The 56,037-nt window shown below is 74.5% G+C and carries 54 protein-coding genes and 1 tRNA gene (1 of these 55 only partly in view); 41 read left to right on the top strand and 14 right to left on the bottom strand.

Annotation, left to right across the window (positions count from 1 at the left end; translation table 11 throughout):
* The 13 genes from ACFWP2_RS23560 to ACFWP2_RS23500 form a co-directional block, all read left to right on the top strand.
* A protein-coding gene (locus ACFWP2_RS23560) for a phage tail sheath family protein (protein WP_380454498.1) crosses the window boundary here: on the top strand, nt 1–982 show its 3' portion. 551 nt of this gene lie to the left of the window's left edge; 982 of the gene's 1,533 nt are visible here — the last part of the coding sequence; the start codon falls outside the window, past its left edge; it ends in the stop codon at nt 980–982.
* 68 nt (nt 983–1,050) lie between these two features.
* Nucleotides 1,051–1,491: a phage tail protein gene (locus ACFWP2_RS23555; protein ID WP_030290301.1), complete on the top strand. Its 441-nt coding sequence runs from the start codon at nt 1,051–1,053 to the stop codon at nt 1,489–1,491.
* Nucleotides 1,488–1,970: a hypothetical protein gene (locus ACFWP2_RS23550; RefSeq protein WP_380454495.1), complete on the top strand. Its 483-nt coding sequence runs from the start codon at nt 1,488–1,490 to the stop codon at nt 1,968–1,970. Before ACFWP2_RS23555 ends, ACFWP2_RS23550 begins: the two co-directional genes overlap by 4 nt.
* Complete coding sequence (locus tag ACFWP2_RS23545) at nt 1,967–2,125, top strand: DUF6760 family protein (RefSeq protein ID WP_181970396.1); 159 nt, start codon at nt 1,967–1,969, stop codon at nt 2,123–2,125. The genes ACFWP2_RS23550 and ACFWP2_RS23545 overlap by 4 nt, the downstream gene beginning before the upstream one ends.
* 2,939 nt (nt 2,126–5,064) lie before the next feature.
* On the top strand, nt 5,065–5,607 hold the full coding sequence (locus ACFWP2_RS23540) for a hypothetical protein (protein ID WP_380454493.1): 543 nt from the start codon (nt 5,065–5,067) through the stop codon (nt 5,605–5,607).
* A gap of 141 nt (nt 5,608–5,748) precedes the next feature.
* Nucleotides 5,749–6,174 (top strand): phage tail protein, encoded by a 426-nt coding sequence (locus ACFWP2_RS23535; protein ID WP_359830489.1) that lies wholly within the window; start codon nt 5,749–5,751, stop codon nt 6,172–6,174.
* Nucleotides 6,175–6,243: 69 nt separating this feature from the next.
* Nucleotides 6,244–6,990, top strand: a complete 747-nt coding sequence (locus ACFWP2_RS23530; protein ID WP_380454490.1) for a LysM peptidoglycan-binding domain-containing protein — start codon at nt 6,244–6,246, stop codon at nt 6,988–6,990.
* Complete coding sequence (locus ACFWP2_RS23525) at nt 6,987–8,765, top strand: VgrG-related protein (RefSeq protein ID WP_380454488.1); 1,779 nt, start codon at nt 6,987–6,989, stop codon at nt 8,763–8,765. The genes ACFWP2_RS23530 and ACFWP2_RS23525 overlap by 4 nt, the downstream gene beginning before the upstream one ends.
* A 95-nt stretch (nt 8,766–8,860) precedes the next feature.
* Complete coding sequence (locus ACFWP2_RS23520; RefSeq protein ID WP_380454486.1) at nt 8,861–9,172, top strand: PAAR domain-containing protein; 312 nt, start codon at nt 8,861–8,863, stop codon at nt 9,170–9,172.
* A gap of 2 nt (nt 9,173–9,174) precedes the next feature.
* Nucleotides 9,175–9,612 (top strand): GPW/gp25 family protein, encoded by a 438-nt coding sequence (locus ACFWP2_RS23515; protein WP_380454484.1) that lies wholly within the window; start codon nt 9,175–9,177, stop codon nt 9,610–9,612.
* A complete protein-coding gene (locus ACFWP2_RS23510) occupies nt 9,612–11,573 on the top strand; it encodes a putative baseplate assembly protein (RefSeq protein ID WP_380454482.1) in 1,962 nt (653 codons plus the stop codon). Before ACFWP2_RS23515 ends, ACFWP2_RS23510 begins: the two co-directional genes overlap by 1 nt.
* The gene (locus ACFWP2_RS23505) at nt 11,570–12,133 is read left to right on the top strand and encodes a phage tail protein I (RefSeq protein WP_380454480.1); all 564 of its coding nucleotides are present in this window, start codon (nt 11,570–11,572) and stop codon (nt 12,131–12,133) included. The genes ACFWP2_RS23510 and ACFWP2_RS23505 overlap by 4 nt, the downstream gene beginning before the upstream one ends.
* 3 nt (nt 12,134–12,136) lie before the next feature.
* Nucleotides 12,137–13,432, top strand: coding sequence for a zinc ribbon domain-containing protein (locus ACFWP2_RS23500; RefSeq protein ID WP_380454478.1), 1,296 nt, complete (start codon nt 12,137–12,139; stop codon nt 13,430–13,432).
* Nucleotides 13,433–13,443: 11 nt separating this feature from the next.
* Here the strand turns inward: ACFWP2_RS23500 and ACFWP2_RS23495 are convergent, their stop codons facing one another.
* From ACFWP2_RS23495 to ACFWP2_RS23485, 3 genes are all read right to left on the bottom strand, one after another.
* Nucleotides 13,444–13,929: a hypothetical protein gene (locus ACFWP2_RS23495; RefSeq protein ID WP_380454476.1), complete on the bottom strand. Its 486-nt coding sequence runs from the start codon at nt 13,927–13,929 to the stop codon at nt 13,444–13,446.
* Between the two features lie 80 nt (nt 13,930–14,009).
* On the bottom strand, nt 14,010–15,275 hold the full coding sequence (locus ACFWP2_RS23490) for a PP2C family protein-serine/threonine phosphatase (RefSeq protein ID WP_380454474.1): 1,266 nt from the start codon (nt 15,273–15,275) through the stop codon (nt 14,010–14,012).
* Nucleotides 15,276–15,645: 370 nt separating this feature from the next.
* Nucleotides 15,646–16,137 carry a signal peptide protein gene (locus ACFWP2_RS23485; RefSeq protein WP_380454472.1) on the bottom strand — a complete coding sequence of 164 codons (492 nt, stop codon included), beginning with the start codon at nt 16,135–16,137 and terminating at the stop codon, nt 15,646–15,648.
* A 362-nt stretch (nt 16,138–16,499) separates the two neighbouring features.
* Between ACFWP2_RS23485 and ACFWP2_RS23480 the strand changes: the two genes are divergently transcribed.
* On the top strand, nt 16,500–17,621 hold the full coding sequence (locus ACFWP2_RS23480) for a PP2C family protein-serine/threonine phosphatase (RefSeq protein WP_380454470.1): 1,122 nt from the start codon (nt 16,500–16,502) through the stop codon (nt 17,619–17,621).
* A gap of 148 nt (nt 17,622–17,769) precedes the next feature.
* Here the strand turns inward: ACFWP2_RS23480 and ACFWP2_RS23475 are convergent, their stop codons facing one another.
* Nucleotides 17,770–18,660, bottom strand: coding sequence for an MBL fold metallo-hydrolase (locus tag ACFWP2_RS23475; protein WP_380454466.1), 891 nt, complete (start codon nt 18,658–18,660; stop codon nt 17,770–17,772).
* A 176-nt stretch (nt 18,661–18,836) separates the two neighbouring features.
* Here ACFWP2_RS23475 and ACFWP2_RS23470 point away from each other — a divergent pair, with 176 nt between their 5' ends.
* The 3 genes from ACFWP2_RS23470 to ACFWP2_RS23460 all read left to right on the top strand — a co-directional run bounded on the left by ACFWP2_RS23470 (nt 18,837) and on the right by ACFWP2_RS23460 (nt 21,105).
* A complete protein-coding gene (locus ACFWP2_RS23470) occupies nt 18,837–19,064 on the top strand; it encodes a hypothetical protein (RefSeq protein ID WP_380454464.1) in 228 nt (75 codons plus the stop codon).
* The gene (locus tag ACFWP2_RS23465; RefSeq protein ID WP_380454462.1) at nt 19,051–20,442 is read left to right on the top strand and encodes an amidase; all 1,392 of its coding nucleotides are present in this window, start codon (nt 19,051–19,053) and stop codon (nt 20,440–20,442) included. Before ACFWP2_RS23470 ends, ACFWP2_RS23465 begins: the two co-directional genes overlap by 14 nt.
* A gap of 87 nt (nt 20,443–20,529) precedes the next feature.
* Complete coding sequence (locus ACFWP2_RS23460) at nt 20,530–21,105, top strand: TetR/AcrR family transcriptional regulator (RefSeq protein WP_380454460.1); 576 nt, start codon at nt 20,530–20,532, stop codon at nt 21,103–21,105.
* 382 nt (nt 21,106–21,487) lie between these two features.
* On the opposite strand, the gene ACFWP2_RS23455 is transcribed toward ACFWP2_RS23460, so the two are convergent.
* Nucleotides 21,488–21,919, bottom strand: a complete 432-nt coding sequence (locus ACFWP2_RS23455) for a GNAT family N-acetyltransferase (RefSeq protein ID WP_380454458.1) — start codon at nt 21,917–21,919, stop codon at nt 21,488–21,490.
* A gap of 147 nt (nt 21,920–22,066) precedes the next feature.
* On the opposite strand from ACFWP2_RS23455, the gene ACFWP2_RS23450 reads away from it, so the two are divergent.
* The 15 genes from ACFWP2_RS23450 to hypE all read left to right on the top strand — a co-directional run bounded on the left by ACFWP2_RS23450 (nt 22,067) and on the right by hypE (nt 36,989).
* Nucleotides 22,067–23,755: a hydrogenase maturation protein gene (locus tag ACFWP2_RS23450; protein WP_380454456.1), complete on the top strand. Its 1,689-nt coding sequence runs from the start codon at nt 22,067–22,069 to the stop codon at nt 23,753–23,755.
* Between the two features lie 132 nt (nt 23,756–23,887).
* On the top strand, nt 23,888–24,961 hold the full coding sequence (locus tag ACFWP2_RS23445; RefSeq protein ID WP_380454454.1) for a hydrogenase expression protein HypE: 1,074 nt from the start codon (nt 23,888–23,890) through the stop codon (nt 24,959–24,961).
* A 152-nt stretch (nt 24,962–25,113) separates the two neighbouring features.
* Nucleotides 25,114–26,901 (top strand): nickel-dependent hydrogenase large subunit, encoded by a 1,788-nt coding sequence (locus tag ACFWP2_RS23440; RefSeq protein WP_380454452.1) that lies wholly within the window; start codon nt 25,114–25,116, stop codon nt 26,899–26,901.
* On the top strand, nt 26,898–27,365 hold the full coding sequence (locus ACFWP2_RS23435) for a thioredoxin (RefSeq protein ID WP_380454450.1): 468 nt from the start codon (nt 26,898–26,900) through the stop codon (nt 27,363–27,365). The genes ACFWP2_RS23440 and ACFWP2_RS23435 overlap by 4 nt, the downstream gene beginning before the upstream one ends.
* Nucleotides 27,362–28,009: a DUF5947 family protein gene (locus tag ACFWP2_RS23430; RefSeq protein WP_380454448.1), complete on the top strand. Its 648-nt coding sequence runs from the start codon at nt 27,362–27,364 to the stop codon at nt 28,007–28,009. The genes ACFWP2_RS23435 and ACFWP2_RS23430 overlap by 4 nt, the downstream gene beginning before the upstream one ends.
* Nucleotides 28,006–28,650, top strand: a complete 645-nt coding sequence (locus ACFWP2_RS23425; RefSeq protein ID WP_380454446.1) for a DUF6084 family protein — start codon at nt 28,006–28,008, stop codon at nt 28,648–28,650. The genes ACFWP2_RS23430 and ACFWP2_RS23425 overlap by 4 nt, the downstream gene beginning before the upstream one ends.
* A complete protein-coding gene (locus ACFWP2_RS23420) occupies nt 28,647–30,020 on the top strand; it encodes a hypothetical protein (protein WP_380454444.1) in 1,374 nt (457 codons plus the stop codon). The genes ACFWP2_RS23425 and ACFWP2_RS23420 overlap by 4 nt, the downstream gene beginning before the upstream one ends.
* 44 nt (nt 30,021–30,064) lie before the next feature.
* A complete protein-coding gene (locus tag ACFWP2_RS23415) occupies nt 30,065–30,574 on the top strand; it encodes a hydrogenase maturation protease (protein ID WP_380454442.1) in 510 nt (169 codons plus the stop codon).
* A complete protein-coding gene (locus ACFWP2_RS23410) occupies nt 30,568–30,672 on the top strand; it encodes a DUF6893 family small protein (RefSeq protein WP_380454440.1) in 105 nt (34 codons plus the stop codon). The genes ACFWP2_RS23415 and ACFWP2_RS23410 overlap by 7 nt, the downstream gene beginning before the upstream one ends.
* A 148-nt stretch (nt 30,673–30,820) precedes the next feature.
* Complete coding sequence (gene hypA, locus ACFWP2_RS23405; protein ID WP_380454438.1) at nt 30,821–31,264, top strand: hydrogenase maturation nickel metallochaperone HypA; 444 nt, start codon at nt 30,821–30,823, stop codon at nt 31,262–31,264.
* Between the two features lie 5 nt (nt 31,265–31,269).
* Entirely contained in the window at nt 31,270–32,085 is an 816-nt protein-coding gene (hypB, locus tag ACFWP2_RS23400) for a hydrogenase nickel incorporation protein HypB (protein WP_380454436.1), read from the top strand.
* Nucleotides 32,082–34,421, top strand: coding sequence for a carbamoyltransferase HypF (gene hypF, locus ACFWP2_RS23395; protein WP_380454434.1), 2,340 nt, complete (start codon nt 32,082–32,084; stop codon nt 34,419–34,421). Before hypB ends, hypF begins: the two co-directional genes overlap by 4 nt.
* A gap of 6 nt (nt 34,422–34,427) precedes the next feature.
* Nucleotides 34,428–34,727: a HypC/HybG/HupF family hydrogenase formation chaperone gene (locus tag ACFWP2_RS23390; protein WP_380454432.1), complete on the top strand. Its 300-nt coding sequence runs from the start codon at nt 34,428–34,430 to the stop codon at nt 34,725–34,727.
* A complete protein-coding gene (gene hypD / locus ACFWP2_RS23385) occupies nt 34,724–35,860 on the top strand; it encodes a hydrogenase formation protein HypD (RefSeq protein ID WP_380454430.1) in 1,137 nt (378 codons plus the stop codon). The genes ACFWP2_RS23390 and hypD overlap by 4 nt, the downstream gene beginning before the upstream one ends.
* Nucleotides 35,861–35,969: 109 nt before the next feature.
* Nucleotides 35,970–36,989, top strand: a complete 1,020-nt coding sequence (gene hypE / locus ACFWP2_RS23380) for a hydrogenase expression/formation protein HypE (RefSeq protein ID WP_380454598.1) — start codon at nt 35,970–35,972, stop codon at nt 36,987–36,989.
* Nucleotides 36,990–37,080: 91 nt separating this feature from the next.
* Here the strand turns inward: hypE and ACFWP2_RS23375 are convergent, their stop codons facing one another.
* The gene (locus ACFWP2_RS23375) at nt 37,081–37,707 is read right to left on the bottom strand and encodes a hypothetical protein (protein ID WP_380454428.1); all 627 of its coding nucleotides are present in this window, start codon (nt 37,705–37,707) and stop codon (nt 37,081–37,083) included.
* Nucleotides 37,708–37,847: 140 nt separating this feature from the next.
* The gene (locus ACFWP2_RS23370; protein ID WP_380454426.1) at nt 37,848–38,939 is read right to left on the bottom strand and encodes a DUF5937 family protein; all 1,092 of its coding nucleotides are present in this window, start codon (nt 38,937–38,939) and stop codon (nt 37,848–37,850) included.
* Nucleotides 38,940–39,056: 117 nt separating this feature from the next.
* Here ACFWP2_RS23370 and ACFWP2_RS23365 point away from each other — a divergent pair, with 117 nt between their 5' ends.
* A complete protein-coding gene (locus tag ACFWP2_RS23365; protein WP_380454424.1) occupies nt 39,057–39,275 on the top strand; it encodes a hypothetical protein in 219 nt (72 codons plus the stop codon).
* A 356-nt stretch (nt 39,276–39,631) separates the two neighbouring features.
* Here the strand turns inward: ACFWP2_RS23365 and ACFWP2_RS23360 are convergent.
* Both ACFWP2_RS23360 and ACFWP2_RS23355 read right to left on the bottom strand, forming a co-directional pair.
* Nucleotides 39,632–39,739 (bottom strand) — tRNA-OTHER (locus ACFWP2_RS23360).
* A gap of 58 nt (nt 39,740–39,797) precedes the next feature.
* A complete protein-coding gene (locus ACFWP2_RS23355; RefSeq protein WP_380454422.1) occupies nt 39,798–40,529 on the bottom strand; it encodes a hypothetical protein in 732 nt (243 codons plus the stop codon).
* 45 nt (nt 40,530–40,574) lie between these two features.
* Between ACFWP2_RS23355 and ACFWP2_RS23350 the strand changes: the two genes are divergently transcribed.
* From ACFWP2_RS23350 to ACFWP2_RS23340, 3 genes are all read left to right on the top strand, one after another.
* Complete coding sequence (locus ACFWP2_RS23350; RefSeq protein ID WP_380454420.1) at nt 40,575–40,892, top strand: NAD(P)H-binding protein; 318 nt, start codon at nt 40,575–40,577, stop codon at nt 40,890–40,892.
* Nucleotides 40,893–40,967: 75 nt separating this feature from the next.
* On the top strand, nt 40,968–42,128 hold the full coding sequence (locus ACFWP2_RS23345) for an anion permease (protein WP_380454418.1): 1,161 nt from the start codon (nt 40,968–40,970) through the stop codon (nt 42,126–42,128).
* Nucleotides 42,125–42,370 carry a hypothetical protein gene (locus ACFWP2_RS23340; RefSeq protein ID WP_380454416.1) on the top strand — a complete coding sequence of 82 codons (246 nt, stop codon included), beginning with the start codon at nt 42,125–42,127 and terminating at the stop codon, nt 42,368–42,370. Before ACFWP2_RS23345 ends, ACFWP2_RS23340 begins: the two co-directional genes overlap by 4 nt.
* 97 nt (nt 42,371–42,467) lie before the next feature.
* Here the strand turns inward: ACFWP2_RS23340 and ACFWP2_RS23335 are convergent, their stop codons facing one another.
* The 5 genes from ACFWP2_RS23335 to ACFWP2_RS23315 form a co-directional block, all read right to left on the bottom strand.
* Nucleotides 42,468–43,667, bottom strand: coding sequence for a lantibiotic dehydratase C-terminal domain-containing protein (locus tag ACFWP2_RS23335; RefSeq protein ID WP_380454413.1), 1,200 nt, complete (start codon nt 43,665–43,667; stop codon nt 42,468–42,470).
* On the bottom strand, nt 43,664–46,285 hold the full coding sequence (locus tag ACFWP2_RS23330) for a lantibiotic dehydratase (protein WP_380454411.1): 2,622 nt from the start codon (nt 46,283–46,285) through the stop codon (nt 43,664–43,666). The genes ACFWP2_RS23335 and ACFWP2_RS23330 overlap by 4 nt, the downstream gene beginning before the upstream one ends.
* 233 nt (nt 46,286–46,518) lie before the next feature.
* Nucleotides 46,519–46,701 (bottom strand): thiazolylpeptide-type bacteriocin, encoded by a 183-nt coding sequence (locus ACFWP2_RS23325; protein WP_380454409.1) that lies wholly within the window; start codon nt 46,699–46,701, stop codon nt 46,519–46,521.
* Between the two features lie 801 nt (nt 46,702–47,502).
* A complete protein-coding gene (locus ACFWP2_RS23320) occupies nt 47,503–48,135 on the bottom strand; it encodes a hypothetical protein (RefSeq protein WP_380454406.1) in 633 nt (210 codons plus the stop codon).
* A gap of 23 nt (nt 48,136–48,158) precedes the next feature.
* Nucleotides 48,159–48,479: a hypothetical protein gene (locus ACFWP2_RS23315; RefSeq protein WP_380454404.1), complete on the bottom strand. Its 321-nt coding sequence runs from the start codon at nt 48,477–48,479 to the stop codon at nt 48,159–48,161.
* A 486-nt stretch (nt 48,480–48,965) separates the two neighbouring features.
* On the opposite strand from ACFWP2_RS23315, the gene ACFWP2_RS23310 reads away from it, so the two are divergent.
* The 5 genes from ACFWP2_RS23310 (at nt 48,966) to ACFWP2_RS23290 (ending at nt 55,863) form a co-directional block, all read left to right on the top strand.
* Complete coding sequence (locus ACFWP2_RS23310) at nt 48,966–50,684, top strand: ABC transporter substrate-binding protein (RefSeq protein ID WP_380454402.1); 1,719 nt, start codon at nt 48,966–48,968, stop codon at nt 50,682–50,684.
* Nucleotides 50,685–50,716: 32 nt separating this feature from the next.
* Nucleotides 50,717–51,754, top strand: a complete 1,038-nt coding sequence (locus ACFWP2_RS23305) for an ABC transporter permease (RefSeq protein WP_380454400.1) — start codon at nt 50,717–50,719, stop codon at nt 51,752–51,754.
* On the top strand, nt 51,751–52,740 hold the full coding sequence (locus ACFWP2_RS23300; protein WP_380454398.1) for an ABC transporter permease: 990 nt from the start codon (nt 51,751–51,753) through the stop codon (nt 52,738–52,740). Before ACFWP2_RS23305 ends, ACFWP2_RS23300 begins: the two co-directional genes overlap by 4 nt.
* Nucleotides 52,741–52,805: 65 nt before the next feature.
* Nucleotides 52,806–54,488 (top strand): ABC transporter ATP-binding protein, encoded by a 1,683-nt coding sequence (locus tag ACFWP2_RS23295; RefSeq protein WP_380454596.1) that lies wholly within the window; start codon nt 52,806–52,808, stop codon nt 54,486–54,488.
* A 151-nt stretch (nt 54,489–54,639) separates the two neighbouring features.
* On the top strand, nt 54,640–55,863 hold the full coding sequence (locus ACFWP2_RS23290; RefSeq protein ID WP_380454396.1) for a glycosyltransferase: 1,224 nt from the start codon (nt 54,640–54,642) through the stop codon (nt 55,861–55,863).
* Nucleotides 55,864–56,037 lie beyond the last annotated feature (174 nt).

Here is a 56,037-nt window from a genome sequence, read left to right as displayed (position 1 = left end):
GCCGAGCCGCCCCGAGCGCCGCACCCACGCGCTGGCCGCCGCGCCCGCGCCGGCCGCCGTCCCGGCCGGCCGGCTCGACCCCGCCGAGTACGTCGGCGACGCCGCCGCCCGGACCGGCTTCGGCGGCCTGGAGGCGATCGACGAGATCACCATGGTCGCGGTGCCCGACCTGATGAGCGCCTACGAGGGCGGCGACATCGACGACGAGGGCCTGCGCACCGTCCAGCTCGCGGTGATGTCGCACTGCGAGCAGATGGGCGACCGGATCGCCGTGCTGGACCCGCCGCCCGGGCTCAACGCCCAGCGGATGCGCACCTGGCGCAACGACGAGGCGGGCTTCGACTCCCGCTACGCCGCGCTCTACTACCCGTGGATCAAGGTGTTCGACCCGGCGAGCGGCCGCAACGTGCTGGTCCCGCCGAGCGGGCACGTCGCCGGGGTCTGGGCGCGCAGCGACGCCGAGCGCGGCGTGCACAAGGCGCCCGCCAACGAGGTCATCCGCGGCGCGGTGGACCTGGAGCTGCGCCTGAGCAAGGGCGAGCAGGACCTGCTGAACCCGATCGGCGTCAACTGCGTGCGGGCGTTCCCCGGACGCGGCATCCGGATCTGGGGCGCGCGCACCCTCTCCTCCGACCCCGCGTGGCGCTACCTGAACGTGCGCCGGCTCTTCAACTACCTGGAGGAGTCCATCCTCCTGGGGACCCAGTGGGTGGTCTTCGAACCCAACGACGACCGGCTGTGGTCCAGCATCCGCCGGAACATCACCGCGTTCCTCACCGAGGAGTGGCGGCGCGGGGCCCTGTTCGGGCAGACCGCGGCCGAGGCCTTCTACGTCAAGTGCGACCGCGACAACAACCCGCCGGAGTCCATCGACCTCGGCCAGGTGATCTGCGAGATCGGCGTCTCCCCGGTGAAGCCCGCGGAGTTCGTGGTGTTCCGGCTGTCCCAGTTCTCCGACAGCACGAGCCTCGTCAACGAGTGACAGGCCCGGTCGGCACCACCCCCTCGGCACCCCTCGGCACCCCTCGCATCGGAAGGTGACACAAACCCATGGCTGAAGGCGATCCGCTCTCCACACATATCTTCGGCGTCCAACTCGGCGGCTACAACGTCGAGTCCGTCAAGGAGATCAGCAACCTGACGGTCGAACAGGACGTCGTCGAGTACAAGCAGGTGACCCAAGAGGGCAAACTGATCGTCCGCAAGCAGCCCGGCGCCCGGCTGCCCGGCGAGGTGACCATCACCCGCGGCCTGGACAAGAGCGGCGCGTTCACGGACTGGATCAAGGAGACCCTCAACAACGGGGCGATCAACACCGCGCGGCAGAACCTCACCATCGAGGTCAAGGACACCACCGGTGCCACCCTGCGGCGCATCCAGCTGACCAACGCCTGGGCGAGCCGCTGGGAGGGCCCCACCCTCAGCGCCGGCGAGTCCAGCGCCGCGACCGAGACCGTGACCATCGTGTTCGAGGAGATCTCGGTCGAGTGAGGCGGAAGATCGGGCTGGATGAGCTGCTGGAACGGGCTCCGGCCCCGCAGAACACCGCGCCGCAGCAGCAGGCCCCGGCGGCAGCGGCGGCGCAGCCCCGGGGGCGGGCGCCGCACACCGAGTTCGAGTTCGAGCTGCCGCTCGGCTACGTGGACGACGAGGGCACCGTGCACCGGCACGGTGCCATGCGCCTGGCCACCGCCCGCGACGAGCTGATGCCGCAGATCGACCTGCGGGTCAAGGAGAACCCGGCGTACCTCAGCGTGGTGCTGCTCAGCCACGTGATCACCAGGCTGGGCGACATCACCGACGTGCACGCCGGGGTCGTCGAGCGGATGTACGCCACCGACGTGGCCTTCCTCCAGGACCTCTACCAGCGGATCAACAGCGAAGGCCACACGCGCGCCGCGGTGACCTGCCCGCACTGCGACGGCGCCTTCGAGGTCGACCTCGCCGGTGGGCGCCTGGGGGAATCGTGACGTACGCGCCTGCTCGGCTGTACGAGGAGATCGCGTACATCGCGTACCACTTCCACTGGCAGCGGGAGGACATCCTCGACCTGACCCACCGCGAACGCGGGCAGTGGGTCAGGGAGATCGCGCGGCTCAACACCCGCATCAGCGAAGGCGGGTGAGCCGAATGGGGCTCCGGGACTGGATCGGCCGCCGCAGCGGCGGCGAGGCCGGGGGCGGCGGTGGTGCCGCTTCCGGCGCCGCCTCCGACCGTACTGCTTCCGGCGGCGCCGGTGGCCCGGGCGCGGCCGCTCGGCGGCGCCCGGCGGCCGGGGACGGGGGCTGGCGCGCGGTCGCGCCGCTGGTTCCGACCCTGGCCGGGCCGGGCCACGGCGTCAGCGACGGCCTGAGGTTCCGGTCCCGGCTCACCGCCTGGCAGGACCCCTCGCTCTGCGGCCCGCTCGGCCACGCGGTGCTGCCGACCGCCCCGGTCGGCATCCTGCGGGCCGTGGCGGCGCCGGGCTCGCCGGCCCCCGTCCGCACGGGCGGGGACGAGCTCGTGGTACCGGTCGTCCCTCGGGATGCCGGGGCCGAAGAGCCGCCGGAGGGCGGGCAGTCGGGCGCGGCCTCGCAGGACCGTCCGGTCCAGCGGTCCGTCCGGCTGCGGCGGCTTCCGGTGCGGTCCGGACCGCGACCGGCACGCGCGGGCGGCGCCGGGCGCCGAGCGGCGGGGGAGGGCGCCGGCGGCGGCGTGCCGAGGCCCGCTGCGACGACGACGCCCGGTGTTTCCATGCCTGGACCGAAGTCCGTTGTGGAGAGGGAGAGTTCACCGACGAGCGCCGCCGCGACGCCCGGCGCGGAAGCGCCGGGCGGGCCGGCTCCCGTCGCGGCGACGTCCGAGGCGGTCACCGCCTCCTCGCGCCCGAAGGACGCGGCGGTGCGGGCGGACCGTCCGGTACGGCCGCGTTCCGTCGGAGCCCCGCTGGTCGTGGCGCGGCGCCCGAGGTCGCTGCCCGCGCGGCCCGTGGCGGTCGTCCCGGGGCCGGTCGGCAGGCCGGAGGCGGTGACCGAGCCGGAGAGTCGGAGCGTGGACGCGCCGCCGTCCGCAGCGGTGACGGGAGAACCCGTCAAGGGCGGCGTGCGCCGCCCGTCCACGAGCGGCGAAGCCGCCGAACGGACGACGGCGCCAGGCCCGGCCGGCGCCCCCGCGCCCCCGCGGAACGGGCGCACCGAAGGCGTGGTCCAGCGTTCCGCCGCGACCGGTGCCGCCGCACCCGCCCGCCCGGTTCTCGGCGCGCCGTTGACCGCGCTGCCCGCCGGCGCCACACCTCTGGCCACCGACGGTTCCCGGGCTCCTGGCGCCGCCTCGGCACCCACGGCCATGCCCGTCGTCCCCGCCGACGCCGGGGCCGGGTCCGACCGTCCCGAGGCGGGCGGGCGCGACGATGTACGTCCGTCCGCGGACGGGAGCCGTGGCACGGCCGGCTCGGCCCGACGCATCCGTACGGCCGGGGAGTCCGCCGGCCCCGCGCCGTCCCGGCCCGAGCGTGGCTCCACCGGTGGCGCACCCGTCCAGCGCACGCCGTCCTCGTCGCCGACCCCCGAGCGCGCCGTGCCGGTCCAGTCCGAGCCGGCCCCTGAGCGGCGGAGCGGGTCCGCCGAGGGCGTGCCCGTGCAGCGCACAGCGTCCGCACCCGCCGCCTCCTCGCCCGCACCGCAGGCGCCGGCACCCGAGAGCGTCGTGCCGGGCCGGCCCGATCCCGCACGTGGCGGCCGGAGTGGCTCGGTCGAGGGCGTGGCCGTTCAGCGCACTCCGTCCGGGGCCGCCACCGCCATGCCCGCATCGCCGGCTCCGTCGCCCGATCGCGCCGTTCCGGTTCAGCCGGACCCGGTCCCGGCCCCGGTCTCTGCCCCTGCCCGTACGCGCGGGGGCCTGGGCGCGCCGCTCGACGCGCTGCCGCCGACGGCGTCCGTGCCGGGAGGTGCTGCGCCGCTGCTCGGCGGGCGCCGACCGGTCCAGCGGATCACCGCCCCGGCTGCGGGCGACGCCGCGCCTGCCGTCAGCGCGCCGACGGCGGGTGAGGGGCTGCCCGTGCAGCGCGCCACCCCGCGCCCCGGCGACGGCCCGGCGGAGGCGACGTCCCCGTTCCGCAACGGTGGTGACGGGCGGTCGGCAGACCCGGCCGTCCCGGCCACCTCGACCGCTCCGACCCTCCCGGCCACCCCGACCGCCGGTGGCCACGGTGCGCATCCGGGTGCGGCGGTGCCCAAGACCCCCCGGGGGACGACGGCTGCCTCCGGCGCGCAGCCGACCGATCCCGGGACGCGACCCGTGGGCGCCCCACCCGCGGCAAGCAGCCGCCCGGTGGTTCCCGTGACGGTTCCCGCGCGCCGGTCCTCCGGCGGCCTGGGCGTGCAGCGAGCCGTTCAACTCATCGGACAGAGGCGCGGGTTGCTCGGGGACCGCCGGATGACGGTCGCCCTCGCCGCGGCGCCGGCACCGTTCGCGCCCGCCGCCGCCGCCGGATCGGCGCCGACGCCACCCGCACCCGTGGTCCGGGCCGTCTGGCCCGCCGCGCTCGCGTCCTCTCCGGACAGCGAAGCGCCGGCCGCACCGGCCGCCGCCGCTCCGCAGCACTCGCGGTCACAGGCGCGGCGCTCGCCGGGCGCCGGGGCCGGCGGCGCAGCGGCCAGAGGGTCGGCCTCGCAGCCGGGTTCGGTGCGAGTCCCCGGCCCGGCCGCGCCGCGCGGCGGCGTCATGGCCGCCGTGCAGCGCGCGTTCTCCCGACGGCCGCCGGAACGGCCGGGGGCCCGGACGGCGGCCGGTCACCCGTCAGCGCCCGCGGGTCCGCCGGCACCTGGCACCGCCCCGGTCGCGCCCGCACCGGCGGACGCGGCCCGCGTCCTGCCCCGTCCATCCCGTGCGGCGGTCCTGACCGCGGGCGCTCCGGCGCTGCCGCAGCCCGGCGCCACGAGCGCGGGCCACCCGGCCGTACAGCGTTCCGCCAGGCCGACGTCCGGTGGGTATCCGAACCCCGACGCCCCCGGTGCCTCCCGTGCCCTCGGTTCGCCGTTCGCCACGACGGCCACCCCGCGCCCGCCGGTCGTCCGGCTCGGGCCCGTGACGGCCGCGCCGATCCAGCGCCTGCCGGCCACGTCCCGGCTCCCGCAGCCGTCCCCGGTGCAGCCGTCCGCCGTCGCGGCCCCGGCGGGCACGAGCCGGCCACCGGGCCCACAGCCCGCCACCGCACTCGCACCGTCGCCCGCGCTCGTCGTCTCCCGGGCCCTGCCCGCAGGGCACACCACCAACGCCCCGCCCGCCTCGCCTGCCCCGCCCGCACCGACCTCGCCCGCCACGGCGCGGCTGTTGCAGCGGGTGGCCGAGCAGACGGGCCTGACCGGGGTTCCCCTGACCGCCGTGCCCGCGCGCACACCCACCACCGTGCAGCTCGCCACGCCGGCCCGACCCGCCACGCCGGGGGCCCCGTCCGCCGCCGGCACCCCGGGCAAGCCCCCCGCCGCACCGGGCGCCGAGCGGCGCGCCGACCCCGCCGACCTCGACGAACTGGCCCGGCGCCTGGTCGAACCGGTCGGCCGGCTGCTGCGCACCGAGTTGCGCAGGGGCCGGGAGCGCAGCGGCAAACCGTACGACATGCGCCGCTGAGCCCGGGCCGGACCGCGGACCGGACCGTGGACCGAACCGCAGGCGACAACGCGGGCGACAACACGGACCAGAGCGTGGACCAGGCGGACGGCCGACAGCGGGCCGAAGCAGCGACGTGACCGGAAGCAGGGAGCAGAAGCGATGACCGACAACATCTTCGCGTCCAGTGTGTTCTTCAGCCTGACCATCGGCGGCAACGACCTGGGCGAGTTCACCACCTGCTCCGGTCTCGGCGCCCAGGTCGAGATCGAGCAGTACGCGGAGGGCGGCAACAACGGCTTCGCGTGGCAGCTGCCGGGCCGCATCACCTGGTCGAACATCACGCTGACCCGCGCGGTCACCGCCGACACCACCAAGATCGCCCGCTGGCTGTCCGAGATCGTCCGCAAGGTCGAGCCGAAGGACGGCGAGATCGTGGCGCTGCGTCCCGACCTGAGCCGGATCGTCGGCTGGCAGGTACTCGGAATCGTCCCGGTGCGCTGGGAGGGGCCGTCCTTCGACCCCGCCAACTCCCAGGCGGCGATGGAGACCCTGGAGATCGCCCACGCGGGCCTGCGCCCGTCCTGATCCCACCGCACGCCCGGCCCACCTCCGCCCCCCTCGCCCGACAGCCCGACCCACGGAAGGAGCACCAGGATGTCCCCAGCGGTCCCCGCCAGCGTCACCCGGGCCCAACTGACCATCATGGAGCCACCGTCCACGGTCGGCGCCCAGCCCGGCGGCACGCTCGCGCAGCTGCGGCTCCAGTTCAACCCGGCGACGCTGGTGCTGAGCAAGACCACCGAGTGGCGGCGCACCCCGTCCCGGATGGCGGGCGAGTCCGCGCTGCCCGAGTTCGTCGGCAGCGGTCCGCGTTCGCTCTCCCTCGACGTGTTCCTGGACTCCACCGCGACCCACGACAACTCGGTGGAGCGGGCGGTGGAACAGCTGATGACGGCGTGCGTGCCCACCCCGGCCAGCCTGGCGCGCAAGACGCCGGCCAGCCCGTGGATCCGGCTGGACTGGGGCACTCTGAAGACCACCTCGTTCAACGGGGTGCTGACCGGCCTCTCGGTCACCTACTCGCTCTTCGACGTCGACGGGAAACCGCTGCGGGCGGTCTGCTCCCTGACCATCGACGAGGCCAGCGTCGACCCGGCCGGCCAGAACCCGACCTCCGGCTCGCCGGAGGCCCGCAGCACCCACCGGGTGATCGCCGGCGACAGCCTGCCGATGCTCGCCTGGCGCGCGTATGGGGACGCCACCGCCTGGCGCACCATCGCGGAGGCCAACGACATCGACGATCCGCTGACGCTGGTCCCCGGTGCGGAGCTGATCGTGCCGGGCATCGAGGAACTCACCCAGAGCCACAGCCACACCCAGACCCAGGGCGGACGGCCATGACCACTCCCGAGGCCCGCGGCGGCCGCTCCTTCGCCGCCGATCCCGTCGTCGAGGCGCCCGGCCCGCTGCCGCCGATCTGGGCGACCCAGCTGGTCTCCTGCGACATCGAGGAGAGCGTCGGCCTGCCCGACACCGCGGTGCTGTCCTTCCGGGACGCCGACCACACCTTCCTCTCCGCCACCGGCATCACCATCGGGACCCCGCTGAAGGTCTCCGTGGTCACCGTGCAGGGCAACACCCGGGCGCGGCTGTTCACCGGCGAGGTGACGGCGCTGGAGCTGGAGGTGGACACCACCGGCTCGTACACCGTGGTGCGGGCCTCGGCGGTCACCCACCGGCTGATGCGCGGGCGCCGGGTGAAGGCCTTCCGGAACATGACGACCGCCGACATCGTCCGCCAGGTCGCCTCGGGCGCGGGCCTGACCTGCGGGAAGGTCGACTCCTTCCCGGTCGTCCACCAGCAGCTCTCCCAGGCGAACGTCCCGGACTGGGAGTTCCTCCAGTTCCTGGCGCAGGAGAGCGGCGCCCAGGTGCGGGTGGACGACGACGGCAGGCTGGAGTTCGTCCGGCCCGACCCCGCCTCCGGCGCGCCGGCCCCCTCCACCCCCGCGCCGCAGAACCCGCTGGTGCTGGAGTACGGCCGCAACCTGCTGGAGCTGCGCGGCGTGCTGACCGGTGCGGGAGGAGCGGACACGGTCGAGGCGCGCGGCTGGAACGTCACCACCAAGAGCGCCCTGGTCGCCACCGAGCCGGCGGTCACCTCCCGGACGGTGCAGCCGGGGATGAGCCCCTCGGTGGTGGCCTCCGCCTTCCCCGGCCGGACCAGGCTGACCGTCGCCGACACCCCGTACCGCACCCAGGCGGAGACCGCCTCGGTGGCCCGGTCGCTGGCCGCCTCGGTGGCGGCCGGCTTCGGCGAACTGGAGGTGGTCGCCGAGGGCAACCCGCGGCTGCGGGCCGGCACCGCGGTCGCGCTGGGCAACGTCGGCGCCGCCTTCTCCGGCCGCTACACCGCCACCGGGGTGCGCCACCTGCTCGAACCGTTCCGCGGCTACCGGACCACCGTGGTGGTCAGCGCCGCCCCCGACCGCTCGCTGGCCGGGCTGACCAGCGGCGGCAACGCGCCGCCCCGCGGGCCGCGGATGCCCGGCCTGGCCGTTGCCGTGGTCACCGACGTCCGGGAACCGGGCGGCGGGCAGCGCGGCTGGGTGAAGCTCAAGTTCCCCTGGCTGGACGACACCTACGTCTCCGACTGGGTGCGCACCGTGCAGTGGGGCGGCGCCGGTGGCGGCGGCGTGGTCACCCCCGAGGTCAACGACGAGGTGCTGGTCGGCTTCGAGCAGGGCGACCTGGACAGCCCGTACGTGCTGGGCGGGCTCTACAACGGCGTGGACCGGCCCTCCCCGCACGACGTGCCGTTGGTCGACGGGGCCTCCGGCAAGGTCAACCGCCGCTCGGTGGTGTCCCGTTCGGGCCACCGGATGGAACTGCTGGACGTGCCGGGCGGCAAGTCCGGCGTCCGGCTGGCGAGCGGCGACGGAAAACTGGAGGTCAGCCTGGACCAGCAGCGCGGCGAGATCGTGCTGACCGTCCACGGCCTCGGCGGCGGGGCCGGCAGCACGGTGCGGCTCTCCTCCTCCGGCATCACCCTGGACGCGGGCACCGGCGCGGTGAACGTGCGCGGAGGCTCGGTCACCGTCCGGGGCACGACCTCCGTCACCGTGGACGGCGGCGCCGAGGCGGTGCTCAAGGGAGCCTTCGTCCGGATCAACTGACGACGGTCCGAAGGCAATTGACGGAACGTCAAGAAGCAATGACAGTACGACGAGTGCCCGTCACCGGCGGGCACCGCAGGAAACGGAGACCGCACATGCCCCCCGCAGCCCGGACCGGCGACCTCACCGACCACGGCGGCGCCCTCACCACCCCGCCGCCGGGCGCCCTCAAGGTGGCGACCGTACTGATCGGCGGCCGCCCCGCCGCCGTGGTCGGCAGCGTCCACGCCTGCGTCGTCCCCCCGCACCTGGCCCTCGGCCCCGGCAACCTGGTGCTGCCCTCCCCGGGAGCGGTGACCAGGGGCGTGGTGCTGATCGGCGGCCTGCCCGCGGCCCGCATGGGCGACAAGACCACCTGCGGCGCCACCATCACCGCCGGCGCCTTCAACGTGCTGATCGGGGGTTGAGCATGAGCGGCAGTTTCATAGGCCGCGGCTGGGCGTTCCCGCTGCGGGTGAACGCCACCGGCGGCATCGCCATGGTGGAGCGGGACCGGGAGCTCGCGGAGGCGATCCGCCTGATCCTCGGCACCGCCCCGGGAGAGCGGCCGATGCGTCCCGAGTTCGGCTGCGGCATCCACGAGTACGTCTTCGCCCCGGGTGACAGCACCACCGCCGGGCGGATCGCCCGCGAGGTGCGCATCGCGCTGGAGCGCTGGGAGCCGCGGATCGAGGTCGACGACGTGGTGATCGCCTTCGACAGCGCCGAGGAGGGCACGCTCTACATCGACGTCCACTACACCGTGCGGGCCACCAACGACCGCCGCAACCTGGTCTTCCCCTTCTACACCATCCCGGAGCACCCGGGCGCGGACTCCCTCGACACGGTCGCCGGGGGTGTGCGCTGATGGCCCTGCCCTCCCCGAACCTGGACGACCGCCGCTTCCAGCAACTCGTCGACGAGGCCAAGCGCTACGTCCAGCAGCGCGCCCCGGAGTGGACCGACCACAACGTCTCCGACCCGGGCGTCACCCTGATCGAGACCTTCGCCTACCTGGTGGACCAGCTGCTCTACCGGCTGAACCGGGTGCCGGAGAAGAACTACGCCGCCTTCCTCGACCTGCTCGGCATCCGGCTCTTCCCGCCCGCCGCGGCCCGGGCCGAGGTCGACTTCTGGCTCTCCGCGCCGCAGCCCGAGACGGTCCTGCTGCGGGCCGGCACCGAGGTCTCCACGCTGCGCACCGAGACCGACGACGCGGTGGTCTTCTCCACCGCCGAGGACCTGCCGATCGTGCCCAGTTCGCTGGAGCGGCTGGTGACCGTCTCCGCCTCCGGCGAGCAGTCCGACGGCACGGCCCGGCTGGCCGACGGCGCGGACGTGCCCTGCTTCCAGCCGCGCCCGGCGCCCGGGGACGCCATGCTCTTCGCGCTGCCCGCCGTGGTGCCGCGCTGCATCCTGATCGTCCGGCTGGACAGCCGGGTGGAGGGCGTCGGCGTCGACCCGCGCCAGCCCCCGCTGGCCTGGGAGGTCTGGGACGGCGCGCGCTGGATCGCCTGCGAGACGGGCAGCGACACCACCGGCGGCCTCAACCGGCCCGGCGAGGTGGTCGTCTTCGTGCCCGCCGGGCACACCGCCTCGGTGGTCGCCGGGCGACGGGCCGGCTGGCTGCGCTGTCGGGTCACCGAGCCGCAGCCGGGCCAGCCGTTCTACTCCGAGTCCCCCACCGTCCGCAGGGCCGAGGTGTTCACGGTCGGCGGCACCGCCACCGCCGTCCACGCGCAGACCGTCACCGACGCGCCGCTCGGCGCCTCGGAGGGCGTCGCGGGCCAGCGCTTCCGGCTGGCCCGGCCGCCGGTGCTGCTCGACGGCGAGCCCCCGGTGGTCGAGGTCACGGCCGGCGAGGGCTGGGAACGCTGGACGGTCGTCGAGCACTTCGGCGAGTCCTCGCCCGCCGACCGGCACGTGGTGCTGGACGCGACCAACGGCGAGTTCCTCTTCCCGCCCGCGGTCAGGGAGCCGGACGGCGGCCTGCGCCACTTCGGCGCCGTGCCGCCCAAGGGCGCCCGGCTGCGCGTCCCGCACTACCGCACCGGCGGCGGGATCGCGGGCAACGTCGCCCGCGGCACCGTCACGGTGCTGCGCAGCTCCGTCCCGTACATCGCCCGGGTCGACAACCGGGAGGCGGCGCGGGGCGGGGTCGACGGCGAGACCGTGGAGAACGCCAAGGCCCGCGCCCCGCACCAGCTGCGCCTACAGGAACGCGCCGTCACCGCCGGGGACTTCGAGCTGATCGCCCGGCAGGCCGCGCCGTCCGCCGCCCGGATCAGCTGCGTGCCCGCCGGCGGTGCGGAGCCGGGGGCGGTGCGGGTGCTGGTGGTCCCCGAAGCCGTCGCCGACGAGGGCGACCGGCTGCGCTTCGAGCAGCTGATCCCCGACGAACAGCTGCTGGCCGCCGTCGCGGGCGCCCTCGACGAGCGCCGGCTGATCGGCACCCGGCTGGTGGTACAGCCGCCCGCCTACCAGGGCGTGACGGTGGTCGCCCGCCTCACCACCCGCTCCGCCGACCCCGACCGGGTCCGCGAGGAGGTGCTCGCCGCGCTGTACCGGTACCTCAATCCGCTGCGCGGCGGCGCCGACGGCGAGGGCTGGCCGTTCGGCCGGGCGGTGCAGTACGGCGAGGTGTTCGCGGTGCTCCAGCGGGTGGCCGCCGTCTCGGGCGTCGAGGAGGTCCGGCTGTTCCCGGCCGACCCGATCACCGGACGCCGGGGCGCGCCCACCGAGCGGGTCGAGGTCCCGCCGGACGCCCTGGTCTTCTCCCACCAGCACCAGGTCGTGGTCACCGCGGTCGCCGAGGACGGGCCGTCATGACCCGAGCCGCCGTCCCCGGCCTGCCCAGCCCGCACCCGATCGGTGAACTGCTGCCCGCGCTGTTCGCCGACGACGACTTCGCCCAGCGGTTCACGGCCGGCCTGGACACCGTCCTCGCCCCGGTCTTCGCGACCCTGGACAACCTGCCCGCCTACTTCCGGCCCGGCCTCGCACCCGCCGACTTCCTCGACTGGCTGGCCTCCTGGGTCGCCGTGGACGTGGACCCGGCCTGGCCGGTGGAGGTGCGCCGCGCGGTGGTCGAGCGCGCCGTGGAGCTGCACCGCTGGCGCGGCACCCGCCGCGGCCTCACCGAACGGCTGCGGCTGGTTCTCGGCGCCGGAGCCGAGATCGTGGACGGCGGCGGCGCCTCCTGGTCCACCGACCCGCGGGCCGCGCTGCCGCCGGCGCCGAGCGGCGACGTCCTGGTCCGGGTCTGGCCACTGAGCGGACCGGCACCGGACGAGGAGCAGGTGCGGTCCGTCGTCCGGGCGGGCTGCCCGGTCCATCTGACCTGCCGGGTGGAGATCCTGCCCGGCCCACCCGGGCGAACGGAGGACTGACGGATGCCGGTGTGCCCCGAATGCGGAACGGCCAACGGCGAGGGGGACGACTTCTGCGGCAACTGCGGCGCCTACCTCGGCTGGTCGCGCGGCGCTGCCCCCGCCCCGGCGGCGGCGCCGACGGCCGCGCCCGTGGCGGCGCCCGCCCCCGCGCGGGCCGAGCCCGAGCCCGAGCCCGCGCCCGTACCCGCACCAGAGCCCGCGCCCGCGCCCGTCGAGTCCGCCCGGCGGAGCACCTCGCGCCGGATCGCGCGCCCCAAGGCCGAAGCCAAGCCGGACACCAAGCCGGACACGAAGGCCGAAGCCAAGCCGGACACGAAGGCGGCGCCCAAGCCGGAGGCCAAGGAGGAACCCGAGGCGGAGGCCAAGCCGGAGCAGCCGCCCGCCTCGCCCGCCGAGCCCCGGTCGCCCGAGCCCCCGCCCGCCGAGCCCCGGACGCCCGAGCCCCCGCGCCCGAGCACCGCCCCCGTCCGGCCGGCTCCCGCGCAGGCCCCGGCTCCCGCCCCCGCGCCGCAGGCCGACCCGGTGGCCGTCCAGCCCGCCAAGCCCGTCGCGCCACGTCCCGTCAGCCGGCCGGCCGAGGCCGTCGAGACCCAGGACGGCCCGCCCTGCCCCCAGTGCGGCACGCCCAACCTGCCCGAGCGGAAGTTCTGCCGCCGCTGCGCCGCCCCGCTGACCCCCACCGCGGCCGCGCCCGAGCTGCCCTGGTGGCGCACCCGCTGGCCGTTCCGGCGCCGGGTGCGGATCGGCGGTTCGGGCAACGCGCTGCGCCGCACCATCGCGCTGCTCGTGCTGATCGCGGTGGTGATCGCCGGGATCCTGCTGTACCCGGCCGGCAAGGTCGCCTTCCAGGACGTGTTGGACAAGCTCCGCAGCACCGCGCCGGTCACCCCGTCCGCCACGGCGGCGAGCGCCGCCGTCGAGGGCCATCCGGCCACGGCCGCGGACGACGGCCTCACCAACACCTACTGGGGGGCGCCCGCGATCGGGGACTCCGTCACCTTCTCCTTCCGCACCCCGTTCCGGCTGGTCGACCTGATCGTCCACACCGGGGACTCGGTGGACCCGCAGCACTTCCAGCAGCAGGCCCGCCCGATCGTCCTCTCCCTGGAGGTCACCGCCGAGGACGGCGAGGTCCACACCCAGCAGGTCCCGCTCAACGACCGACCCGGACCGCAGACCGTGCAGACCGGACTCAGCGACGTCACCCAGGTGAAGCTGACCGTCCGGGAGGCCGCCGGAACCGGTCCCGGCCGGGCCATCGCACTCGCGGAGGTGGAGTTCTTCAAACGCAGCTGACCCCCGGTCCGTCACACCGCGTGCTCCCAGAGGTCCAGTCCGGCCCGGAGGAGTTCGCGCACGGCCGCGGTCTCCTCCTCCGTCCAGGCCCCCTCCCCGGCGGTCGGTTCGAGCGCGTCACCGCCGAAGACCTTCTCGTAGGCGCTGTCGTGGACCGGTCCCTGGGAGGGAAGGCGCGGGCCGGACTTCAGGCTGTGGGCGAGGTCCTCGAAGAAGTTCCACGCGTCCAGCAGCAGTCCGGCCGGCACCGGGCCGAGCCCGGGGTGCTCGACCCAGCGCCGTACGGCGGCCAGGTCGAGCGTGCCTTCGCCCTCCTGGACCAGCTCCCGACCGTGGCGGTCGCAGTGCTCCCGCAGCGTCTCGAGGTCCCGGAACGCGAGGAGTGCGCCGCGGTCGTCGATGAGGAGCTCATCGGGTGCGTCGCCCTCGCCGGGGCTCCAGATCAGCGTCAGGTCCCCTCTCCTGGTCGCGATGCGGTACGGATAGTAGTCGGCCATGCGGAGTCTCCCGTGGTGTCGCGGCGGCACCCGCCGCGTGGGCCATCCTGCCCGCGAGGGCCGTCTGCGGTGACCGCGGGTCAGGTCCAGGCCCCGCCGCCGTCCCCGCCGCCGGAACCGGCCCCGGCCGCGGGCCCGCCCCGGACGGGGTGCCACTCGACCAGCAGGATCGTGGCGTCGTCCCGCAGCCGGTGGTCCTGATGGGTGACCAGGTCGTGGATCAGGTGGCGCAGGGCCTCCGGGGCGGGCTCCCCGCCGGCCATGTGCTGGACGAGGGTCTGGGCCAGGCGCTGTTCGCCGAAGAGCTCACCGGCGGCCGAGCGGGCCTCGGTGACTCCGTCGGTGTGGACCAGCACCCGGTCGCCGGGCTGGAGCCGGGCCCGGTGGACGGGCAGTGCCTCGTGCTCGTGGAAGCCGAGCCCGAGCGGCAGTCGGGCCGGCCGTTGCAGGGCGCCGGTCACCACGCGGCGGTCACGGATGAGCAGGGGCGCAGGGTGGCCGCAGTTGATCCAGGACAGCTCTCCGCTCGCGGTGTCCAGGTCGGCGATCACGGCGGTGAGCAGCCGGTCCGGAATCCACCGGACCAGTGCCTGGTCGATGGTCCGGGCGATGTCGGACAGACCACCGCCGGCCCGCCGCGTGGAGCGGCAGGCCGCGAGCGCGACGGAACTGGCCCCGCCGGACGCGAGGTCGTGGCCCATGGCGTCGAACACGGACAGGTGCAGCCGGCTTCCGGCCGTGGCGTGGTCGAAGGCGTCGCCGCCCACGTCGTAGGCGGGTTCCAGGACGGCGCTGGAGGTGACGTCCCGGGTGCCGATGGTGCGCGGCGGGAGGAAGGACCACAGCAGCTCGGCCTGGAGGCTCATCGGTTGCCCGCGGGTGAGCTCGACGATGAAGTCGCTGTACGAGCTCTTCGAGACGAGCAGCAGCGCGACCAGTGAGGCCAGCGCTTCGCAGCACTCGGCCATGACCTCGTCCAGTTCCTCGGCCTCGACCCGCAGGACGCCGATCCGCTCGATCCCGTCGACCAGCGGGAACCAGCCCGTCGCGGGCTCTCCGGCGGACAGGTGGGTCCGCTGCAGCCGGTAGGCCCGGCCACCGAGCGTGCCCTGGACCTCGATCCGGTGTCCGGCCTCCCCGGGCCCGGGCCGGGCCCGGACCGCCGGGTCGGGCAGTGCGACCAGGTACCGCTGCTGGACGTCGGCGAGGAAGACCTGCGCGCCGTCGGCGCCGAGCTCGCGGGCTGCGTCCCGGACCAGGCCGTACAGCTCCCGGGGCGCGAGCGCGCGAGAACGGACGAGTACCCGGGCGAGCACCTCGCCCAGGTCGGCGCGGTCACCTCTCATCACCTGGAACCTCCTGCGGACCGGCGTCTACCCGGTCGGCGTCCGTCCATCCGGTCCGCCCGGTCCACCGGGCTGCCCCGGGCCGCCGCGCGGGCCGCGCTCATCCGCACGCCCCGGACGCCACGGCGGTGCGGCCGCCCGGGGCGTGCCGGCGTGGAGGGACGCCGCCGGACACGGGCGGGGAGACGGACCCGTGTCGGAGGCCGACCGGGAGCACTGGGAGCAGGTCGGCGGCGCCCAGCCGGGCGTAACCGTCCCGGCGGACCCCGGCGCGACATCCTGATCGTCGGCATCGCCCCCTGCACGCCCGGGCTGTAGGCGCCCTGCGTCCCGGGCCCGAGGTGACACGGCGGTTCCGATCGAGGGTGACTCAGCCGTAGAGCGCCACCCTGGGCTCGACCGTTCCCTGGGCCGGCGCCGTCCCGACGACGGTGATCCGGTAGCGCTCGGTCAGGGTGTGGTGGCCGTGCAGGACGAGCTTGGCCGAGGCGAGCCGGGTGTACAGCGTGCCGGTCTGGCTGGCGAGCGGCAGGGTGCGCCAGTGGCCGTCGGTGGAGAGCACTTCGAGCCGGATGCTCGCCGGGTCGAGGAACGGCCCGTTCGCGGGGGACTCGATGAGGACCTGCGGCGCCACCGTGCGGTCGGCCGAGGAGTCGTTGCGGTAGGAGACGGTGATCACCCGCTGCGCGTGGTCGGGCGGCAGCGGGGAGGCGGGCAGTTCGACGAAGCCGGTCGGCGGGGCGCCGGCCGCGGTCGGGGTGCCGGTCGCCGCCTGGGCCGGGGCGGTGAGCAGGGCGGTCGGCACGGCGGCGAGGGCCGCGGCCAACGCCAGACTCCGACGGGGGAACTTCGGGGTGCGCATGGCGCCTCCTTCGGCCGGCGGACGGGGCACGCGGGTGCGCCGACCGGTCCGGTCAGGTCCGTACGGCACCACCCTGCCCCCTCACCCGGAAAGCCGCACGCCGTGAGCCGGCGGCGGGCCGGCGGGGGCCGGGCCGCGGGGTGGGGAGCGGGGTGGGGAGCGGTGCTCGCACTGGGCCGAACGTGCGAGCGCCGGAGCGGTGGGGCCGGGGCACCGCCCGTGCCGGGACCGGGCCCCTTACCTTGGGCCCAGCCTCCGACCGGCGGCCGCGCGCCGCGCGGAGTGCCCGAAGGCCGGGGCCGGGTCGAGGGAAGGGGAGGGACGGCTTGCGGGCACGTTCGGTGGAGGAGCCGGAGCAGCCGATGCCGATCCTGATCCGGTACGGTCACCGCTCCTGGCTGGTGCCGCTGGCGGTGTTCGCGCTGGTGGTGGGCGTGGACGCGGCCACGCCCGCGACCTTCGCGTCCGTCAGCTGGCTGGTCATGGTCCCCGTGGCGGCCGCCGGGCTCTGCGGGCCGGTGGTCACCGGGCTGTTCGCCCTCCTCGCCGTCGCCGCCTATCCGGCCCTGGACAGCCTCTGGGGCAAGACCCAGGGGATCGAGGACTTCCTGCTGGTGATCGCGGGGGCCGTCCTCTCGGTGCCGATCAGCGTCTTCCGCGCCCGGGCCGCCGACTACGTCCGCCACCTCCAGGGCGCGGCCGAGACCACCCGGCAGGTGGTGCTGCGCCCGGTGCCCCCGGGCTGGGGCGGGGTGGACTCGGCGGCGCGCTACCTGGCCGCGGACGTCGAGGCCCGGGTGGGCGGCGACTTCTACGACGTGCTGGCCACCCCGTTCGGGGCGCGGGTCATCCTCGGCGACGTCCAGGGCAAGGGGCTGCCGGCGGTGTCCGCGGCGGCGGCCCTGGTGGGCTGCTTCCGGGAGGCCGCCTTCCACGAGCGTGACCTCGCCACCGTGGCGGGCTGGATGGAGGAGCGGCTGCTCCGGCAGAACCTGCTGGCGGAGCGGCTGGGGGAGCGGGAGGAGCGGTTCGCCACCGCGGTGGTCCTCTGGTTCCGCGCCGACGCGCCCGGGGAGGTGGAGGTGGTCAACTTCGGCCACGACAGCCCCCACGTCCTCGGCCCCGCGGGCGTGCGGCAGCTGCCGCCGGGCGACGGGGCGCCGATCGGGCTGGCGGAGCTGGCCGGCGGGCTGCCGGAGGTGCGCCGGGTGCGCCTGGGCCCGGGCGAGACGGTCCTGATCGTGTCGGACGGCGTGACCGAGGCCCGCGACCGTACGGGCGCCTTCTTCTCCCTGCGCGCCCACCTGGACCGGCTGGCCGGCGGCCCCGGGACGCTCGACCCGGGGCGGCTGGTCGACGAGGTGGCCGCCGCGGTCGTCCGGCACACCGGCGGCCGGCTGACGGACGACACCGCCCTGCTCGCGGTCCGGACGCCCCCGGTGGAGTCGGCGGCCGCGGCCGGCCGCGGCCCCGGGCTCGGCTGATCGCGCGGGTCGCCATGAGGTGCCGGTTCACCGGGCTCCACGGCGTCGCGGGCCTCGACCGGCGAGCGCGTCCCCGTCCGGCGGAGCGCGCTCGACGGGAACGGCAGCCCCACTTCCGTCGGCAGGCCGTCGGATCCCCCGCCCCGGCTCAGGCCGGGGGGACGGGCCGCAGCCGGTAGGCGTCCCCGTGGGCGACGACGTGGCCGGCGGTGGGCGGGGCGAAGTGGGTGCCGAGCAGCAGGGTGTCGGTGCCGGCGAGGGAGTCGAGCAGGGCGCGGCGGGTGGCTTCGGAGCGCTGCGGGTCGATGTCGACGCAGGCGCCGACGGCGGGGTGGGCGAGCTGGACCGGGTGGTGGAGGCAGTCCCCGGTGATCAGCGCCGTGCGGCCCCGGCTGGTCAGTTCGACGGCGACGTGTCCCGGGGTGTGGCCGGGGGTGGGGAGCAGGCGCAGGCCCGGGGCGATCGCCAGGCCCCCGGCGGGGACGTCGACCAGGTCCAGCAGGCCGGCCCGCTCGACCGGGAGCACCGAGTCGCGGAACATCAGGGCGCGTGCCTCGTCCATGGCGTAGCCGGCCCAGAACTCCCGTTCGGCGCGGGTGGTGAGGTGGCGCGCGCGGGGGAAGGTGGGCACCCAGTCGCCGTCCACCTCCCGGGTGTTCCAGCCGACGTGGTCGGCGTGCAGGTGGGTGAGGACCACCAGGTCGACGGAGTCCGGCGGGAACCCGGCGGTGGCGAGGCGCCGCAGGTAGTCGGTGCGCAGGCCGTGCCAGGCCGGGTTGGCGCGCTGTTTGCCGTTGCCGATGCCGGTGTCGACGAGCACCCGCAGCCCGTCCAGCTCGAAGGCGAAGCTGTGGCTGTCCAGGCGCAGCGCGCCGTCGGCGTCGGCGAAGTCGGGGTGCAGCCAGTCCTGGCCGGCCACCGTCCCGGGGGTGGCGTCGGGCAGTAGCCACCGTCCGGTCGCGGGCGGCAGCGGGATCTCGTCGATGCGGTGGACGGTGACGTCGCCGACCGTCCAGGAGGGGGTACGGGTGCTGGGCATGGGGCCGGCTCCTCTGCCGTAAAAGCCATTTGTTTGCGTTAAGGAGAGCCTAGGACCTACAGTCGCGTTAACGCAATTCCTTGGCTTTTGGTGAAGGGGCGTCCCGCCTCCGCGAGCCCACCCCTGCGAGCCGCCCCCGCAAGCCCGACCCGCCGCCCACGATCAGGAGCGCACCCATGTCCTCCGTCGAACTCACCCCGTCCGAGGCCGCCCGCTGGGCCGCCCGGGCCGGACTCGACCTGCCGCCCGAGCGCCACGCCGCGGTGGCGGCCACCGCCGAACACATCCAGTCCGTCGTCGCCGTCCTGCGGGAGCTGGACCTCGGGGACACCCCGCCCGGCGCCGCCTACCGCGCGGAAGCGGAGCACCTCGACGCGGAGGAGCGGCCCGATGCAGCCGTATGAGCTGAGCCTCGGCGCCGCCGCGACGCGGATCCGGGAACGGCGGCTGTCCCCGGTCGAACTGGTCGACTCCGTCCTCGACCGCATCGACCGGGTGGAGCCGCGCCTCGGCGCCTACGTCACCGTCGCCGCCGAACAGGCCCGCGAGGCGGCGCGCCGGGCCGAGTGGGAGATCGCGCGGGGCCGGTACCGGGGGCCGCTGCACGGCGTCCCGGTCGGACTCAAGGACCTGATCGACGTCGCCGGAACACCCACCAGCGCCAGCTCCCGGGTCCGGGACGGCCACCGCGCGACCGCCGACAGCACGGTCGCCGCCCGGCTGCGGGCCGCCGGCGCGGTCCTGGCCGGCAAGACCCACACCCACGAGTTCGCCTACGGCCTGACCACCCCGCAGACCGGCAACGCCTGGGACCCCGACCGGGTCGCCGGAGGCTCCAGCGGCGGGTCCGCCGTCGCGGTGGCCGCCGGGGCGGCGACCTTCGCCCTCGGCACCGACACCGGCGGCTCGATCCGGGTGCCCGCCGCGCTGAACGGGGTCGTCGGCCTCAAACCCACCTACGGGCTGGTGCCCCGCCACGGCGTCACCTCGCTGTCCTGGTCGCTCGACCACGTGGGCCCGATCACCCGCACCGTCGAGGACGCGGCCCTGGCCCTGGCCGCCCTCGCCGGGCACGACCCGCGCGACCCCGCCTCGCTGGCCGCCCCCGCCGTCGACTACCGGCCCGAGCGGGATCCGGACCTGACCGGCGTGCGGGTCGGCGTGCCGAACACCTACTACCTCGACCGCGTCGACGAGGAGGTCGCCTCCGCCGTCCACCGCGCCGTCGCCCAGCTGGAGGCACTCGGCGCCCGGCCCGTCGAGGTGGAGATCCCGATGGCCCGCTACCTCGTGCCCACCCTGTGGGGCCTGACGGCGCCCGAGGCCGCCGCCTACCACGCGCGCACGCTGCGCACCGTCCCCGAGCTGTACCAGGCGGACGTCCGGGTCCTGCTGGAGGCCGGCGAACTGATCGGCGCGGGCGACTACCTGCGTGCCCAGCGCGCCCGGACGCTGATCCGGCAGGCGTGGGCGCGGGTCCTGGCGGAGGTCGACGTGATCGCCGCCCCGACCGTGCCGACGACGGCGGTGCGGGTCGGCCAGGAGACGGTCACCTGGCCGGACGGCACCACCGAGAGCGTCTCGGACGCCTACGTCCGGCTCTCCGCCCCGGCCAACGTCACCGGGGTGCCCGCGCTGTCCGTCCCGGCCGGCCACGACGCGGCGGGCCTGCCGATCGGCCTGCAACTGCTCGGGCGGCCGCTCGGCGAACGGACGCTGCTGCGGGTCGGCCACGCCTTCGAGCGGACACGGCCCGCGCGGGTGCTCGCACCGGTGGTCTGAGCGGGCCCCCGGGGCCTGGAGCGGCCGGAGTCCCGGGGCCGTGCCCGGGCCCGTCCAAACGCAAAGGCGGCGCTTTAGGATGGCGGTATGAGTCCTCGGCAGATGGTCCGCCCGGGCGGGCGCAGCGCCCGCGTCCAGGAGGCGGTGCACGCCGCGGTGCGCGAGTTGCTGGCGGAGGTGGGCCGTGAGGCGCTCACCGTGCCGATGGTCGCCCAGCGGGCCGGTGTCACCCCGTCGACGGTGTACCGGCGCTGGGGCGACCTGGCCGAGCTGCTGTCCGACGTCGCGGTGGAGCGGCTGCGCCCCGACAGCGAGCCGGAGGACCACGGCGGCCTGCGCGCCGACCTCACCGCCTGGGCCGAGCAGTTCCTCGACGAGATGGCCTCCGCCTCCGGCCGCGCCTACGTCCGCGACGCCCTGCTCGGCGCCCCGGACGGCGGCAACGCCGGCCGGTGCTCGGACTACGCCGCCGACCAGCTCGCCCTGGTCCTCGCCCGCGCCCGTGCGCGCGGCGAGGACGCCCCCGGGGTCGAGACCGCCATGGACCACCTCGTCGCGCCCCTGATGTACCGGATCCTCTTCCGCCCCGCCGGCCTCGGCCCCGACCACGCCCGCCGCCTGGTCGCCGACCTGCTCGGCACACCGTCCCGCGCATCGGACTGACGGAACGTCAATCACCTTTCCCCCGCGGCACATGCGCGGAACGCGGCTGATGGCACCGTCCGCTCGACCATGGGTTAGCCTCCTCGTGGCGTGATCACATGCCGATCTCGACGTGGGGGGAATCGCATGGCAATCGGACGACGGCGACTTCTCGGCTCCGTCGCACTCGCCGCCCTCGCCGCACCCGTCCTGGCCAGGGGGAGCGCGACCCGCGCGGTCGCGGCCGAGGGCACGGGGACGGCCGGGGGCGCTTCCGCGCGGGTACGACGCCCACCGCCTTCGGCGACTGGCAGGTCCTGCCGCTGTAGTCCCCGCCCGGCGGCCGGCCGCGAGCACCTCCGGTCGGCCGCCCGGGCCGCCGGCATCGCGGGCCGTCGGGCCGTCAGCGCCCGCCCATGAGGCGGTACATGCCGATCGAGTCGTGGGTGGCGGTGTCCGCGAAGCCGAACTTCTCGTAGAGGAAGCGCGCCGGGCCGTCCGCGATCAGCGAGACGTACGCGGTGGCGGGGGCCCGGCGTTCCAGCTCCTCGGTGAGGGCTGCCATGATGCGCCTGCCGAGACCGCGGCCCTGGTGCGCGGGGTGGACGCAGATGTCGGTGACCTGGAACGCGGTGCCGCCGTCGCCGATGATCCGCCCCATGCCGATGGGTTCGCCCTCGTGGTGGAGGACCACGCCGTACCAGGTGTTGGGCAGGGCGAGCGCGACCGCCTCGGGGGCTTTGTCGGAGAGGCCGGCGTCGGTGCGCAGGCGGCGGAAGACCTCGACGGTGGGCACGCCGGGGCGAAGCTCGTAAGGGTCACCTGAGATATTCATGGCTTACATGCTACCCGGTCGGCCCGGCCGCCCGGCTCCGGCCGCTCGGGTGAACGCGCGGCACGACATGCCGGACGGCGCGGGGGGCCGTGAGGGCGGAAGCGATGATCGCCGGGTTCCCGGAGCACCACCCCGTCGGAGGCGGACATGCGGATTCTTCTCCTCGCCAGCGCGTTCAACAGCCTCAGCCAGCGGCTGCACGCCGAACTGCGCGACCGTAGCCACAGCGTGAACGTCCAACTGGCGGGTGACGACGAGGAGTTGCTCGATGCCGTGCGCAGACTGAAGCCCGACCTGCTGCTCGCCCCGATGCTGCGCACGGCGATCCCGCGGGAGCTCTGGTCGCAGCTCACCTGCCTGATCGTCCACCCCGGCCCGCCGGGCGACCGCGGCCCGTCCTCCCTCGACCGGGCGATCCGGGAGGGCCGCACCGAGTGGGGCGTCACGGTGCTCCAGGCCGAGGCGGAGATGGACGCCGGGCCGGTCTGGGCCTGGGCGCCCTGCCGGCTGCCCGGGTACGGCAAGAGCGACCTCTACCGCAACGAGGTCTCCGACGCCGCGGTGGCGGCCGCCCTGCTCGCCGTGGAGCGCTTCGCCTCGGGCACCTACGCACCGCAGCCGCAGTCCGGCCCCGGCTGGAGCGCCACCGTGCGCACCCGGCCCGCCCTGCGCCAGCAGGAGCGCCGGATCGACTGGGCGGCCGACAGCACCGAGACGGTGCTGCGCGGGCTCCGGGCCGCGGACTCCCGGCCCGGGGTGCTCGACGAGCTGTGCGGCGGCACGTGGTACCTCCACGGCGGGCACCGCGAGCCGGTGCTGCGCGGCTGCCCGGGCGAGCTGCTCGCCACCCGGGCCGGAGCCCTCTGCCGGGCCACCACGGACGGTGCCGTCTGGATCCCCGAACTCCGCCGCCACACCCCCGGCGGCCCGGCGGGCATCAAGCTCCCCGCCGTGACGGCGCTCGGCGGCCTGCTCCCCGCCCTGCCGGAACTGGCGGCGCCCCTGATGCCGGAGGGGGAGGACGGCCCGGTCTGGTCGGACCTCCGCTACCGCGAGGACGGCCCGGTGGGCTTCCTGCGCTTCTCCTTCCCGGGCGGCGCGATGTCCACCGGCCACTGCCGCCGCCTGCTGGCCGCCTACCGCTTCGCCCTCGCCCGCCCGACCTCGGTGCTGGTGCTCGGCGGCGGCCGGGACTTCTTCTCCAACGGCATCCACCTCAACGTGATCGAGGCCGCGGCGGACCCGGCCGTCGAATCCTGGGACAACATCACCGCGATGGACGAGGTCGTCGACGCGGTGCTCACCACCACCGACCGGCTGGTGGTCGCCGCCGTCGGGGGCAACGCGGCGGCCGGCGGGGTGATGCTGGCGCTGGCGGCGGACGAGGTGTGGTGCCGCGGCGGCTCCGTCCTCAACCCCCACTACCGGCTGATGGGGCTGCACGGGTCGGAGTACTGGACGTACACCCTCCCGCGCCGGGTCGGCGCGGCGACGGCCGAGCGGCTGACCCGCCAGGCGCTGCCGGTCTCCGCGGCCACCGCCGAGCGGATCGGCCTGGTCGACCGGGTGCTCGCCTGCGGGCCGGAGGAGTTCGGGCCCGCCGCGGCCCACCTGGCCGGGCTGCTCGCCGCCTCGCCCACCACCCAGCGGCGGATCGCGGCGAAGAAGGCCGCACGCGAGGCCGACGAGCGGACGAAACCGCTCGACGCGTACCGGGAGGAGGAGCTCGCGGTGATGCACCGGCAGTTCTTCACACCCGAATCGCCGTATCACGCGCTGCGTTCCGCATTCGTCCGCAAGCGCCCGGTGCCGACTGGGACCGCCACCCGATCGTGACCCGAACGGCCCTGCCGGGCTTGCCTCCCCGGGCCCCGGCTCGCGCCGCGCGGACCGGCGCCCGGCCCGGACCGTTGCTATGACTGGCTTCGAGCCATTCCCTTCGGCTCCCATCCCCGAGGAGGCGTCCTCATGGGTGCTGCAACCGCTGCAACGACTGCAACAGCTGCAACAACCGACACCGACGTGGTGCACATTCTCTGGATCAACGCGGGCCTCAGCTGCGACGGCGACTCCGTCTCGCTCACCGCCGCGATGCAGCCCAGCATCGAGGAGATCGTCACCGGCGCGCTGCCCGGCCTGCCCAGGGTCGCGGTGCACTGGCCGCTGATCGACTTCGAATGCGGCCCGGTCCAGGGCGCGGACAACTTCGTCGAGTGGTTCTTCAAGGCCGACCGCGGCGAGATCGAGCCGTTCGTGCTGGTCGTCGAGGGGTCCATCCCCAACGAGAAGATCAAGAAGGAGGGCTACTGGTGCGGCTTCGGCGACGACCCCGCCACCGGACAGCCCATCACCACCAGCGAGTGGCTGGACCGGCTCGCCCCGAAGGCGACCGCCGTGGTGGCGATCGGCACCTGCGCCACGTACGGCGGCATCCACGCGATGGCCGGCAACCCGACCGGCGCCATGGGCGTGCCGGACTACCTCGGCTGGGACTGGAAGTCCAAGGCCGGACTGCCGATCGTCTGCGTGCCGGGCTGCCCGATCCAGCCCGACAACTTCGCCGAGACCCTCACCTACCTGCTGTACCAGCTGGCCGGCTCCGCGCCGATGATCCCGCTGGACGACAAGCTGCGGCCCGCCTGGCTGTTCGGCGCCACCGTGCACGAGGGCTGCGACCGCGGCGGCTACTACGAGCAGGGGCAGTTCGCCACCGACTACGGCACGCCCGAGTGCCTGGTGCGGCTCGGCTGCTGGGGCCCGGTCGTGAAGTGCAATGTCGCCAAGCGCGGCTGGACCAACGGCATCGGCGGCTGCCCGAACGTGGGCGGCATCTGCATCGCCTGCACCATGCCGGGCTTCCCGGACAAGTTCATGCCCTTCATGGACCCGCCGCCCGGTTCACGGATCTCCTCCGGTGCCAGCAGCGCGTACGGCTCACTGATCCGCCGGCTGCGCGCGGTCACGCTGAACACCCTGGACAAGGAACCGAAGTGGCGTCACACCGGCCGCCACCTGACGACGGGCTACCGCCCGCCCTGGTGACCGCCGTGGGGCCGCACACCGCCCGGTGTGCGGCCGCCGCCGACCCCCGCCCGCTCACCGACCCGCCCGCTCGCCGACCTCCGCCCGCCCGCCGGGGCCCGCTCCCGGAGACGCCGGGGCCCGATCCCAGAGACAAGGACACGACAGCAACGATGGCAACACCGACCACCAGGGCGGCCGGCGACGGCAGCGGCCTGACCGAGATGTCCTGGGACCCGATCACCCGGATCGTGGGAAGCCTGGGCATCCACACGAAGATCGACTTCAAGCAGAAGCGGGTCGCGGAGTGCTACAGCACCTCCTCGGTCTTCCGCGGCTACAGCGTCTTCATGCGCGGAAAGGACCCCCGCGACGCCCACTTCATCACCAGCCGGATCTGCGGGATCTGCGGTGACAACCACGCCACCTGTTCCGTCTACACCCAGAACATGGCGTACGGGGTGAAGCCCCCTCACCTGGGCGAGTGGATCATCAACCTCGGCGAGGCCGCCGAGTACATGTTCGACCACAACATCTTCCAGGAGAACCTGGTCGGCGTCGACTACTGCGAGAAGATGGTCCGCGAGACCAACCCCGGCGTCCTGGAGCAGGCCGAGCGCACCGAGGCCCCGCACGCCGGCGACCACGGGTACCGGACGATCGCCGACATCATGCGCTCGCTCAACCCCATCGAGGGCGAGTTCTACCGCGAGGCGCTCCAGGTCAGCCGCTACACCCGGGAGATGTTCTGCCTGATGGAGGGCCGCCACGTGCACCCCTCCACGCTCTACCCGGGCGGTGTCGGCACCGTCGCCACGGTGCAGCTGTTCACCGACTACCTGACCCGGCTGATGCGCTACGTCGAGTTCATGAAGAAGGTCGTTCCGCTGCACGACGACCTCTTCGACTTCTTCTACCAGGCCCTGCCCGGCTACGAGGAGGTCGGCCGGCGCCGGGTCCTGCTCGGCTGCTGGGGCAGCCTCAACGACCCCGACCACTGCGACTTCACCTACCGCAACATGACGGACTGGGGTCGGCGGATGTTCGTCACCCCCGGCGTCGTGGTGGACGGCAAGCTCGTCACCAACGACCTGACGCGGATCAACCTGGGCATCCGGATCCTGCTCGGCAGCTCCTACTACGAGGACTGGCAGGGCAAGGACCTCTTCGTCACCCACGACCCGCTGGGCAACCCCGTCGACCCCCGGCACCCGTGGAACCAGCACACCATCCCCGCCCCGCAGAAGCGGAACTTCGACGACAAGTACAGCTGGGTGATGTCCCCGCGCTGGTTCGACGGCAAGGACCACCTCGCCCTCGACACCGGCGGCGGCCCGATCGCCCGCCTGTGGTCCACCGCCCTGTCCGGGCTGGTCGACATCGGCTACGTCAAGGCCACCGGCCACAGCGTGCTGATCAACCTGCCCCGCTCGATGACCAAGCCCGAGGTCACCTTCGAGTGGAAGATCCCGCAGTGGAGCAACGCCATCGAGCGCAACCGCGCCCGCACCTACTTCCAGGCGTACGCGGCCGCCGCCGCCCTGCACTTCGCCGAGAAGGCGCTCGACGAGGTCCGCGCCGGGCGCAGCCAGACCTGGGAGCGCTTCGAGGTGCCCGACGAGTCGATCGGCTGCGGCTTCACCGAGGCCGTGCGCGGCGTGCTCTCGCACCACATGGTGATCCGCGACGGCAAGATCGCGAACTACCACCCGTATCCGCCCACCCCGTGGAACGCCAGCGTCCGGGACAGCTACGGCACGCCGGGACCGTACGAGGACGCGGTGCAGAACACCCCGATCTTCGAGGAGAACCCGCCGGAGACCTTCAAGGGCATCGACATCATGCGCGCGGTGCGCAGCTTCGACCCCTGCCTGCCCTGCGGCGTGCACATGTACGTCGGCGGCGGGCGCACCATGCAGACCATGCACGTGCCCACCGGTCTGAGCGGGCTCACCGCATGACGGCCGAGCAGACCGGGCAGCGGATCCAGCAGGCCCTGGACGACCTGGCCGGCAGCGGCGCCGAGCAGGCGGGCGAGCAACTCGTCCGGGAACTCATGGAGTTCTACGGCCAGGGCCTGGCCAGGATGGTCCCGGCGCTGCCCCCGCCCGCGCTGGAGCGGATGCTGGACGACCCGGCCGTGGCCGGGCTGCTGCTCCTGCACGACCTGCACCCCGAGGACCTCCCCGCCCGGATCGACCGGGCGCTGGCCGCCCTGTCCGAGCGGGTCGAGGTGACCGGCTTCGACCCGGCCACCGGTGTCCTGCGGCTGCGCCGCACGGCCACCGGCTGCGGCTGCGGCGAACAGGACGTGGCGGCCGTCCTCGCCTGCCACGCGCCCGAGGTGACGGCCGTGGAACTGGAACGCGCCCCGCAACTGCTCCAGATCGGCACCCGTCCGCCGCAGCCCGCGGAGGCGCGATGAACACCCGCCGGATCTCCCGCGACGGCACCGCCCTGCTGCACCGGTTGCGCGAACCGGCCCCGCCGCGCCCCGAGCAGTGCGCCTTCTGCGGCCGGGACCTGCCCACCGGCCACCGCCACCTGGTGGACGTCGAGGAGCGCGCCCTGGCCTGCGCCTGCACCGCCTGCGGCCTGCTGTTCCAGCAGCCGGGCGCGGCCGGCGGCCGCTTCCGCACCGTGCCGGACCGCTACCTCGCCGACCCGGACGACGAGTTGGACCAGCAGGCCTGGTCGGTGCTGGGCATCCCGGTCGGCACCGCCTTCCTGTTCCGCAACACGGTGATGGACCAGCTGCTCGCCTTCTACCCCGGCCCGGCCGGCGCCACCGAGAGCGAGCTGGACGAGCGGGCCTGGCAGCGCGCCCTCGGCGGCAGCCGACTGGCCGACGCCCTGGAACCGGACGTGGAGGCGCTGCTGCTGCGCCGCACCGAGGAGGGCGTGGCGTGCTTCCTGGTGCCGATCGACGTCTGCTACGAGCTGGTCGGGCGGCTGCGGCGGTGCTGGCACGGCTTCGACGGCGGCGCCGAGGCGCGGGCCGAACTCGACGCGTTCTTCGCCCGGCTGGCCGACCGGGCCCGCCCGCTGCCCGCGGAGGTGACGGCGTGACGGCGCTCGGCTTCGACTGCACCGGCGTGCGCTCCGACCCGTACGCGGCCGGGCCGACCCTGGTGTTCCGGCTGCGCGTCACGGCCCCGGCCGACACCCGGGTGCACGCCCTCGCCCTCCAGTGCCAGCTGCGGATCGAACCGGGCCGCCGGCCGTACGGCGACGCCGAGGGCGAGCGGCTGGCCGATCTGTTCGGCGAGCGGCGGCGCTGGGCGACCACGCTCAACCCGGTCCAGTTCGCCACCGTCCCGCTGCTGGTGCCCGGCTTCACCGGCGGGACGGAGATCGACCTCGCGGTGCCCTGCACCTACGACCAGGACGTCGCCTCGGCCCGCTACTTCCGGGCGCTGGACGGCGGCGAGGTGCCGCTGCTGCTGCTCTTCTCCGGCACCGCTTTCGCCGGCCCCGGCGGCTTCCAGGTCAGCCCGGTCTCCTGGGACCGGGAGGCCAGGGTGCGGATGCCGGTCCGGGTGTGGCGGGAGGCGATCGACCGGCACTTCCCCGGCAGCGGTTGGCTGCGGCTGCCGGAGGACGTCATGGACGAGCTGCTGGCCTACCGCTCCCGGCGGGCCCTGCCCTCCTGGGAGGCGACGGTGCGCGAGCTGCTCGCGGCGGCCGCCGTCGAGGGGACGGTCCGGTGAGCGGCTTCCCGGAGCGGATCGAGCGCGGCTTCGCGGCCGCCCGGCAGATCGCCGACGCGGTGCTGCTGGAGGGCTACGTGCTCTACCCGTACCGCGCCTCGGCGGCCAAGAACCGGCTGCGCTGGCAGTTCGGCGTCCTGGTGCCGCCCGAGTACACCGCCGTGGGCGGCGAGCACTCCCACCAGCGCACCGAGTGCCTGATGGAGGCGCGCGGCGGGGACCGGCTGGCGGTCGAGCTGCGCTTCCTGCGGGTCCAGCGGCGCACCGTCGAACGGGCCACCGCCGCCGGCTTCGAGTCGGTGGAGCGGCTGGAGCTGGCCGACCGGGACCTCGTCGAGTGGGACGAGGGAGTCGAGGAGCGGGTCGAAATCCTGGTCCCGGTCGAGGAGTTGGAGGGCGAAGGGGTGCAGCGGCCGTTCCGGCTGCCCGGCGTCGGCGAGACCGGGCTGGTGCACGAGGACGGCGCCGTCGTCGGCCGGCTGGTGCGGCGGCGCGAACAGGTCGACGGACTGCTCTGGCTGCGGGCCGAGGAGGTGCCCGGCCCCTACCGGGCGCAGAAGCTGACCGTGGAGCTGGAGAACACCTCCCCCTGGCGGCCGCCCCGCGGGGCCACCCGCGACCAGGCGCTGCCGCGCTCGCTGGTCTCCGCCCACCTGCTGCTCGGGCTGGAGTACGGCCCCTTCCTGTCCGTCACCGACCCGCCCGAGTGGGCCCGCCCGGCGGTCGAGCGGTGCCGCAACGAGCGCACCTGGCCGGTCCTGGCCGGGCCGGAGGCCGAGCGCGGGGTGGTGCTGTCCTCGCCGATCATCCTGGAGGACCACCCGCGGGTCGCCCCGGAGAGCCTCGGCACGCTGTACGACGCCACCGAGATCGACGAGATCCTCGCGCTGCGGACGGCCGCCCTGACCGAGGAGGAGAAACGGGAGGCCCGCGGCACCGACGAGCGGGCCGGCGCGGTGATCGACCTGGCCGAGTCCATGCCCCCAGAGGTTCTGGAGCGGCTGCACGGGGCGATCCGCGGGCTGCGCGAGGTCACCGGTGGCGGCGGCGCCGAAGGGGCCGAACAGCCCTGGTGGGACCCGGGCGCCGACCCGGAGGTGGACCCCGAACGGGACCGGGTGCTGGTCGACGGCCACGAGGTCGGTGCCGGCAGCCGGGTGCTGCTGCGGCCCGGCCTGCGGCGCACCGACGCCCAGGACCTCTTCCTGGACGGGCGGACCGGCATCGTGGAGGCGGTGCTGCACGACCTCGACGGCTCGGTGCACCTGGCCGTCACGGTGGAGGACGACCCGGGCGCCGACCTGTGGCGGGCCCAGGGGCGCTTCCGCTACTTCCAGCCCGACGAGGTCACGCCGCTGGAGGGATCGTGACGGGTCCGAGCGCCCAGGGCGTGACGGGGGCGACCGGAGGGGGCGTGACGGGCTCGACGGTGCTGGTCGCCGGGGTGGGCAACATCTTCCTCGGCGACGACGGCTTCGGGGTCGAGACCGTACGGCGGCTGTCCGCCCACCCGCTGCCGGCCGGCGTCGAGGTGGCCGACGTCGGCGTGCGCGGCGTGGACCTCGCGTACCGGCTGCTCGACGGCCACCGCACCGCCGTCCTGGTGGACGCCACCTGCCGGGGCGGGGTGCCCGGCACCGTCTACCTGATCGAGGCGGACGCCGGCCGGCCGCTGGAGGTACCGGTCCTGGACGGGCACCGAATGGGGCCGGACGCCGTCCTGGCGCTGCTGGCCACGCTCGCCGCCGGCACCGGCGGCCGGCCGCCCGAGCGGGTGCTGGTGGTCGGCTGCGAGCCGGCCTCGCTGGAGGAAGGCATCGGGCTGAGCGAGCCCGTCGCCGCCGCCGTGGAGGAGGCGGTCCGAGTGGTCCTGCGGGTCGTGGACGAGGCCGCGCAGCCGGAGAAGGAGACAACACCATGCTGAGGAAACTGTTCTGCGTCGCCCTGCTGGCGGCAATCGGCGCACTGCTCTGGCAGAGCCTGCCGGACATCAAGCGGTACCTGCACATCTCCCGGATGTAGACGGATGCGACCGTACGTGACGCGATGCGGGGCGCGCGTTGCTGCGAACGGCGCAGCCCCGCGTGCGGTGGCGGCGCGGCTGCGGGCCGACGCCGCCACCGCGCCCTGTAATGGGGCGCGTTGCCGCGCCCGGCCCGGGAAGGGACCCATGCACGAGATGTCGATCGCCGAAGCCGTCGTCGAGCAGGTGGACACGGCCGCGCGCGAACACGGGGCCCCCGGGGTGGCGCGCGTACGCCTGCGGGTGGGGGAGCTGGCCGGTGTGGTACCAGAGGCCCTCGACTTCTGCTTCGAACTCGCCTGCGCCGGAACGCTGGTGGCGGGCGCGGTGCTGGAGACCGAATCCGTCCCGGCCCGGGCCCGCTGCACCCCCTGCGCGGTCGAGTGGGCGGTCGGCATGCCGCCGGACCTCGGCTGCCCGAGCTGCTGCGGCGGTGGCGGCGTCGAGCTGCTGGCCGGCCGCGAGCTGCAGATCCTCGACGTCCAGTGGGCCGAAGCCGGGGACGTCCGGGCCCAAGCCGGGGACGTCCGGGCCCAAGCCGGGGACGTCCGGGCCGAGGTCCGGGACGTCCGGGCCGAACAGAAAGGCTGATGCCGATGTGCCGCACGGTCGACCTCCGTCAGGCGGTCCTCGCCCGCAACGACGACAGCGCCCGCCGGCTGCGCGAGGTGCTGGACGCGCGGGGGACGGTCGCGGTGAACCTGCTGTCCAGCCCCGGCAGCGGAAAGACCGCGCTGCTGGAGGCCGAGCTGGCGCTGGCCCGGCGGCGCGGGGTGAAGGTCGCCGCCCTGACCGCCGACCTCGCCACCGAGAACGACGCCCGCAGGCTGGCCCGCTCGGGCGCCCCGGTGAAGCAGGTGCTCACCGACGGGCTCTGCCACCTGGAGGCGCGGATGCTCGCCGGGCACCTGGACGGCTGGCTGCCGGCCGACTGTCGCCTGCTGTTCGTCGAGAACGTCGGCAACCTGGTCTGCCCGGCCGCCTACGACCTCGGCGAGACGCTGCGGGTGGTGCTGGCCTCGGTGACCGAGGGCGAGGACAAGCCGCTCAAGTACCCGACGGCCTTCGGGTTGGCCAACCTGGTGCTGGTGACCAAGGCGGACCTCGCCGCGGCGGCCGAGTTCGACGAGGCGGCGTTCCTGGCCAACGTCCAGCGGGTCAACCCCGGGGTGACGGTGCTCCACACCTCCGCCCGGACGGGCGAGGGCGTCGGGGCGCTGCTGGACCGGGCGCTGGCCGTGCTGGACGGGGCCGAACCGCACTGGCCGGTGATGTCGGCGGCGGTGCCGCACGACCACGGGCACGGGGATGATCACGACCACGACCACGACCACGACCACGGGCACGGGCACGGGCACGGGGATGGCCATGGCCACCAGCACGCCCACTCCGCCGCGGGGGAGAACGCGTGACGGCCGGTCACCCCGGCCTCGACCGCCGGCGGGTCGCCGTCCGCGGCCTGGTGCAGGGGGTCGGCTTCCGCCCGTTCGTCCACACGCTGGCCGGTGAACTCGGCCTGGCCGGCACCGTCACCAACACCGGGGAGGGCGTCCTGGTCGAGGTCGAGGGCAGCCCGGACGCCCTGGACGCCTTCTGCCGCCGCGTGGCCGGCGACGCCCCGCCGCTCGCCCAGGTGCACTCGGTGGAGCAGGCCCCGCTCGCCGCCACCGGCGCCACCGGCTTCCGCATCGTCCCGTCCAGTCCCGACGGCCCCCGCACCACCCTAATCCCGCCCGACACGGCCGCCTGCGCCGACTGCCTGGCCGAACTCGCCGACCCGGCCGACCGGCGCCACCGGCACCCCTTCATCAGCTGCACCAACTGCGGCCCCCGGCACACCATCGTCACCGGCCTCCCGTACGACCGGGCCAACACCACCATGGCCGGCTTCCCGATGTGCCCGGACTGCGCCCGGGAGTACACCGACCCCGCCGACCGCCGCTTCCACGCCCAGCCCGTCGCCTGCCACGCCTGCGGGCCCGCCCTCGCGCTGACCGAGCCCGGACGGACCCGACTGGCCGGGGAACGGGCCCTGGCGCAGGCCCGGCGGCTGCTCGCCGACGGCGCGATCCTCGCCGTCAAGGGCATCGGCGGCTACCACCTCGCCTGCGACGCGCGCGACCCCGCCGCCGTCGCCCTGCTGCGCCGGCGCAAGCGGCGCGCCCACAAGCCCTTCGCCGTGATGGCCCGCGACCTCGCCACCGTCGAACGCCTGCTCCCCGTCGGCCCGGTCGAGCGGGAACTGCTCACCGGGCCCGTACGGCCGATCGTCCTGCTCCGCCGCACGGGCCTGCCGGTGCCCGAGGGGGTGGCCCCGGGCAGCCCCGACCTCGGGGTGATGCTCCCGTACACCCCGCTGCACCACCTGCTGCTCGCCGCCCCCGGGCCGGACCTGCTGGTGATGACCAGCGCCAACCTCTCCGGCGAGCCGATCGTCACCGAGGACCGGGAGGCGCTGGAGCGGCTCGCCCCGCTGGTCGACGGCTGGCTCACCCACGACCGGCCCATCCACGTCCCGTGCGAGGACTCGGTGGTGCGGGTGGTGGACGGGGAACAGCTGCCGCTGCGCCGTTCGCGCGGGTACGCGCCGCTGCCGATCCCGCTGCCGGTGCCCGTCCGACCCGTCCTGGCCGTCGGCGGAGACCTCAAGAACACCTTCGCGCTGGCCCGGGACGGCTACGCCTGGCTGTCCGGCCACATCGGTGACATGGACGACCTGGCCACCCTGCGGGCCTTCGACCGGGCGGTCGAGCAACTCGGCTCGGTCACGGGCGTGCGGCCCGAACTGCTGGCCGCCGACCGGCACCCCGGCTACCGCTCGCTGCGGCACGCCGAGCGGACGGCCGCCGGCCGGCCGGTGCACCGGGTGCAGCACCACCACGCCCACGTCGCCGCGGTGATGGCCGAGCACGGCCTGGACGGCGGCCGGCCGGTGCTCGGGGTGGCCTTCGACGGCACCGGCTACGGCGAGGACGGCGCGATCTGGGGCGGCGAGGTGCTGCTGGCCGACTACGACGGGTTCCGCCGCCTCGCCCACCTCCGGTACGTGCCGCTGCCCGGCGGCGACGCGGCCGTCGAGCGCCCCTACCGGACGGCGCTCGCCCACCTGCGCGCCGCCGGGCTGCCCCGGCTGCCGCAGCTGCCGCCGGTCCGGGCCTGCGAGGGCGAGGAACTACGGTTGTTGGAACGGCAGTTGGAGCGGAACCTGAACTGCGCGCCGACCTCCAGCATGGGCCGGCTGTTCGACGCGGTGTCCTCGCTCGCCGGGATCTGCCAGCGGGCCGGCTACGAGGCCCAGGCGGCGGTCGAACTGGAGGCGGCGGCCTGCGAGTTCGCCCTGTCGGCGGCTCCGAGGGTCCCGGCGGACGGCTACGCGTTCGGCCTGTCGGCGGCCCCGGAGGCCCCGGCGGACGGCTGGATCGCCGACCCCGGGCCGGTGCTGGCCGCGGTGGTGGCCGACGTGACCGCGGGTGCGCCCGCGGGGCTGGTCGCCGCCCGCTTCCACCGCGCGGTGGCCGCACTGGTCCGGCGGGTCTGTGCCGCCGCCCGGGAACGGCACGGCACCACCACGGTGGCGCTCAGCGGCGGGGTCTTCGCCAACGCGCTGCTCTCCTCGGCCTGCGCGAGCGGCCTCGGGGAGGACGGCTTCACCGTACTGCGGCACCGCCGGGTGCCGCCCAACGACGGAGGGCTGGCGCTGGGTCAGCTGATGGTGGCCGCCCGGTCGTCGGCCGCCCGAGAGGAGTGAGCGCGGATGTGCCTGGCGGTGCCCGGCAGGGTGACGGAGATCGGGGAGCGGGACGGGACCAGGATGGCGGTGATGGACTTCGGCGGCGTGGTCAAGGACGTCTGCCTGGAGTACCTGCCCGACCTGGCGGTGGGGGAGTACGCGATCGTCCACGTGGGGTTCGCGCTGCAGCGCCTGGACGAGGAGTCGGCCCGGCGCACCCTCGCCCTCTTCGAGGAACTCGGGCTGTTGCAGGAGGAGTTCGGCGACCCCTGGGAAGCCGCAGGGGCAGGGGCAGGGGCAGAGGCTGAGGAGGCCGGACGGTGAAGTACCTGGAGGAGTTCCGCAACCCCGAGCTGGCGGCCGGGCTGCTCGCCGACATCAGGGCGACGGTCACCCGGCCGTGGGCGCTGATGGAGGTCTGCGGCGGCCAGACGCACAGCATCATCCGGCACGCCATCGACCAACTCCTGCCGGAGGAAGTCGAGTTGATCCACGGGCCGGGCTGCCCGGTGTGCGTCACCCCGTTGGACATGATCGACCGGGCACTGGCGATCGCCGCCCGGCCGGGAGTGGTCTTCTGCTCCTTCGGGGACATGCTGCGGGTGCCCGGCACCGACCGGGACCTCTTCCGGGTCCGCGCCGAGGGCGGCGACGTCCGGGTGGTGTACTCCCCGCTCGACGCCCTGCGGATCGCCCGGGAGAACCCGGACAAGGAGGTGGTCTTCTTCGGCATCGGCTTCGAGACCACCGCCCCGCCGAACGCCATGGCCGTCCACCTGGCCAGGAAGCAGGGGCTGCGCAACTTCAGCATGCTGGTCTCGCACGTCCGGGTGCCCCCCGCGATCGAGGCGATCATGGACTCCCCGGACTGCCGGGTCCAGGGCTTCCTCGCCGCCGGACACGTCTGCAGCGTGATGGGCACCGCCGAGTACCCTGCGCTCGCGGAGCGCCACCGGGTGCCGATCGTCGTCACCGGCTTCGAACCGCTGGACATCCTGGAAGGCATCCGCCGTACCGTACGGCAGCTGGAACGCGGGGAGCACACCGTCGACAACGCCTACCCGCGGGCCGTCCGCCCGGAGGGCAACCCGGCGGCCCGCGCCATGCTGGAGGACGTCTTCGAGGTCGCCGACCGCGCCTGGCGGGGCATCGGGACGATCCCGCGCAGCGGCTGGCGGCTCTCGCCGCGCTACCGGGACCACGACGCCGAGCACCGCTTCGACGTCGCCGGGATCACCACCCGCGAACCCGCCGAGTGCCGCAGCGGCGAGGTGCTCCAGGGCCTGCTGAAGCCCCACCAGTGCGAGGCCTTCGGCACCGTCTGCACACCGCGCACGCCGCTCGGCGCCACGATGGTGTCCAGCGAAGGGGCGTGCGCGGCGTACTACCTGTACCGGCGGCTGGGCGTGCCGGGTACGACGTCCGTCCGGGTCGAGGAGGCGAGCCGCGTTGGCTGACACCGAACTGCTCACCGAAGCTCTGGCCGGACCGCCCACCCGAGCGCTCTCCGGACCGCCCGTCGAACCGGGCGCCGAGCGGCCCGACTTCTCCGGCTGGAGCTGCCCGCTGCCGCTGCGCGACCACCCCCGGGTGGTGATGGGCCACGGCGGCGGCGGGGCGCTCTCCGCCGAACTCGTGCAGAACCTCTTCGCGCCGGCCTTCGGCGGTCCGCTGCTCGCCGGGCTCGGCGACTCCGCCGTGCTGGAGCTGGGCGGCGCCCGGCTCGCCTTCTCCACCGACTCCTACGTGGTGCGGCCGCTGTTCTTCCCCGGCGGCTGCATCGGCGACCTCGCCGTCAACGGCACGGTCAACGACCTCGCCATGAGCGGCGCCCGGGCCGCCTACCTCTCCTGCGGCTTCATCCTGGAGGAGGGGGTGGAGACGGCCGTGGTGGACCGGGTCGCCAGGGCGATCGGCGCCGCCGCCCGTACCGCCGGGGTCGAGATCGCGACCGGGGACACCAAGGTGGTCGAGGCCGGGCACGGCGACGGCATCTACCTGAACACGGCGGGCATCGGGCTCGTCCCGGCCGGGGTCGACATCCGGCCCCAGCGCGCCCGGCCCGGCGACGTGGTGATCGTCAGCGGCCCGATCGGGCTGCACGGTGTGGCGATCATGAGCGTCCGGGAAGGGCTGGAGTTCGGCGTCGACGTGCGCAGCGACAGCGCGGCGCTCGGCGGCCTGGTCGAGGCGATGCTCGCGGCCACGGCCGACCTGCACGTGCTGCGCGACCCCACCCGGGGCGGCCTGGCGGCGGCGCTCAACGAGATCGCGGCCGCGGCCGGGGTGGGCGTCGTGCTCAGCGAGAGCGCCGTCCCCGTTCCGGAGGCGGTGGCCAACGCCTGCGCGGTGCTGGGCCTGGACCCGATGTACATCGCCAACGAGGGCCGGCTCGTCGCCTTCGTCCCGCGCGGCTCGGCGGACGCCGTGCTCGCCGCCATGCGCGCCCACCCGCTCGGCGCGGAGGCGGTGGTGATCGGCGAGTGCGTCGAGGAGCACCCGGGGATGGTCGTGGCCCGCACCGGCTTCGGCGGCACCCGCGTGGTCGACCTGCCGATGGGCGAACAGCTGCCGCGGATCTGCTGACGGCGCGTACGCCGATGGCGTGAGGGCCGGTGCCCCGGGAGGCTCCTCCCGGGGCACCGGCGCGTCGCGGGTACCGCTGTCGGCGGGCGGATCAGGAGGTGGTCTCGGCGGTGCAGGTGCCGAGCTGGTCGCCGGGCTGGATGGTGCCGTCGCCGAAGGTCTGGTTCATGACCGCGGCGAACTCGGGCAGGACGCTCATCCTGATGTCGGAGAGCGCGAGGTCGACCCGGGGCGGGACCACGGACTGCACGTCGGGGCTGATCTCGGGCCGGGTGGGGATGTCGTACACCGGGATGCGGGCACCCGCCGGGTCGCTGCTGGTCTGCACGACGAACGTGCTGTCGCCGGAGAGGCTGCCTTCGAGGTTGGAGACCTGCACGTAGTGGCCGGCGGCGTCGGTGAGGGTGAATCCGCCCTTGGCCGCCGTACGGATGTAGACGGAGTTCGCCAGGGAGACGGGGTTGCCGACGGCGGTGAGGTCGATGGTGACCGTCCCGGTGGCGTTGACGTCCCGGAAGGACGAGGTGCTGCCGCCCGGGGTGAGGGCCTTGAAGGTGACACCGTCCTTCGCCCAGGACAGCGTGCACTCGGCGCTTCCGGTGCTCATGTTCATGGTGACGGCGGCGCCCGCGAAGGCGACGTGGGCGAGGGCGAGAATGCCGGCGAGGCCCACGGCGACGGCGGCCATCCCCTTCGGGGAGAACGTTTTCGGGGACATCTGCGAGGACTCCTGGTGTGCCGGATGCTTCCCCCGGGCCCCAGCCTTCCGGGCCCGGGGGTGCCCGGCAATCCGGCTGAGCCCAGTAGCGTCATCACCCACGGTCACGGACGGGGCCCACCAGCGTTCCCCGGCCGACCTCACCGCAGCACGGACTCCAGGAAGTCGCTGCCCAGCCGGGCCACCACCGGGATGTCGAGCTGGTGGAGGACGTAACGGCCCCGGCGCTGGGTGCGGACCAGCCCGGCCTTCTTCAGCACGGCGAGGTGGCGGGAGACCTCCGGGGCGGTGATGCCGTACGCGTCGGCCAGCTCGCTCGTCGAGTACGCGCCGCGTGCGAGGTTGCGGCAGAGGCTCATCCGCACTGGATGGGTCAGCGCGTCCAGGCGCAGCTTGACCGTCTCCACCGGCTCGGTGCCGCCGACCTCGCGGGTGGCGGCCGGGTACTGGATCACGGGCTGCCAGCCCGGCCCGTACAGGGTGAAGAGGTGCGGCCAGCCGAAGACGGTCGGCAGCAGGGTGAGGGCGGTGCCGCGGGCCTCGGTGCGGCCCTGGACGAGCTTGTCGACGACGATCCGGCTGCCGTGCTCGTCCTCCTCCAGGCTCAGCGCCGGCGACGCCGCCGTGAGCGCCTCCGCCAGGCCCTTGCGGCGCAGCAGCTCGGTCTTGTGCTGGGCGTCGGCGGCGAGCTGGACGCGGACCCGGCGCCAGGTGTCGGCGAAGAACGCCTGGTCGCAGTCCTCCAGCAGGCGCCGGATCCAGGCGCGCATGGCGGTGGGTTCGGCGAGCATCCGCTCGACGAACGCCGCCTGGCGCGGGCCTCGGGCCGCCGCCAGGTCGAGCGCGCGGCGCCGTGACGATGCGTCGACCAGTGGGGACGGCAGGCCCTTGGGGTAGTGGCTGATGCTGCACGAGATCTCCAGGGCCGCGCCGACGAACTTCTCGTCGTCCATGCGGTCGAGGTCGTCCAGCTCCTCGGCGAGGGTGTCCCGGGGCCGGGCCGGCATCAGGAAGTCGGAGCGCGTCGACCTCCACATGAAGTCGGCCTCCAGCAGCCGGTCGGCCAGTTCCGGTTCGAGCGCGGCGGCGGTCGTCGTCGTCCACGCCTGCAGCCGGGCGTGGTGGGCGGGCTCGGCCAGCGCGTGCAGCGCGTTGCTCAGTTCGGCCAGGGGCGAGGGGCAGAAGGTGATCCGCTCGTGCGGCAGTCCGGTGATGTCAATGGTCACGCTCACCCCCCTATGGTGCAGGGCCGCTCCCGGGCCGGGTCGGGCGGGGGGAGCCGTCCCGTCATTTGACGGGGGTCGTCAATCGGCGGGACTTGTGGGGTGGCCGGGGTGCACGGTGGGCACATGAACGCACTGCAGCAGCACCTCTTCGACACCTACCGGGCCGCCCAGCACGCCGAGCCGGCCCCGCCGGCCCCCGGAACCCACGATGTCGCGGTGCTCCGTGCGGCCCGCGATCACCGCCGCTTCGAGGCCGTCCTCGCCGGCCGCCCCACCACCGGCCGCCTCCGCCTCGCCCTTCGCCTGGCCCTCCGCCGTCGGCGCCGGGCCGGGGCGTGGTAGCCGACCCCGGTGCGTCCGGCCGCGATGTCCTCGGCGGTCCTGCGTGTCGGACGGGCCGGGAGTGTGAGAGGACCCGGAAACGTGAGAGGACCCGGGAGCGTAGCCTGCTCCCGGGCCCCTGTTTGCCGCCCAATTGCTCACACCGGCACGTTTAAGGGCCGCGGATCAGCTTGAAATCGACGCGTTCTACCTTTGAACTACCGTGCCACGGAGCGGCACAGACAGGACTTGAACCTGCATTCGTCGATGTTCGTCCGCGCCCGGTCGATCCGGTGTTCGGCGGCGAATGCTGAGACTGGAGCGAGAGTCTGAGATTCAGGGGGTCTGCCTCTGCCTGCTTGGGCTACCCCGGCCGGTGGTTCCGGGGGGAGGACTCGAACCTCCACTGTGACCCCTGGTCAGCTTCAACGTCAGTGTCAGCTTTTCGCACCGTGCAGCGCATCCTTCCCGCCCGGCTCCCCGGACAGGGAATTCGACGCGCCCGGTGCACCCGCCCGGCTCCCCGGGCGGGCGATCGTGGGGCTACCGGAACAGGTAGCCGAAGACGGCGTCGCCCACCCTCTTGTCGGTGACCTCGACGGCGTTGGCCTCCTCGCGGGCGAACTTGACGGCCTGCTGGAGCTTCTCCACCCGCTCGGCGAGCTCGTTCACCCGGCGGGCCGGCAGTGCGCCGGAGAACTTGACCGTGGTCCAGTAGCCGACCGCGATGTCCTCGTAGTAGACCTCGACCTGGGCCGGGTGCTTCTCCGTGGCCTCGGCCTTGACGTGGTTGCGCGGCACCTTCTTGGTCCGGATGGTGCGCACCGGCTCGGTCTTCCAGGCGTCGGTGGACGGGTCGAGGTTCCAGGACTCGGAGGCGTCCAGCACCGGGAGCTTCTTCACGAAGGTGAAGAGGTCGGTGAGCTGCTTCTCCAGGAAGAGCAGGTACGGGACCGGCACCTGGGCGAGGAGCACCTGGCCGTCGACCACGACGTCGGCGCCGGCACCGATGTTGGCCCAGTCCTTGGTGGCCGTCACGTCGAACAGCCGGGTGAGGGTCTGCGCGGTGGACCGCAGGATGTCCTCGGCCTTCAGCTGCACCCGGGTCGACTCCGGCGGCAGCTGCTCGCCCTCCTCGTCCTTGGGCTGGTAGGTGCGGGAGATCCCGGCCAGCAGCGCGGGCTTCTGCAGGTCCTGGTGGGCCTGCGTCAGCTCCTGGAAGGACTTCGACTTGACGCCCTTTTCAACGGCGATGATCTGGTTCAGCTTTGCCACGTCCGGGACGCTATCAGGCCCTAACTGATCGGCGACACTCGATTATTGACCGGGTGGCAGTCCCGTCGGGCGGCGGAGAGTGACGGCGGGGTTCCGGGAAGAGGGTCTTCGCCGCCGGAGGGAGGCCCGCTCGGGCTGCGGGTCAGCGCCGTCGTCCGCGATCCGGCGCGGTTGGCGGTGCGGCATCCGGAGCTGACCGTGGTGCGGGCGAACGCGCTCGACCCGGGGGAGGTGGCGGGGGTGGTCGAAGGCGCGGACACGGTCCTGTCGGGCATCGGCCGGGCCGGTCGGCACGATCCGCTGCGGCCCGCCTCGGCCTCGGCACGGACATCGGGCGTGCGGGGCGCTGGTCCGGTCGGATGATGTCCGCCCCCGCCCGGCCCCGTGCGGGTGGCGGGGGAGCGGGGCGGCGGCGCTCGGCGGGTTAGGTTCGGACCCGTGACCGGCAACGACGTGGTTCTGGCGCTGGTGGTGGCCACCGCGCTGGCTTTCGACTTCACCAACGGGTTTCACGACACCGGCAACGCCATGGCGACCTCGATCGTCACCGGCGCGCTCCCCCCGCGTGTGGCGGTCGGCGTCTCGGCGGTGCTGAACCTGGTGGGCGCGTTCCTGTCGACCGCGGTCGCCGCCACGATCGCCGGCGGTCTGGTGCAGAGCCACGACGTGACGCTGACCGTGGTCATGGCCGGCCTGACCGGCAGCATCCTGTGGAACCTGACGACCTGGTACGTCGGGATCCCGTCGAGTTCCTCGCACGCGCTGATCGGCGGCGTGGTCGGGGCGACCATAGCGGCGGCCGGCACCTCCGCCGTGAAGTGGCAGGGCCTGGTCGACAAGGTGATCGTGCCGGCCGCGCTGTCGCCGTTCATCGCAGGCTCGGTCGCCGCGCTCGGCACCTACCTCGTCTACCGGGTCACCCGGAACGTCGCCGAGGGCCCGCGCACCCATGGCTTCCGGAGCGGGCAGGTCGGCTCGGCCTGCATGGTCTCGCTCGCCCACGGCACCAACGACGCGCAGAAGACCATGGGCGTCATCACACTGGCCCTGATCGCCAACGGAACGCTCAGCACCGGGGCGAAGTCCCCGACGTGGGTGATCGCCTCCTGCGCCACGGCCATCGCGCTGGGCACCTACATCGGCGGCTGGCGGGTCATCAGGGCACTGGGCAAGGGGCTGGTGGAGATCGAACCGCCGCAGGGGATGGCCGCCGAGTCGGCCTCGGCCGCGGTCATCCTCTGCTCCGCCGACTTCGGCTACTCGCTCTCCACCACCCACGTCGCCACCGGGTCGATCCTCGGATCGGGGGTCGGCAAGAAGGGCGCGGTCGTCCGGTGGAACCTCGCCCGCAGGATGGTGGTGGCCTGGGTGCTCACCCTCCCGGCCGCGGGGCTGGTCGGGGCGCTGGCCTACTGGGTCGCCAACGGGATCGGCGGAACCGCGGGCGTCGTGACCATCTTCGTCGTCCTGGTGCTGGCCTCGATCGCCTTCTTCCTCGCATCCCGCCACCCGGCCGTCACCCCGGAGAACGTCAACGCCGCGTGGACCGGCTCGGTCATCCCGGAGCCGGTGCCCGCCACCGACGAGGTGGCCCCGTGACCTCCTGGATCGACCTCGACGCGCTCTGGAAGATCATCGTGGTCGGATTCCTCGCCGGCGCCGGCCTTCCCGCGCTGTTCGCCATCGGTGTGCGCGCCCTCTACCCACCCGTCGGGATCGACGAGGCCGGGGTCTCCCGCCGCACCGCCGGGGCGCTCGGCTACTCCGTCGCCGCGGTGTGCTTCGCGGTGGTCCTCGCCGCGATCGGCTGGGGCATCTACATCATCGTCAACCACAGCTGAGCGCCCGGCCCGCGCCCGCCGGGCTTCCGCCCGTGCCGCGGGCTGTCGCGGGCTGTCGCGGGACCCGACGGGCCGCGTCGGGCCGCGAGGGCGGCGGTCAGTGATGGCCTTCGGCGGGCTCCTCGAGCGCGGCGCTCACCCCGGCGAGGTAGTCCTGCCACCGGTGTCCGGTGAGCTCGGGCACGCTGCGCACGAGGAGGTACGCGGCCAGGTAGCGTTCCACCGGCCGGACGTCGCAGATCGCGAGGAGCCGGTACAGGGCGTTGGTGCTGGTCCGGTAGATCAGGTAGTGGGTGCGGCTGAACAGCGTGCCGTCGGGGTCGAGGCGTGTCAGTGTCCGGTGGAAATCGCTGTAGCGGGTGCGCAGTTCGAAGTCCCAGCGCTCGGCGGTGGCCGGGTCGCCGAGGGCGGACGCGCGGGCCCGGTACTCCTCGCCGCGGCCGGAGAGGTCGGCCCCGGCCGCCAGCAGCTGCTCGGCCCGGTGCCAGGCCGTCGCCGACCAGCGCGCCCAGTCCCGCTCCCAGCCCCGGGTGCCCCCGGCCGCGACGCGGTGGACCAGCTCCGTGGCCGCGGGGCCGCCGCGCTCCCAGCGCCGGTCGAAGGCCGCGCGCACGCGGCCGTCGGGGTCCTCGTGGACGAGGAAGTCCTCCAGGTGGGAGAGGAAGGAGTAGTGCCCGCCGATCAGCCCGTCCGCGTGGGTGCTCGCGTGCGCGGCCAGCGCCGTGACCACCAGCTGCACCCGGGCCTGCGCGGTGTCGCCGTGCTCCCCGAGGAACTCGCAGGCCGACGCGATCGCGGGCAGCCCGTCGCGCATCAACTCATCGCGCAGCGCGGCCGGTTCGGCCCCGAGCAGGGCTTGCAGGTCGGCCGTCGCGGCCGGGTCGACGGGCACCACCCGGACGGTGTTGTCCGGCACCAGCGGGCCGTACGGCGGGGCGATCAGCTCGGCCCGGCCGGCGAGGGCGGCCTCGGCGAGCAGTTGCTCCGGGGTGCGGTCGGCGACCGACGGGTGCGCGGCGGCCCACGCCCGCAGCGCCTGGGCGGACTCCTCCGCCACGGCGGCCACCCGCTCGGCCGGCCCCTCCAGCCGCAGCCGCAGGTGCGGCCCGAACCGCCAGTGCCGTTCGACGTGCGCGCACAGCCCCTGCTCCGTCGCCCGCCGTGCCAGCGGCAGGACGGCCTCGCGCAGGGCGCGTGCCTTGCTGGGCTGGTAGTGGTAGAGGATCACGTCGCGGGCGGTCGGGGGCGTGGGGTGGACGGTCGGAGCGCTCACCGGTTCGTTCATGGGCTCGCTCATCGGGTGGCTCCTCGGTGCCGTACCGGCGGTACGGACGACACGGGGTGGGCAGGGGTACGGGCGGGGGCGGGCCGGGCCGGGCGGTAGGTCTCCAGGACGAGTTCGACCGTCCGCGTCGGTTCCGGCTGCCCGCCGATGAGGGGCAGGGCCTCCTCCAGCACGGCGCCGTCCGGGTGGCGGGCGAGCCAGCGGCCCAGGTGCCGGAGGTGGAGCGGGTTGCCGAGGTCGACGGGCTGGGGCTTGGGCGCTCGGAGCCGGTCGAGGAAGGCCTCGACGGACGGGGCGTTCTCGGCGGGCCGCGTCATGGGGTGGAGGAAGAGCTGCTCGGGCAGGCCGAGCAGGGCGCGCCAGCGGGCGACGGCGGCGACCGGGACGCCGTCCGGGCCGGGACCGGCGGCGGGGTCGGCAGTGGGGTCGGCGGCGAGGTCGGCCCGCAGGGCGTCGAGGACCTCGGCCGGGAGGTGCCAGCGGCGGCGGGCCAGGACGACGTGCCGGTGGCGCAGCCGCGGTGTGCGGGTGACGGTGCCGCCGGGAGCGGACAGGGTCGTGCGGGGCAGCAGGGACGGGAAGGCGACGATGCCGTTCGGGTGGTCGGAGACGAGGGGCGCCAGCCGCTGCGGCAGCATGATCGGGGAGAGGAAGCCCAGGTACAGGACGTCGAGGTACTCGCCGGTGGAGCGCAGCCGGAGCCGGAGCTGGTCGCTGTCGACGTCGTGGACCAGGTCGAGGTCGGCCTCGGCGAGGGTGGACCACCGGTGGTCGGGCCCGATCTCCTCGGCGAGCAGGAGCGGGTGCAGGTTGGCGTTGAAGCCGCCCACCGGGCGGACCTGGGCGGCGCGCGCACCTTCGCCGAGCCCGGTGCGGATCTGCCGGGCGACCTCGGCCGCGGCCTGTGGCGCGGTGGCGTCGAGGAACCGGCTGGTGAACCGGCCCCAGCCGGAGTAGACGTGGTTGACGCACAACAGGCCCTCGGTGGGCGCATGTTGGACGAACCAGGAGTAGCTGAGTGGCCGGGCCGCCGTCCAGTCGGGCAGCCGGGCGGCCAGGGCGCGCACCTGGTCGGCCGGCAGCACGACCTCCCCGTCCGTCTCGGGAAGGTCGACGAACTCCCTTCGCAGTGAGGCGATTTCGTCGGGGACGGGAACATCGGTCCAGGCGTTGTCGACGTCGGTGCCGAATTCCCACGGCGTGGAACAGACGCCGCCGACGCCGTACCGGGCGACGAAGCGGTCCCGGGCCGTCGGGCGGGTCAGGTGGCCATGGTCGAACAGCTCGGCCAGCGCGGTGAGTTCGCCGAGCGCGGCCCGGTCCGCGGCGCTCGGTCGGGGGTGCGGCGGGGCGGGCGCGTGGACGTCCTCGGTGAGTACGGTGAGCGGCGCGGCCCCGTCGGGCAGGGGGCGGCCGGCCTCGGCGAGCAATCGGCGCCAGGCGGCGGCCAGTTCGGCGAGCAGACCCGGTCGGCGCTCGGCGGGCGCGGACGCGTACGCCGCCGTGTCGTCGGCGAGCCGGCGGAGGCCGCGGACCAGCCCGGCGTCCTCGGGCCAGGTCCGGAGCCAGACGGCGAGCTGTTCCAGCGGATCGGCGCTCTGCGGGCCGACCGGTTCGGTGGGCACCAGCAGCCCGGCGTCGAGGAGTTGTTCGACGAACCGCCGTACCGCCGGGTCGCCGCAGGGGCGTCCGAGGGCCTCGGCGAGCCGTGCGGCGAGCCGGTCCGGCGGGTCGGGCGTCTCGGCGAGGGCGGCGAGCAGGGCCAGCTCCGGCCGGGCGCCGACTTCCACCTCCTCCTCGCGCGTGGCGAGTTGGCGGCCCCCGACGAACTCCACCCGGGTGCGACGGTAGTGGGCCCGTCCGGCGTCGACGCGGGCGGCGCTGGTCATCCGGTGCGGCAGGCTCCGGACCCGCCGGGGTTCGTCGAGCAGGGCCAGGACGAGCGCGCCGACCAGGGTCCGGTTGACGCGGACGACCGCGCGCGGAGCCGTCCCCGCGGTGCCCGGGAGCGGGTAGTCCGAGGCCCAGCCGACCGCGGTGAACCAGGACAGCGGGCTGGTCTTGCCGGTCGCCCGCAGCGCGTGGCGCAGGATGCCGGCCTCCTCCTTGCGGGCCCGGCCCGACCGCTCCGCGCCCGCGTCCGACGCGCTGACCACCGCGCGCAGCAGGTCGGCGCTGCCCAGCGCGACGGCGCGGCGGAACGCGGGCTCCCGGCACACCTCGGCGAGCGCGGCCCGTTCCGCCGAGAGCGCCGGCGGCACGGCCGCCGCGAGTTCGGCCAGCAGCCGGGCGCGCCGCTCCCGCAGTTCCAGCCACCGCGCGAGCCGGGGGAGCCGGGCGGGCAGGTCGCCGAGCCGGTCGAGCCGCGCGGCGCGTGGTGTGCGTCCGTTGTGCAGGTCCCGGCGCAGCGGCAGGACGACCCGCCGGTGGAACTCCTCGTCGTGTCCGGACCGGCTGGCGTACAGGTCGTCGCCGAGTACGGGGCGGAGGGCGGCGTCGGCGGCCTCCACGTCGGTGAGCCGCGCCAGCAGGTCCCGTGCGAGAGCGGAGGGGGCGGACTGCGCGGCCCGGGCGAGCACGGCGGCGCGCACCAGCGCGTAGGCCGCGGCGTACGCCGGGGCCGGTGGCACGGGGGCCGGCGGCACGGGCGCGGACGCGGCCCCGGACGGAGCCGGGGAGGGGGCCCGGGACGGGGCACGGTTGGGCACGGCGGGCGACCTCCGGTGAGCAGACGGGGCAGCGGGGGAACCCGGCGCGTTCCGGCGCGTTCGCATCGGAACGCGCCGGGTTCCGTGGTGCTTCAGTACCGTTCGGCAGGGCTTGTCAAGGCTGGTCAGGCTTGGTGCGGATCGGTGGGCGGTCCTCAGAACTGCGTCGTCGGCGGGTGCACGATGCTGGAGTTGGAGGACGAGTTGCAGGAGGTGGCGTTGGTGGACGCGCCGCCCTCCGGAAGCGCGATGCTGTCACGCAGCGCGGTGATGGTCAGCTCGCCCAGGTCGAGGTCGAGGTCGTCGAGCACGAGGGCGTCCTGCGGGTGGTCGGACATGGAGGTCTCCCGAAGAGTGTCGAAGTCGAAGGGGTCGACCTGGTGGATCGTCGGACCAGGTCGGTGCCGAACGTGGGCTGGATGCGCGACGACGGCCCATGACAGGAACACGATCCCCAGGAGCCGCCGTCCGCCGGCGGTGCGGCGGCACCGCGCAGAGCGCGGAAGTGCGACGTGCGTGCTCGAGCGGACGAGCGTGCTCAAGCGGGATGGTGCGGATGTGCCTGGTCCCCCGTGGGCGCACGGCGCGGATCGGATCGATACCGGCTGGGCGCCACCGCTTCGCCGAGTCTAGGTCGCGGTCCGCTCCACCGAGAGAGCGCCCCGGTCACATTGGCCGGTAATCCGCTTCGCCCGGTGGCGTCGGCCGGACCCCGTCCGGGCTCCGCGGTGCCCGGTTCGCCCACATGCGTACGTCCTTGAAACATCGGCGGGTTCGGCTTGCGCGGCGTCGGTGGAGCGGTACGGCCGGGGGAGTGGTTCGCCTCCGTCCTTGCTGCAAGGAGGGCGGTTCCACGCCCCTGCGGCTGCCGACAGATCCTTCACTCCGCCTTCACGCCTCCCGTCCTGTCCGCGCCGCTCGCGGTCTCCGTGCCTCGGTGGAGCGGAGCCAGCGGGATCCGGCCAGCCCCTCGCATCCGCCGGCGGGCGCCCTCGCTCGCCGGGGTCGCGCCGGGCGCGGGAGGCGGCACCCCGGAAGGGACGGCGAGGCCACCCCTGGCGCAGCGCACGAAGGGTGGTGGCCGGGGAGGAGGTTCTGCCCCGGCCACCACCCTGCGGCCCGTCCGGGCCGGTTCGGGGTCAGCCCGTCGTCCCGCCCGCCTCGACCAGGATGGGCAGCAGCCAGCCCAGGTCGGTCACGGTCGGATCGGTGGTGGGGGAGGGGAGGAAGTCGGCGGTGAGGGAGGGAAGGAGGGAGGAGACGGCGGACGGCCAGGTTCCGCCGCCGTTCTGGAGGTACGGGTCGCCGTCGTGCGGGCCGTGGCCGTGGCCGGGCTTGTGGTGGTGGCACTTGTCCTTCTCGCACGGTGGTTCGCAGCGGGCGAGAGCGGAGGACGGCGCGGTGGTCACGGGTGCGGTCCCCGGCGGGGAGTCCGGCGGCAGGTAGGAGGCGCTGACCGTGTTGACGGTGTCCTCGCTGATCAGGCTGGAGCAGTGGAACGTCTTCGTCTGCCCCGCCGCCAGGTCGAACGTTCCCGCCGCCACCACGCAGGCCGGCTCCTGGGAGTCGTCGAGGGTGATGCCGGTCAGGTCCACGGTGCCGGTGTTGGTGACCGTGATCCGCCAGAAGGCCCGGCACTTGTCCGGAGCGCAGAGTTCCGCGGGTGCGTTCCCTCTGTGCAGGGTGGCCTCCTTGCCCCACGGTCCGGCTCCGCCCGCGCCGCAGTCGGCGGCGTCGTCGGACTGGCAGACCTCCTTGTTGATCGTCAGCATCGGTGTGCACTGGGTGCCCGGGGTCACCTGGAGGGTGACGGCGGTGGAGGTGACGGGTGGCTGGCCGTTGGTGACGGCGGACGCCTGGTTGGTGACGGAGGTGACGGAGCAGTCGAATGGGTCTGGAGGTCGATGCAGCCGACGCCGATCAGCCCGAGCGTGACCCGGCTGATCGCGGCGTAGTAGAGCTTCGAGCCGAGCAGGACGTAGGTCGGGGTGCGGGTGCTGCCGAGGTCACCGGTGGTCGCCCCGGCGACCGAGGAGTTCAGCGCCTGGGGCCAGTCGGCGGGGGCTCCGCTCGGGGTCGGACAGGGGCCGTTGGTGAGCTGGTCGGTGCAGACCACGCTGGCCGTGTTGGAGAACCCGTGGTGGTAGATGTTCCAGATCTCGGGGGTGGGGACGCCGTTGACGGTGGCGGTGTAGAGGACGGGGTGAAGCCGTCGCCACCGGTGGCGGTGTTGATCGGGGTGAACGGCGGGGGGATCTGTGTGGGGTCTTCCGGTGCGGGGAATCCCATTCCGGTGTTCACATGGTGGGCAGTTGGAAAGTGGAGTTTTGACATTCCGCTTAAGTTCATACAGTCTTCTCGGCATGTCTGACCGTCACCCGATCGAGTGCGCCGCCATTGAGCTGGCGCTGATCGGCGTGGCCGTGCACTGCGTTTCCGACAATCACTGTCGCTGAATCCGCCTGCCCCGACGCGTTTTGCGGTGATCGCCGCATCGGGGCGTCGCCCCTCCCCGCGGGCGCGGTGCCGCTCATTCTTTCCCAGGCCTCACTGTCGCCCGCCTTCCTCCGTACACCATCGGTAGCGAAAGGCTCCCTTTCCGATGTCTCGAACCACCTTCACCCCTCGCCGCCTCGCCACGGCGACCGTCACCGTCGCGCTCGTCGTCGGACTGGCGGCGTGCGGACCGAAGGCCGATGGCGGTGGTGGCACCGGCAAGGATGCCGCGCCGCAGCAGGGCGGCACCCTCACCGTCCTCAACCAGAACCCGCAGGAGCAGTTCGACCCCGCACGGCTCTACACCTCCGGCGGCGGCAACGTGCCCTCGCTCGTCTTCCGCACCCTCACCACCCGCAACCGGGCCGACGGCGCGGCCGGCACCAAGGTCGTCCCCGACCTCGCCACCGACACCGGCACCCCCTCGGAGGGCGCCACCGTCTGGACGTACCACCTCAAGGACGGCCTGAAGTTCGAGGACGGCTCGCCGATCACCACCGCCGACGTCAAGTACGGCATCGAAAGGTCATTCGCCCCCGAACTCTCCGGTGGCGCACCGTTCCTGCGGGACTGGCTGGTCGGCGCCGCCGACTACCAGGGCCCGTACAAGGACGGCCGCACCCTGGACGCCATCGAGACGCCGGACGAGAAGACCATCGTCTTCCACCTCAACAAGCCCGAGGGCGACTTCCCGTACCTGGCCACCCAGACGCAGTTCGCCCCCGTGCCGAAGGCCAAGGACACCGGGACGAAGTACCAGGACCACCCCGTCTCCTCCGGCCCCTACCAGGTCGTCAAGAACGAGAACGACGGCGCGCACCTCGTCCTCAAGCGCAACCCCAACTGGTCGGCGGCGACGGACGACCAGCGCAAGGCGTACCCCGACACCGTCGACGTGCAGTCCGGCCTCGACCCGGCGGTGATCAACCAGCGCCTCAGCGCCGGCACCGGCGCCGACGCGGCCGCCGTCACCACCGACACCAACCTCGGCCCCTCCGAACTCGCCCAGGTGAAGGACGACAAGGCCCTCGCCGCCCGCGTCGGCACCGGCCACTTCGGCTACGTCAACTACCTGGCGTTCAACCCCAAGGTCAAGCCCTTCGACAACCCCAAGGTCCGGCAGGCCGTCGCCTACGCGATCAACCGCACCTCGGTCGTCAACGCGGCCGGCGGCTCCTCGCTCGCCGAGGCCGCCACCACCTACCTGCCCAACCAGGAGACCTTCGGCTACACGCCGTCCGACCCGTTCCCGGCCGGTGCCACCGGCAATCCGGAGAAGGCCAAGGAGCTGCTGAAGGAGGCCGGTTACCCGGACGGCCTGACCATCACGCTCACCCACTCCAGCGCCGTGGGCAAGGGCTACGGCCCGGACCTGGCCACCGCCGTCCAGGACGGCCTGAAGGCGGCCGGGATCACCGTCCAGCTGGAGGCCCTGGACTCCACCCGGTACTCCAAGACGATCCACACCGTCAGCACCGAGCCCGGCCTCTTCCTCTCCGGCTGGGGCGCCGACTGGCCGTCCGGCGGCCCGTTCCTCGCGCCGATCTTCGACGGCCGGCAGATCGTCACCGACGGCTACAACTTCAACTCCGCGCAGCTGGACGACCCGTCGGTGAACGACGAGATCGACCGGATCAACAAGATCACCGACCACGCCGAGGCCGCCAAGCGCTGGGGCGCCCTGGACCAGCGGATCGGCGAGCAGGCCCTCACCGTCCCGCTGTTCCACCCGGTCTACAAGCGGCTCTCCGGCAAGGACGTCCGCAACATCGTGATCAGCGACTGGACCGGCGTGCTCGACATCTCCCAGGTCGCGGTCAAGTAGCGGGCGGGAACGAACGGATCGGTCAGACAACCATGGCTCCACAGGAACCCAGCGCCGGGGAGGCCCCCGCGGCCTCCCCGGCCGCCGGGGGACGGCAGGTGTGGCGGCGGCTGCTCGCGCGGCGCGCCGCCCTCGCCGCCGGCCTCGTCATCGTCCTGCTCGCCCTCGTCGCGATGGCGGCACCGCTGCTCAGCGCGCTCGAAGGCCAGGACCCCACCAGCTACCACAACGACCTGCTCGACTCGGCGGCCGGCGGAGTGCCCAACGGCTCCTTCGGCGGCGTCAGCGCCGAGCACTGGCTGGGCGTCGAACCGGGCACCGGGCGCGACGTGTTCGCCCGGCTCGTCCACGGCGCCCGGATCTCGCTGCTCGTCGCCGTCGGCGCCACCCTCGTCCAGGTCGCCATCGGCGTCCTGCTCGGCCTCGCCGCGGGCCTCGGCAACCGGCTGCTCGACCAGGTGATCGGCAACACCACCGAGGTCATGCTCGCGCTGCCCTCGCTCGTCTTCGCCATCTCGCTGATGGCGGTGGTGCCCTCCGACTTCCCCCGCCCGCTCCTGCTGACCCTGGTCATCGGGCTGCTGGGCTGGGCCGGCACCTCACGGGTGGTCCGGGCGCAGACGCTCAGCCTCCGGCAGCTCGACTACGTGGCCGCGGCCCGGCTCGCCGGCGCCACCCGCTGGCGCATCGCGCGCCGGGAACTGCTGCCCTCCCTGGCCGCGCCGGTCATCACCTACGCGGCGGTGCTGCTGCCGTCCAACGTGATCGCCGAGGCCGGGCTCTCCTTCCTCGGCGTGGGCGTCAAGCCGCCCACCTCCTCGTGGGGCCAGATGCTCTCCGGGGCGACCACCTGGTTCCGCGCGGACCCGATGTACGTGCTGCTCCCGTCCGCGCTGCTGTTCGCCACCGTGCTCGCCTTCACCGTGCTCGGCGACGCCGTCCGCACCGAGCTCGACCCCCGCGCGGCCTCCCGGCTGCGGGTCGGCACGGCGCGCGGCACCGGCGGTGCGGCAACCGCGGCTCCTTCGACCGCCGGCTCTTCGAGTGCCGCTGAGGAGGCCACGGCATGACCCGCTTCCTGCTCCGCAAGGCCGTCGGCATGCTCGGCGTCCTGCTCGCCCTCTCCCTGATCGTCTACGCGGTCTTCTACATCGCCCCCGGCGACCCCGCCCAGCTGGCCTGCGGCGAGAAGTGCAGCCCCGCCCAGGTCGCCCAGGTGCGCGAACGGCTCGGCCTCGACGCCCCCGTCTACCTCCAGTACGCCCACTTCCTCCAGGGCATCGTCGCCGGCCGCGACTTCAGCGCCGGCACGGGCCTGCTGCACTGCCCGGCGCCCTGCCTGGGCGTCTCCTACCGCAGTGGCGAGCAGGTCACCGACATGATCACCGCCCGGCTCCCGGTGACGGCCTCGCTCGCGCTCGGCGCGATGGTGCTCTGGCTGATCCTCGGGGTCGGCACCGGGCTGGTCTCCGCGCTGCGCCGGGGCCGGCTCAGCGAGCGGCTGCTGACCGGGCTGACACTGGCCGGCAGCTCCATCCCGGTCTTCGTCATCGGCCTGGTGCTGCTCATCGTCCTGTGCGCCCAGTTCCAGTGGCTGCCGTTCCCGAGCTACGTGCCGCTCACCGAGGACCCCCAGCAGTGGTTCTGGGGCCTGTTGCTGCCCTGGGTCTCGCTCGCCCTGATCGAGTCCGCCAAGTACGCCCGGCTGACCCGCTCCTCCATGCTGGAGACCCTCGCCGACGACCACATCCGCACCTTCCGGGCGTACGGCGTCAGCGAGCGGCGCCTGGTCACCAGGCACGCGCTGCGCGGCGCGCTCACCCCGGTGATCGCGCTCACCGCCATCGACCTCGGGACGATGTTCGGGTCCGCGGTGCTGACCGAGTCGCTCTTCGGCCTCCCGGGGCTCGGCAAGCTGCTGGTCACCTCGGTCGGCCTGATCGACCTGCCGACCGTCGTCGGGCTCACCCTCGTCACCGGGTTCTGCGTGGTCCTCGCCAACGTCATCGCGGACGTGCTCTACGCGGTGGCCGACCGAAGGGTGGTCCTGACGTGAGCGCCGAACCGCTGAAGGCCGAGCCGCTCAAGGCGGAGCCGCTCAGGGCGGAGCCGCTCAGGGCAGTGCCAGTGAAGGCCGAACCCCTGGTCGCCGTCCGGGACCTGGTCGTGGACTTCCCCGTCGGAGACGGCCACGTCCGCGCCGTCGACGGCGTGGGCTTCACCCTGGAGGCCGGGCAGGCGCTCGGCATCGTCGGCGAGTCCGGCTCGGGCAAGAGCACCGTCGCGTACGGGCTGCTCGGCCTGCACCGCGGGACCGGCGCCCGGATCGGCGGCTCCGTCCGGGTCGCCGGCGTCGACGCCGTCACCGCCGAGGGCGCCGAACTCCGGCGCCTGCGCGGCGGACTGGCCGCCATGGTGTTCCAGGACCCGCTCTCCGCGCTCGACCCGTACTACGCGGTGGGCGACCAGATCGCCGAGGTGGTGCGGGTCCACCGGGCCGTCTCCCGCCGGGCCGCCAGGGAGCGGGCCGTCGAGGTGCTCGACCGCGTCGGCATCCCCGACGCGGCACGGCGCTCGCGGTCGCGGCCGCACGAGTTCAGCGGCGGCATGCGCCAGCGGGTGCTGATCGCGATGGCCCTGGCCTGCGAGCCGCGGCTGCTGGTGGCCGACGAGCCGACGACCGCGCTGGACGTCACCGTCCAGGCCCAGATCCTCGACCTGCTGCACGAGTTGCGCGCGGAGACCGGGGCCGGACTGGTGCTGGTGACCCACGACCTGGGCGTGGTCGCCGGGAGCGTGGACCGGGTGCTGGTGATGAAGGACGGCCGGGCGGTGGAACACGGCCCGGTCACCCAGGTGCTGGGCGCTCCGCGCGAGCCGTACACCCGCGCGCTGCTGTCGGCGGTGCCCCGGGTCGACGCACCCGGCACTCCGGACGTCCAGAGCGCTCCGGCGGCTTCGCCCGGGGGAGACGTCCTGCTCGAAGCCACCGACCTGCGACGGGAGTTCGCCACCCGGGGCGGCCTCACCCGGCGCGCCGCCCCCGTCGCCGCCGTGGACGGCGTCTCGCTCACCGTGCGGGCCGGCGAGACGCTGGGCATCGTCGGCGAGTCCGGCTCCGGGAAGACCACGCTCGGACGGATGCTCGTCCGGCTGCTGGAGCCGACCGGCGGCCGGCTCCACTACCGCGGCCGCGACATCGGCGCGCTCGGGGAGAAGGAACTGCGCCCGCTCCGGCGGGAACTGCAGATGGTCTTCCAGGACCCGGTGTCCTCGCTCAACCCGCGCCGCTCCATCGGGGAGTCCGTCGCCGACCCGCTGCGCATCGCCGGCGAGAGCGACGAGCGCCGCATCCGCGCCCGGGTCGGCGAACTGCTCGAACGCGTGGGGCTCGACCCCGACTGGTACCACCGCTATCCGCACGAGTTCTCCGGCGGGCAGCGGCAGCGGGTCGGCATCGCCCGGGCGCTCGCACCCCAGCCGCGACTGATCGTCTGCGACGAACCGGTCTCCGCGCTGGACGTCACCACCCAGGCCCAAGTGGTCGAGTTGCTAGGCGAGTTGCAGCGCGACCTCGGTCTCGCCCTGGTCTTCATCGCCCACGACCTCGCCGTGGTCCGGCAGGTGAGCGACCGCGTCGCCGTCATGCGGGCCGGGCGGATCGTGGAGCAGGGCGACGCCGACACGGTGTACGACTCGCCGCAGCACGCCTACACCAAGGGCCTGTTGGCCGCCGTACCCGTTCTCGACCCGGCCGAGGCGACCGCCCGGCGCCACGCCCGCCTGGCCTCCGCCACCGCCTGACCGACCCAGGCGCCCCGGCCCGGCCCGCACCCCACGGGGTGCGGGCCGGCGGCGTTGGTGCCGGACATCCACGGTGGTACGGATGCCGGGCCGCTTCCGGCCCGGAGGGGCGCGGCCGGGGCCGCACCGGCCGGCCGTGGAGAATCACCCCATGCGTATCCTGATCGTCACCACCGGCTCCCGCGGGGACGTCGCGCCGTTCACAGGTCTGGGCCGACGTCTGGTGGACGCCGGGCACCGGGTCGCCGTGGTCGCCCATCCGACCTTCACGACGCTGATCGAGTCCTGCGGCCTGGAGTACCGGCCGCTGCCGGGGGACCCGGAGGAGCTCATCCGCGCCAGGGCCCGCGCCACGTCCCCGGAGGAGACCCGCGCGCTGACGACCGCGTTCGTGGACGGGCTCGCCGACGGTGTGGCGGACGCCGTGGCGGGCGGCGCCGACCTGCTGCTCACCGCCTTCGCCCCGTCGCCGCTCAGCCGGACGGCGGGCGAGGCCCACGGCGTGCCCGTCCTCGGCACCTACCTCACGCCCGCCTTCGCCACCACGGAGTTCCCGCTGCCCGGCCCGGCCGGCAGCGGGGACCTGGGGCCGGCGGGCAACCTCGCCGCCGGCCGGGAGCGGCTCCGGAGCGCGGAGCGGCTGTTCTCGGGTGCCGTGGCCCGGATGCGTGAGCGCCTCGGCCTTCCCGGGACGACGTCGCCGCCACCGCTCGGGCACACCCGTCCGGTCGTCCACGGCTACAGCCCGCTGCTGCTGCCGCGCCCGGCGGACTGGCCGGCCCTGGTCGAGGTGGCGGGCTTCTGGTGGCCCGCCCGGCCGCTGGACTGGCGGCCCCCGGCCGAGCTGGTCGACTTCCTCCAGGCCGGTCCGGCCCCGGTCTTCATCGGCTTCGGCAGCATGGCGCCGGGGGAGGGCGCGCGGCTGGGCGAGCTGGTGACGGCGGCGGTGCGGCAGGCGGGTGTGCGCGCGGTGGTCCAGGCGGGCTGGGCGGGGCTGGAGGCGGCGGGTGACGGCGTCCTCTCGGTCGGCGACCTGCCCCATGACTGGCTGTTCCCCCGCATGGCCGCCGTCGTCCACCATGCCGGAGCGGGTACCACCGGCGCCGCGCTACGCGCCGGGGTTCCCGCCGTACCGGTGCCCGTCATGGTCGACCAGCCGTTCTGGGCGGCACGGTTGCACCGGCTGGGAGTGGCCCCGGAGCCCGTGCCGTTCGGGGAATTGACGGCCGAGCGCCTCGCCGCCGCGATCACGGCCGCTCTGGCCGGGCCGGTCCGCCGCCGGGCGGCTGATGTCGCCGGGCTGATGGCGGGCGAGGACGGCGCCGGTGCCGTCCTCGCCCGCATCGCCCGCGTCGTCGAGGACCCCGGCCGCTGAGTCCCGCCGCCCGAGGACGGCCCGGACCAGGGCAGGGGCGAGGAGGCGACGGCCCCGGCACGGCGCGGAGCCCGCCGGCGGGACGGCCCGGTGAGGGACGGGCCCCCCCGCCGCCGCCCCGCACAAACCAAAAAAATAAAAAAAAAACACAACCAAACAAAAAAAAAAAGAATA

Origin of the sequence: Kitasatospora sp. NPDC058444 (genome assembly GCF_042721415.1) — a bacterium.
In the GTDB taxonomy this organism is placed as follows: Bacteria; Actinomycetota; Actinomycetes; order Streptomycetales; family Streptomycetaceae; genus Kitasatospora.
This window is presented reverse-complemented; position numbering and strand designations above follow the sequence as displayed.

Coding starts and splice junctions, on each gene's coding strand:
- ACFWP2_RS23555 (WP_030290301.1), top strand. CDS start 1,051: ATGGCTGAAGGCGATCCGCTCTCCACACATATCTTCGGCGTCCAACTC.
- ACFWP2_RS23535 (WP_359830489.1), top strand. CDS start 5,749: ATGACCGACAACATCTTCGCGTCCAGTGTGTTCTTCAGCCTGACCATC.
- ACFWP2_RS23530 (WP_380454490.1), top strand. CDS start 6,244: ATGTCCCCAGCGGTCCCCGCCAGCGTCACCCGGGCCCAACTGACCATC.
- ACFWP2_RS23525 (WP_380454488.1), top strand. CDS start 6,987: ATGACCACTCCCGAGGCCCGCGGCGGCCGCTCCTTCGCCGCCGATCCC.
- ACFWP2_RS23520 (WP_380454486.1), top strand. CDS start 8,861: ATGCCCCCCGCAGCCCGGACCGGCGACCTCACCGACCACGGCGGCGCC.
- ACFWP2_RS23515 (WP_380454484.1), top strand. CDS start 9,175: ATGAGCGGCAGTTTCATAGGCCGCGGCTGGGCGTTCCCGCTGCGGGTG.
- ACFWP2_RS23510 (WP_380454482.1), top strand. CDS start 9,612: ATGGCCCTGCCCTCCCCGAACCTGGACGACCGCCGCTTCCAGCAACTC.
- ACFWP2_RS23505 (WP_380454480.1), top strand. CDS start 11,570: ATGACCCGAGCCGCCGTCCCCGGCCTGCCCAGCCCGCACCCGATCGGT.
- ACFWP2_RS23500 (WP_380454478.1), top strand. CDS start 12,137: ATGCCGGTGTGCCCCGAATGCGGAACGGCCAACGGCGAGGGGGACGAC.
- ACFWP2_RS23495 (WP_380454476.1), bottom strand. CDS start 13,929: ATGGCCGACTACTATCCGTACCGCATCGCGACCAGGAGAGGGGACCTG.
- ACFWP2_RS23490 (WP_380454474.1), bottom strand. CDS start 15,275: ATGAGAGGTGACCGCGCCGACCTGGGCGAGGTGCTCGCCCGGGTACTC.
- ACFWP2_RS23485 (WP_380454472.1), bottom strand. CDS start 16,137: ATGCGCACCCCGAAGTTCCCCCGTCGGAGTCTGGCGTTGGCCGCGGCC.
- ACFWP2_RS23480 (WP_380454470.1), top strand. CDS start 16,500: ATGCCGATCCTGATCCGGTACGGTCACCGCTCCTGGCTGGTGCCGCTG.
- ACFWP2_RS23475 (WP_380454466.1), bottom strand. CDS start 18,660: ATGCCCAGCACCCGTACCCCCTCCTGGACGGTCGGCGACGTCACCGTC.
- ACFWP2_RS23470 (WP_380454464.1), top strand. CDS start 18,837: ATGTCCTCCGTCGAACTCACCCCGTCCGAGGCCGCCCGCTGGGCCGCC.
- ACFWP2_RS23465 (WP_380454462.1), top strand. CDS start 19,051: ATGCAGCCGTATGAGCTGAGCCTCGGCGCCGCCGCGACGCGGATCCGG.
- ACFWP2_RS23460 (WP_380454460.1), top strand. CDS start 20,530: ATGAGTCCTCGGCAGATGGTCCGCCCGGGCGGGCGCAGCGCCCGCGTC.
- ACFWP2_RS23455 (WP_380454458.1), bottom strand. CDS start 21,919: ATGAATATCTCAGGTGACCCTTACGAGCTTCGCCCCGGCGTGCCCACC.
- ACFWP2_RS23450 (WP_380454456.1), top strand. CDS start 22,067: ATGCGGATTCTTCTCCTCGCCAGCGCGTTCAACAGCCTCAGCCAGCGG.
- ACFWP2_RS23445 (WP_380454454.1), top strand. CDS start 23,888: ATGGGTGCTGCAACCGCTGCAACGACTGCAACAGCTGCAACAACCGAC.
- ACFWP2_RS23440 (WP_380454452.1), top strand. CDS start 25,114: ATGGCAACACCGACCACCAGGGCGGCCGGCGACGGCAGCGGCCTGACC.
- ACFWP2_RS23435 (WP_380454450.1), top strand. CDS start 26,898: ATGACGGCCGAGCAGACCGGGCAGCGGATCCAGCAGGCCCTGGACGAC.
- ACFWP2_RS23430 (WP_380454448.1), top strand. CDS start 27,362: ATGAACACCCGCCGGATCTCCCGCGACGGCACCGCCCTGCTGCACCGG.
- ACFWP2_RS23410 (WP_380454440.1), top strand. CDS start 30,568: ATGCTGAGGAAACTGTTCTGCGTCGCCCTGCTGGCGGCAATCGGCGCA.
- hypA (WP_380454438.1), top strand. CDS start 30,821: ATGCACGAGATGTCGATCGCCGAAGCCGTCGTCGAGCAGGTGGACACG.
- hypB (WP_380454436.1), top strand. CDS start 31,270: ATGTGCCGCACGGTCGACCTCCGTCAGGCGGTCCTCGCCCGCAACGAC.
- ACFWP2_RS23390 (WP_380454432.1), top strand. CDS start 34,428: ATGTGCCTGGCGGTGCCCGGCAGGGTGACGGAGATCGGGGAGCGGGAC.
- ACFWP2_RS23375 (WP_380454428.1), bottom strand. CDS start 37,707: ATGTCCCCGAAAACGTTCTCCCCGAAGGGGATGGCCGCCGTCGCCGTG.
- ACFWP2_RS23365 (WP_380454424.1), top strand. CDS start 39,057: ATGAACGCACTGCAGCAGCACCTCTTCGACACCTACCGGGCCGCCCAG.
- ACFWP2_RS23335 (WP_380454413.1), bottom strand. CDS start 43,667: ATGAGCGAGCCCATGAACGAACCGGTGAGCGCTCCGACCGTCCACCCC.
- ACFWP2_RS23325 (WP_380454409.1), bottom strand. CDS start 46,701: ATGTCCGACCACCCGCAGGACGCCCTCGTGCTCGACGACCTCGACCTC.
- ACFWP2_RS23320 (WP_380454406.1), bottom strand. CDS start 48,135: ATGCTGACGATCAACAAGGAGGTCTGCCAGTCCGACGACGCCGCCGAC.
- ACFWP2_RS23310 (WP_380454402.1), top strand. CDS start 48,966: ATGTCTCGAACCACCTTCACCCCTCGCCGCCTCGCCACGGCGACCGTC.
- ACFWP2_RS23305 (WP_380454400.1), top strand. CDS start 50,717: ATGGCTCCACAGGAACCCAGCGCCGGGGAGGCCCCCGCGGCCTCCCCG.
- ACFWP2_RS23300 (WP_380454398.1), top strand. CDS start 51,751: ATGACCCGCTTCCTGCTCCGCAAGGCCGTCGGCATGCTCGGCGTCCTG.
- ACFWP2_RS23290 (WP_380454396.1), top strand. CDS start 54,640: ATGCGTATCCTGATCGTCACCACCGGCTCCCGCGGGGACGTCGCGCCG.